The organism is Lapillicoccus sp. (assembly GCF_025353065.1).
In the GTDB taxonomy this organism is placed as follows: domain Bacteria; phylum Actinomycetota; class Actinomycetes; order Actinomycetales; family Dermatophilaceae; genus Lapillicoccus.
Genome location: NZ_JANXRJ010000202.1, coordinates 1 through 43,866, shown reverse-complemented (window position 1 = coordinate 43,866; position 43,866 = coordinate 1). Strand labels below are relative to the sequence as shown.

Genomic DNA, 43,866 nt, shown 5'->3' with positions numbered 1-43,866 from the left:
CCCAGCCAACGAACCCGGCGCACCCGGCATACCGCCGTCCGGGCCGCGGCCACCCGACGCAGACGCGTCGTGACCGGCGCCTGCTTCCTCGGGTGGGTTCGTGTCCATGCACCAACCCTAGGACCGACCACCGACAGCCCTCCGCGACCAGCGCGAGTCCACGAAGTACCGGATCCCGTTGTCCACATGGGGTATTCGCCACATCAGGTTGTCCACAGCCGGACGAGTAGGGGTTGACAAACGACACATGTCGAGTGTTCGCCGTCGCGATCGGAGTAGCGCGTACAGCTGACGTCATGACGCTGCAAGGAGGGGAGCTGAAGGGCGAGGTCGGCGTCCACGAACGGCACGACCAGCTCAGCCGCTACCTCCGGACGCTGCTCCCGGAGGGAGGTCGTGGTCACGATGCGTGGGCGCCCGGTGGCGCGGCTGTCGATGGTCGAAGACAGCGACCCCCTGTCGGACTGCGGGCCCGCGGCCTGGTTCGGGATCCACCACGCTCCCGTCGCAGGGCGCGTGGCCGCCATATAACGACGGCTCCGTCTCCGAGCTGGTCTCGGTCTCCGACCTCGTCAGTGAGCATCGGCGCTCAACGTCTACCTGCACACCTCAGCGCTGATCAAGCTCGTCTTCGACGAACCAGGATCCGAACTCGCCGCAGCCCAGATGGAGGCGATCGGTCTCGATCCGGGCCCATGCACTCTGCGGGAGAGCTGGCCGAAGCCCACCGCCGACAGCACGTCGATATTCCTCCCGTCGGTGGTGCCGGCTCCGATGCGAGCACGACCCGTGCTGGCTCCCTCGGCAACGTGCACCGTGACGACCGCCCCCCGTTCACGCGCCGTCTCGGTTACGCATCCGTAACCCGGTGCAGGCACACTCGTCACATGTCGATCAAGGTGGCCCTCGAACACCGCACGACGTACCACTTCGCCCAGCCGGTGCACGTCGGACCGCACGTGGTCCGGCTGCGCCCCGCCCCGCACAGCCGCACCCCGATCGAGGCCTACTCCCTCGACGTCACGCCGGCCGGCCACTTCCTCAACTGGCAGCAGGACCCCTTCGGCAACTGGCTCGCGCGCCTCGTCTTCCCCGAGCGGGTGAGCGAGCTCGACATCACCGTCGGCCTCGTCGCCGACCTGATGGTCATCAACCCCCTCGACTTCTTCATCGAGGAGTATGCCGAGCGGTTCCCCTTCACCTACGAGCCGTCGCTCGCCGCCGACCTCGCCCCCTACCTGCGCCCCGTCGTTGAAGACCCCGCCCCCCAGGACAGCGACGCCGAGCGTCTGGGTCAGGTCGGGCCGGTCGTCGCGGCGTGGAAGGCCGCCCTGCCCGAGCTGCCCGCGGGCGGGGTCCCGACGGTCACCTTCCTTGCCGACCTCAACCGCGCCGTCCACGGCGACGTCGCCTACTCCGTGCGCATGGAGGCCGGCGTGCAGAGCCCTGACGAGACGCTCACCACGGCGATCGGGTCCTGTCGCGACAGCGCGTGGCTGCTCGTCTCGCTGCTGCGGCAGTACGGTCTCGCGGCCCGTTTCGTCTCCGGCTACCTCGTCCAGCTGACCTCCGACATCAAGAGCCTCGACGGCCCGAGCGGTCCGACGGCGGACTTCACGGACCTCCACGCCTGGACCAGGTCTTCGTCCCCGGGGCCGGTTGGATCGGCCTCGATCCGACGTCCGCGCTCTTCGCCGGCGAGGGCCACATCCCCCTCTCGGCCACTCCGCACCCCTCCTCGGCCGCTCCGATCCAGGGTGCCACCGACCCCGTCGAGGTCACCCTCTCCTTCCACAACACCGTGCGCCGGATCCACGAGGACCCGCGCGTCACCAAGCCCTACACCGACGAGGCGTGGGCGCGCATCGACGCCCTCGGCGAGGAGGTCGACCGCCGGCTCGAGGCCCGGGACGTGCGGCTCACGATGGGCGGCGAGCCCACCTTCGTCTCGCTCGACGACATGGTCTCCGAGCAGTGGAACACCGACGCCGACGGCGCGGAGAAGCGCGCCCTCGCCGACGAGCTCGCCCAGCGCCTGCGCCCCCTGTATGCCGCGGGCGGAGTCGTGCACCGCGGTCAGGGCAAGTGGTACCCCGGTGAGCCCCTGCCGCGCTGGCAGGTCGACCTGCAGTGGCGCACCGACGGAGTACCGCTGTGGCACAACGATGCTCTGCTTGCCGACCCGTGGATCGAGAAGGACGCCGACCCCGAGGCCGGGAAGCACGCCGAGGCCCTCGCGGCCGAGATCGGCCGACAGCTGGGGCTGCCCACCGAAGCCGTGCTCCCGGCATACGAGGACCGGTTCGAGACCCTGGCGACCCACATCCGGCTCCCCGCCGGCCCACAGCCCGACGGCGTCGACCCCGAGCTGGCGCTCGTCGCGGAGCTCGACCGCGAGGAGACCCAGCCCACCGGCTGGGTGCTCCCGCTGACGACCTCGACCGAGGAGGACGACGCCTGGACCTCGCCGGCCTGGCGGTTCCGTCGCGGCCGGCTCGTGCTGTCACCCGGCAGCTCACCCCTCGGGCTGCGGCTGCCCCTCGACGCGATCTCGTGGGTGGACCCCGACCACCCCGGCGAGCCGTCCTACCTCGTCGCCGGGCCGCCCCTCGACCCGGGCCACCCGACGGTGACCGTCGTCGACCCGACGGACGCCCTGACCACCGCCCTGGCCATCGAGGCCCGCGACGGGTTCGTCCACGCGTTCCTGCCGCCGACGCTGCGGCTCGAGGACTACGCCACCCTGCTGACCGTCATCGAGCGGGCGGCGAGCGCGACCGGCCACCCCGTCGTCCTCGAGGGCTACGGACCGCCGCCGGACTCCCGGCTCACCCGGCTCTCCGTCACGCCCGACCCCGGCGTCATCGAGGTCAACATCCAGCCGACGACGAGCTGGGCCCAGCAGCGCGAGCTGACGACGACCCTCTACGCCGAGGCCCGGCAGGTGCGGCTGACGACGGAGAAGTTCGACCTCGACGGGCTCCACACCGGCACCGGCGGCGGCAACCACATCACCCTCGGCGGGCGCCAGCCGATCGACTCCCCCCTGCTCCGCCGGCCCGACCTGCTCGTCAGCCTGCTGACCTACTGGCAGCGGCACCCGTCCCTCAGCTATCTCTTCTCCGGACGGTTCATCGGGCCAACGAGCCAGGCGCCCCGCTTCGACGAGGGACGACCCGAGGCGCTCTACGAGATGGAGATCGCGTTCGCCGAGATCACCCGTCTCACAACGGAGTCCGCGGCCCTCGAGGGTGAGCCACGGCCGTGGCTCGTCGACCGGGCACTGCGCCACCTGCTGACCGACCTCACCGGCAACACGCACCGCGCGGAGTTCTGCATCGACAAGATGTACAGCCCCGACTCCTCGCGCGGACGGCTCGGCCTGCTGGAGCTGCGAGGCTTCGAGATGCCGCCGCACCCCCAGATGGCGCTGCTCCAGGCGCTGCTCGTGCGCAGCCTCGTCGCGATGTTCTGGGAGAAGCCGCTGACCGCGCCGCTGGTGCGTTGGGGCACCGCGCTGCACGAGGACTTCCTCCTGCCGCAGGGCGCGACCCGCGACATCGCGGCGGTCGTCGCCGACCTGCGTGCCCACGGCCTCCCCTTCGAGGCGTCGTGGCTCGACCCTTTCACCGAGTTCCGCTTCCCCCGCATCGGCATGACCCGCGTCGGCGACATCGAGCTCGAGCTCCGGTCGGCGATCGAGCCGTGGCACGTGCTCGGCGAGGAGGCGACCGCCGGTGGGACCGCGCGATACGTCGACTCGTCCGTGGAGAAGCTCCAGGTCCTCGTGTCGGGAGTCGTCCCGGGGCAGCACCTCGTGACGTGTCAGGGTGTCCCCGTGCCCCTCACGCCCACCGGCGCCGCCGGCGAGTACTACGCCGGCGTCCGCTACCGCGCCTGGCAGCCGTGGTCGGCGCTGCACCCCTCGATCGAGGTCCACTCACCGCTGCACTTCGACGTCGTCGACGTGCCGTCGGAGACCTCCCTGGGCGGCGCGACCTATCACGTCGTGCACCCGGGCGGCCGCTCCTACGAACGCCCCCCGATCAACGCCAACGAGGCCGAGGCCCGCCGGTCGAGCCGCTTCGAGGCCCGCGGACACACCGCCGGCGCCATCGACGTCGCCGCCCTGCGCGAGGCCGCGCGAGCGGTCGCCAGCGACGAGTACCCCCACACCCTCGACCTACGGCGTGCGGTGCCGCGGTCCCCCGTCCCGCCTGCGGAGACCGCGCACCCGGGAGCACAGTGACCGCAGGCCTCTCGCTGCCCTCGCTGCCGGCACTGCCCTCCCTCCCCGCCCTGCAGCAGTATGCCGCCGGGCTGACCCAGCCGATGCTGTCCGGCGGGCCCGCGGCATACGACGAGGTGATGCTGCCCGACGGCTCCTTGCGCCCGGCGTGGAAGGGGCTCGCGCAGGTGGCCGTCACCCTCACGGACACCGACCTGCGCCGGGTCGACCGGGAGATCCGGCGGTTCCTCGAGAACGACGGCGTCAGCTACGCCCGCCCGGGCGAGGACCAGGGTCCGTGGCGGCTCGACGCGATCCCCTTCGTCGTCGACGCGGCCGAGTGGGCCCCGCTCGAGGTCGGTCTCGCCCAGCGGGCGGAACTGCTCAACGCCATCCTCGTCGACCTCTACGGCGCGCAACGACTGCTCTCCGAGAGGGTGCTCCCGCCGGGAGTCGTTTACTCCCACCCCGGATTCCTGCGGGTCATGGCCCGACCCTCGGCCCATGACTCTCGACCCCTCGTGCTCGCGGCGACCGACCTCGGACGAGACGCGACGGGCGCGTGGCGGGTCCTCGCCGACCGCACCCAGGCCCCCTCCGGCATGGGCTACGCGATGGAGAACCGGCGGGTGATGTCGCGGGTGCTCCCCGAGCTCTACCGCGAGGCGTCGCTGCACCGGATGGGGCCGTTCTTCAGCGCGCTGCGCTCGGCCCTGATGCAGTGCGCCGACGACGAGGTCGCCGACCCCCGGGTCGTCGTCCTCAGCCCCGGCACGCACAGCGAGACGGCCTACGACCAGGCGTTCCTCGCGAGCAACCTCGGTTTCCCCCTCGTCCAGGGCAGCGACCTTGTCGTCCGTCGCGGCGCCGTGTGGCTGCGCAGCATGGGACAGCTCGAGCCCGTCCACGTCATCCTCCGTCGGGTCGATGCCTCCTGGAGCGATCCGCTCGAGCTGCGCAAGAACTCCCAGCTCGGCGTCGTGGGCCTGACCGAAGCGGTCCGACGAGGTTCCGTGCGCGTCGTCAACGGGCTCGGCTCCGGGGTGCTCGAGAACCCCGCGCTGCTGCCCTATCTCGAGGCCGCCTGCAGCCTGCTGCTGCGAGAACCGTTGCGGCTCAAGTCGGTTCCCACCTGGTGGTGCGGCGAGGAGGACGGGCTGACCCGGGTGCTCGACGGACTGGCGTCGGGCGAGGAGCTGACCATCCGGGAGGTCGACAGCTCCCGGTCGTTGACCGGGCAGCCGGTCGCCGAGCTGCGCCGTCGGATCATCGCCGAGCCCGCGCGCCACGTCGGCCAGCAGCGCCTGCCCCTGTCGCAGGCGCCCATCTACGACGGCGACCGGATCCGCCCGCAGTCGGTCACGCTGCGCACCTTCACCCTCCGCTACGGCTCGGCCTACCGCCCGCTCGTGGGCGGGCTCGCGTCGGCGGCCGGCGGCGGCACCGGCGGCAACCCGACGAAGGACGTCTGGGTGCTGAAGTCCGAGCCCACCGAGAGCGACCAGGGTCTGGGCGAGGTGATGCCGATCGCCGCCGGGCAGGTGCCGATCGCGATGGTGCCGCGCGTCCTCGAGCACATGTTCTGGATCGGTCGCTACTCCGAGCGCACCGAGACACTGCTGCGTCTCGTCCTCGCCACCCACACCCACGCGGAGGACTTCCGCGACCGGCCCCAGTCCGCGGGGAGCGGGAGCCTGGCGGTGCTCCTCGACGCGCACGCGCGGCTCGCCGGAGCTCCCTCGTCGTCGGAGGACCACGACGCCTACTTCCGCTCGATCCTGTTGCAACCCGGGCGTGCCGGCTCCGTGGCCCAGTCGCTGAACTCGATGCGCGAGGCCGCCGAGGGGGTGCGCGACCAGCTCTCGGGCGACATCTGGCGGTCGCTCAGCGCGATCGAGCGGGCCGCGGCCGACCTCGACGTCTCACCCCACAGCCACCAGGTGTCGGAGTGCGCGGGGCGGATGCTCGGCGGGGTGCTGGCGGTCTACGGCGTGACGGCCAACATGATGCGCGACCCGGGCTGGCACATGATCGAGGCCGGCCGCGCCCTCGAACGCGGCCTTCAGCTCGCGCTGCTGCTCCGGTCGGCGACGGTCCGGCACGGGATCGACGTCGACCGGCTCGTCCTCAATGCTCTCCTCACGACGTCGGAGAGCTGGGTCACGCACCGGCGCCGTTATCGCGGATACCTCCGCTCCGCAACGGTGCTCGAGCTCCTGCTCAAGGACGAGACCAACCCGCGCTCTCTCGCCTTCGCCCTCGGCGAGCTGCGGCGACACCTCGCGGCGATGCCCACGTCGACGGGGTCCACCCGTCCCGAACGACTGCTCGACGACGTCGTGGAGCACCTGCGCGACATCGACGTGACGACGCTCGTCGCGATCGGTGGCGCCAACCGGCCCAACCTCGAGCACTACCTCGACGGGCTCTACGAGCACCTCACGCGGATCGGCAGTGCGATCGACGAGTTCCACCTCGCCGGTGGTCCGCTGCCCCGTTCCTTCGGCGTGCTGCGGGGGTTGCCCCGGTGAGGTACCGCGTCTGGCACCGCACGACCTACTCCTACGACGGCGACGTCACCGACAGCTTCGGGGTCGCCTACCTCGTGCCGCGCGAGCTCCCGTGGCAGATCCGTTCCAGCAGTGAGCTCGTCGTCGAGCCCGAGCAGGCCGACCGGAGCCAGGACACCGACTACTACGGCAACCTCGCGACCTACTTCCAGGTGACGACCCGGCACCAGCGGCTGCAGGTGACCGGCACGAGCGAGGTCGAGGTGCACACCCCGGCATACGACCTCGAGGCGCTCGCCGTGCCGTGGGAGCAGGCGCGGCCCGCCGTGCGGCCGGAGCTTCCGGACGCCTGGCGAGCCAGCGACTTCGCCCTGCCGTCGCCACTGGTCGACCAGCCCGATCCGGTGAAGACGTATGCTGCACAGTCGTTCTCGCCGCGGCGACCGCTCAGTGAGGTGGTCACGGACCTCATGCACCGCATCCACGCCGACTTCGACTACGAGCCCGGCGCGACGACGGTGACGAGCACCATCGGCGAGGTGCTTGACAAGAAGGCGGGGGTCTGTCAGGACTTCGCGCACCTCGCGCTGGCCGGGCTGCGCGCGCACGGGCTCGCGGCCCGCTACGTCAGCGGCTACCTCTCGACCGCCCCGCCCCCGGGCCGGGAGCGGGTCGTCGGTGCCGACGCCAGCCACGCCTGGGTCGCCGTCTGGGTGCCGGGTCCGGCCGGTCGGAGGGAGCAGTGGCTGGCCATCGACCCGACCAACGACACGTGGGTCGACGACCGCTACGTGACCGTCGCCTGGGGTCGCGACTACGGCGACGTCCCCCCGCTCAAGGGCGTGATCTTCACCGAGTCGGAGAAGTCGACCCTCCTCGTCGAGGTCGACGTCGAGCCGCTGGGCTGAGCCCTCGGGGACACCGGCCCCGGACGACGGGTTTGGGAACCACCCAGATGTGGCACCGTATGCCGCGTGAAAGCCTTCAGGTGCCGTGTCTGTGCCAACCCCCTCTACTTCGAGAACTCCGTCTGCGTCTCCTGCGGGACGGCCCTCGGCTTCTCGCGCCTCGAGCGGGAGATCGTCCCCCTCGAGAAGGGGCAGTACGTCGACTCCGCCGGGCTGGTGTGGTGGGTCTGTCCCAACCTCACCCTGTCCGGGTGCACCTGGCTGACCCGGGTCCAGGGCGCGCAGTGCGAGAGCTGCGCCCTCACCCGCACCCGCCCCAACGACGCCGACCTCGAGGGGCTCGGCCTGTACGCCGACACCGAGCGCGCCAAGCGGCACCTCATCGTCGAGCTCGACGCCCGGGGCTTCTCCTTCGTCAGCCGCGAGAAGGACCCGGAGACGGGCCTCTGCTTCGACCTGCTCTCGAGCCGCGGCGAGGACGTGACCATCGGCCACGCCGACGGGGTCATCACCATCGACCTCGCCGAGAGCAACGACGTCTACCGGGAGAAGATGCGGATCAACCTCGGCGAGCCCTACCGCACCATGCTCGGACACCTGCGTCACGAGGTCGGGCACTACATGGAGGCCCTGCACGTGCAGGGCCCGTCCCTCGAGGCCGCCCGGAAGCTGTTCGGGGACGACACCAAGGACTACCAGGCGGAGATCGACCGGCACTACGAGAGCGGTCCGCCCGACGGGTGGGAGGCGGACTACATCAGCTCCTACGCGACGATGCACCCCTACGAGGACTTCGCCGAGACCTTCGCCCACTACCTCCACATCACCGACACGGTGGAGACCGCCTGGGTCCATCGGCTCCTCTACGCCGATACCGACCTCTCGGCGCCCTTCCGCCAGATCCTCACGTCAGTCTGGATCCCGCTGTCGATCGGGCTCAACCAGATCAACAAGTCGATGGGCAAGGACGACCTCTACCCCTTCGTCATCCCGGCGACCGTCATGGACAAGCTCGACTTCGTCGAGTCGGTGGCCCAGCCGGCCTGACCTCTCCGGCGTCAACCCGCCCACCCCGGGCGGAACTCCTCCGGGCGGACAGGCGGACGACTGCACAGGCTGACCCCTGAGACTGGCCCGGTGACGACCCTGAGTGTGACCACCGACTGGGCCGAGGAGCTGAGGTCGCGGGTCGTGCCGTTGGTCGGTGACGCCGCCCTCACCGCGCCGCGGGTGACCGTCGCCGTGGCCATCGCGCTGCTCGCCGTGGCCGTCGGACCGGTCTGGGGGATGGTGCGGCTCGCGGTGACGCTGGTCCACGAACTGGGCCACGCCTTCGTGGGGATCGCGGTGGGGCGCACGTTCACCGGGTTCGTGCTGCGCGGCGACATGTCGGGGCACGCGGTGACGAAGGGCCGGGCTCGCGGGATCGGCCGCGTCGTCACGACGTGGGCCGGCTACCCCGCGCCGGCCGTCGTCGGCGCGGTGCTCGTGTGGTGTGCTGGGCGCGGCTGGGCCGCAACGGCGCTCGCCATCATCCTGCTGCTGCTGGTCGTCTCGCTGATCCGGGTGCGGTCCGTCCTCACCCTCGTGGTGATGCTCGTCGTCCTCGCCGCCGGGGGAGCGCTCTGGTGGTGGCGCGACGACGCGCGGCAGGCGCAGGTCCTCCTCGGACTAGGGCTCGTGCTGCTCGTCGGCGCCTGGCGCCACCTCGGTGCGGTAGCCGGGGACCGGTCCGGCGGCAGCGACCCGGGGGTGCTCGCCCAGCTGACCCACGTGCCGCGCCTGCTCTGGAACGGGACCTTCGCCCTCGTCTGCGGCGCCGGGTCGTTCGTCGCCGCCGCCCAGGTCGTCGCACTGCTGCGCTGACCCTGCATGGGGAATCGCGGGCGACCACTCAAACGGGCACAACCGCGATGTCGGCCGTCCTCAGGGGCCGGTCACCGACACGTGCCCGTTTGAGTGGCGCGCCTCGTCGCTAGGCTGGGCGCGTGAGCGCTCCCTTCCCCGAGCCGACACGCCTCAGGGCATCACGGGCGGAGGTCTTCCTTGGCTACCTCGACTACTTCCGCTCCGTCGTGCTCGACAAGGTCGCGTGTCTGGGCGACGAGGACCTGCGGACGAGCCGGCTGCCGTCGGGGTGGGCGCCGCTCGAGCTCGTGAAGCACCTGACGTTCGTCGAGCGTCGTTGGCTGGTCTGGGGATTCGAGGGAGAGACCGACGCCGACCCGTGGGGTGACTCGGGTGGCTCGCCCGGCGGGCGGTGGACGATCGGGGCGCACGAGGCTGCGGCCGACCTCATTCGCTCGCTCGAGATACAGGGCGCCGTGACGCGTGACGTGGTGCGGCGCCATGACCTCGACGAGGTCGGGCAGCCGGGGCCGCGATGGGACGGAGCCGACCCCGCGACGCTGGAGCGGGTCCTCTTCCACCTCGTGCAGGAGTATGCCCGGCACGTCGGCCACCTCGACGTCGTCCGCGAGCTGGTGGACGGCACGGTCGGGGAGTAGCGCGAGCTCCTCCGGCCCCGCCCGCCCCCCGCGCACCGGCTCAGTCCGCGGAGGGCCACGCCCAGGGCGGCAGGACCGTCCAGGCCTCGATGCTCTGCGTCCAGGCCGGGGGGACGGCGCGTCTGCGGGCCGGCTTGACCAGGGTGGCGACGAGGTCGGCGCGGCCATACATCCCGAGGACGTAGAGGTGGCCGCGGGCGATGCTGTCCGGGTCGGCCACGGAGGCGGTCATGGCTCTGAGCGCCGAGTCCCGCACGTCGGTGGCAATGGTGTCGGCGCTGCTGGTGGCAGCCGCCGACGCGGGTCGGCAGTTGCCGACCGCGACGAGCGCCTGCAGCACCTGCACCGGGGAGCTGACCGGGTCGGCCGCGACCTCGAGGAGGGTCGGCAGATCGGCTGGAGGCAGCAGCCAGGAGAGGACGGACAGCGCCTCGTCGACGAGCTCCTCGTGACCGTTGCGGCGGGCCCACCGCAGGGTGGCGGCATACGTCGCCCCGATGGCTGGGCCCTGCGGGGTGAGCATGAGGACCGTCAGCGCCTTGCCGCGGGAGTCCTCCCCGGTCACGGACGTCGCCTCCGTGATCAGCTGCTTGAGCGTCGGCGCCAGCTGCGCGCGGGGTCCGAGCGTCATCGCCATGCGGGTCCGGATCTCGCGGGCCATGAGGGCGAGCTCGTCCTTGGCGAGCGCTCCGCCCTGGTCGACGATGCGGGCGATGCGCCGCCTGGACGAGGCCCGGAGACCGGCCGAGACGCGTTCGCGCTCGGGGGGGTCGATGGCGTGGACGAGGTTGGCCGCGGCGCGGTGGACGCGGGTCGAGACCGACGCGTCCTGCAGCAGGCCGACGGCGTGGACGCCCACGTCGACGCTCTGCTGCGAGCTCAGCCGGCCCTGGCGCATGAGGGTGAGGAGGGCCCAGAGGATCGTCCAGAGAGCCGATTCGTTGACAGGAGAGGGGAGGTGGCGCAGGAGGACGCCCAGACCGCGGTCGTCCGGGGTGTGGGACAGCAGCGCTGCCGCCTCGGAGTAGATGGCCGCGGTCGGGTTCGACAGGGTCTCGTCGACGAGGTCGACGACGGCGGCGCAGCCTCGCGGGTGACCGGCGATCCGGGCCGTCGCCTCGTCGCGCAGGATGAACTCGAGACCGGTCCGCAACCCGGCCTCGAGGGTGCACCGTCGCAGCAGCATGTCCCAGTCACGTTGTCGCAGCATCGCATCCGGGTCGGAGCCGAGGTTGGCTGTCAGCGTCGACCACTGCGCGCCCGTCAGTCGTTCGGGCGAGTCGGCCCGCTCGATGAGGCTCATGCTGTCGCTCCACCAGGGGTCGTTCCGAGGTGGCGGGAGCCACGGGCCGGCCAGGACGCGGTGTTCAGCGCGCGCGAGGGTGTCGATGGCGGCCAGGAGGTGGCCCTCCGGCAGCTCGAGGACGATCTCGTACTGACGCACCTGCTCGTAGGTCAGCTGCGTGACACCGGCCTCCCATCTGCCGATCTGGGAGCGGTGGACGGTCGGGGTGATGGCCTGCGCGAACGTCGCGGCCACGCGCAGGGCCGGGTCCCGGGCATGCTCGCGCGCGTTGCCGAGCACCCAGCCGATCGAGACGGTCAGGGCGCGTTCACCCACCGCTGATGGCCCGGGCATCCCGTCCCCTTTTCCCCTGTGCCTTCGATGTCCTCCTACCCCGGAGTCCCGCGACGAAAACTGTGGCCCGCCGAGGGGCGCAGCAGTCGGCTAGAAGATCGTGTAGCCGCCGTCCACGACGACCTCGTTGCCGGTATGGAAGGTCAGGGTCGGATCGACGAGGAAGGCTGCTACTGAGGCGAACTCGCTGGCTTGGCCCCACCGCCGGACCGGCGTCCGTGCCGTCGTCGCGCGCATGAAGCGTTCGTCGGCCTCCAGGCCTGCCGTCATCGGGGTCGAGGTCCAGCCGGGTACGAGGATGTTGACCCGCACGCGGTGCCGTGCGAGCTCGATCGCAAGCGTCCGGCCGAGACCGATGAGACCGGTCTTGCTCGTCGTGTATGCCGCCTGCGTCGCCCCGCCGTAGCGCGAGATCATGGACGACACGACGACCATGCTGCCCCCTTCACCGCGCTCGATGAAGTGCCGAGCGGCCTCGCGGGTGCAGAGGAACGTCCCGTCGAGATTGGTGCGCAGGACCCGGTGCCAGTCCTCGAGCGACGTGTCCGCGAAGGGAGCCGATCCGCCGATCCCGGCATTGGCGACCATGCTGTCGATCGACCCGTGCCGGGCCAGCGTCTCGCGCATGGCGGACGCCACGGCGGCCTCGTCGGAGGTGTCGCAGGCGACGGACGACGCGGTGACCCCGGCCGCCTCGAGCTCGGCCACGGCCTCGGCGTTGCGGCTCTCGGTGCGCGACCAGATCACGACCGCGGCGCCGGCCGCCCCCACGCCGTGGGCCATCGCGAGGCCGATGCCGCTGTTGCCGCCGGTGATGACGACGGTCCTGCCGGTGAGGTCGCTCATGGGTCGCATTGTGCGGCATACGGGATGGCGGCGGGCCTCACGGGTGCCACTCGACTCCGAGTCGCGTGGCGCCGCTGTCACCTCAGCGGATCCGGTAGCCGATCCTGTGGGCCGCCTCGTCGAGGGCGGGCCGCAGGGCGGCTGTCGTGAGCGGCCGCGAGAAGGCCGGTCGGTGGGAGAAGGTCGAAGCCGCCGCGGTCCGTGAACCTCCCGTCACAGGAAGTCGAGCGGGTTGAACTCGTCGATAGGGATGATCCGCAGCCGTGGCAGCTCGGTGCGGAAGGCCCGGACGTCGTACTCGAGGTCGAAGAACTGCAGACCCCGCTCGGCCAGCGCGGCATACTCCCGGCTGCGGAACTCGGTGAAGGACACGAGGCCGATCCGGCGCCCGTCGCACAGGTCGGCGATCTGCGGCACGAAGTCGCTGTCGTGGCTGAGGAGCAGGACGTCGTCCTCGCGGTCGCGCAGCGCCTCGAGGGTGCGCTGGATGGCGATGTCGACGACCTTCTCGTTCGGCGCGCCCGAGAGCGGGATCGGCCGGTAGGACATCGCCTGCAGCGCCTGGATGAAGCTCGCCGGCAGGTCGCCGTTGGCCGCGAGGAAGAACAGACCACGGACCGGTTGCGCCCACGTCGCCTCGGCGAAGGTCAGCAGCCTGTCCCAGCGCGGTCGCTCGTCGGGCTGCGGCCGGCGGGTGAGGATCGAGTTGCCCAGCGTCGCGTCGATGTTCTCGCCGTCGACGAGCACGTAGGTGGTGCGCTCGGTGGGACTCATGATCCGACTCTAAGCCCGTCACCCGCAGTTGGCTGAGGTCTCGTGCCCGCCGATGGGAGGCCGACGAGTCGGGAGTCCACCGATCGGTGTCCGGAGGGGGACTTGAACCCCCACGCCCTTGCGGGCACTGGCACCTGAAGCCAGCGCGTCTGCCATTCCGCCACCCGGACGAGTGCGGGCTCAAGTGTGCTGCATCCGTGGCCCGAACGCCAAACCACGACCCGGCCGGGCCGCGCGACTAGTGACGCCCGCCCGGCTGCCGTCGGTGCCACTGGCTGCCGGCCGGGTCCCACTCCCAGACCTGGCCGTCGTCGCCGGTCCAGGTCTGCACCGCCGCGCCCTGCGCCGTGACAGCCGGCCGCTCCCGCTGCACCCACTGGTAGCCGTCCCACACCCAGTACTCACCATTGGGGCCGACCCAGGTGTGCTCGGGCGGCGTCACCTCGGCCGGCTGCTGCGACCAGGTCGCGACCTGAGTGGGGCCGCCCGCCGAGGCTGCGGCAACGGGGCGGGCCCGCTGCACCCACTGGTAGCCATCCCAGACCCAGTACTCACCGTTGGGGCCGTCCCACGTGTGCTCGACCGCTGCCTGCGGCTGCGCCGAAACCTGCTCGGGCACCAGGGGACTCGCGCTCGCCGAGGCGGGCTGGAGGACCCACTGGTAGCCGTCCCAGACGTAGAGCTCACCCCGCTCGCCGCGCCAGGTGTATGCCGGGTCGACCCCTTGCGCAGCGGGAGTCGTGGCTGCGGCTGACAGGGGCTCGTAGGTGGTCTCGTAGGCGGTCTCGTAGGCGGTCTCGTGGGCGGGCTCGGGCTGGACCCAGCGTTGCTGACGGGGGTCCCAGACCTGGCCGGTGGGTTGCTGAGCCGCCGGCTCTGCTGCGGAATCCGGCGCGACAGCCGGCGACTCGGTGGGCTGCTGCTGCCAGGCCTGCTCCGCCGACTCCGGGTGCAGGCCCCCGTCGTGCGGCCACGGCTCCTGCCCCGGCCACTGGCCCGGGGTCGGCTGGGCCTGCTGCTCCCACTGCGGGCCACCCTGGGGGCCGTTCCAGCCCTCGGCCCGGTCAGGGCTGTTGGAGGAGCCGGGTTGCGGCACAACGGTTTCCGGGGTCGGCCCGGCGTCCGGCACCGGGTCAGGAACCGTCACCGGAGCACCTTCGGACAGCATCTCGCCGACCGGTTCCGGCTCGGCGACCGGTCCCGGCTCAAAGGCAAGGCCCGGCTCGGCGGGGGAGCCTGGGTCCGACCATGAACCGGCGCGTTCACCAGCGGCGTCCTCCGCCGCCCGGAGCGCCCGGGCGTGCTCCTCGGCGGCGTGATGACGGCCCTCGTAGCCGTCGTCGTTCTCATCCTGGGGCGCCAGCGCCGGGCCAGGGTCCTCGATGGCCACCGGTTCTTCGTGCCGGGGCTCCTCGGGCGGCGGCTCGAGCAGCGGCTCGAGCCGCTCGATCGGCAGGATCGGCCGCCGGACGGTCAGTCCTGCTGCCTCCCACTCCTGCTCGGCTCGCGCAACCTCGTCCGGGGTGCCGCCCGGAGGGAGGTCCTGCGCCGGTTCACCTGAAGCGGCCGCGACGGGAGGGGCCTCGACGGCAAGGGGGGCCTCATCGACGGGGACAGCCGGGGCCTCAAGAACGGGCACCTCGGTCTCCGGCGGCGGGGTCGGTCGGCAGACCGTCAGCCCCGCAGCGAACCACTCCTCCTCCGCGCGCAACGCCTCCGCTCGGGCCAGGTCGGCGTCGTCACCGGACCCAGGGGCTGACGGAGCTGGCTCAGCCGCAGCGACCGGCTCGGAGGCGACGGAGAAGGCCCTCGGGATGCTCCCCCCACGCGCGCTCGACGGAGCACCCCACGTCCACATGACGCCGTCGGCGCCCTGCACCTCGTCCATCGGGGTCTCCCTCTTGCTGCTGCCGTCACCGAGTCTTCCCTGCCACACCCAGCCCTGCCATACCTGCCCGCCCGCTACTGCCAGTTTTGCCACGATCGGGACACCTGCGACGTCCCGATGGTCCCCCGGCCCCACGGCATACACAACCTGCCGCCGTGACGACCACCTGACTGAGCCCCCTCAAGGCCGCCACCCAACCGCACCCCGGACGCCCCTCGCCGACCTGTGTGACCCCACGACACGCAAGCAGCCGCGACCATCGGGAGAAACCCCCAGCAACCGGGCGCAGCACCTCCATCCGCGCGCCCACGCCACCGCACGCGGCCTGCCCCCGGCGCGTCACAGGTGGGTGTCAGGTGGGCTCCCACGGCGGCTGTGCGCGGCAACGACACCGGCGTGACCGATACGATGCATCGACCGGCCAGCGGCAAGGAGGTATGACGTGGGACTGTTCGACAGGGTCGAGCGTGGCCTCGAACGAGCGGTCAACGGCGCCTTCGCCAAGGCCTTCAAGTCCGAGGTCCAGCCCGTCGAGCTCGCCTCGGCCATCCGTCGGGCGATGGACGACCGCGCCGCCGTGATGGGCCACGGGCGCACGATGGTGCCCAACCTCTACACGATCGAGCTCAGCCCCAGCGACTACGACCGGCTCTCGTCCTACGAGGACGCCCTCGGCGACGAGCTCGTCGCCGCGGCGCAGGAGCACGCCGACTCCCAGCGCTACCAGCCGAGCGGTCCCGTCCAGGTCTCGTTCAACGAGGGCCCCGACCTCGAGACCGGTGTCTTCCGGGTCCGCCCCGGCACCTCACGACGCGCCGGAGCCCGCCCCGGTCCCGCCGCCGGTCCTGGCGCCGGTCCAGCCGCCGCCGGTGCCCCAGCCCAGCCCGCCGCCCGCGAGACCCGGCAGCCCCACGAGCCGCAAGACCCGCCGGCCTCCTGGGCCGTCGAGGCCGCCCTCCCCGGGGCTCCCGCCGCTGCGCCGGCCGGGCCGCCCGCACCACCCGCCGCGCCGTCGCCCACGCAGCGGGCCGTCGCCCAGCCCGCGCCACCCGCCCGCAACCTGCACAACCCCGCGGGTCGGCCGTGGCTGACCATCGACGGCGAGCGCTACCCCCTGATCGGCGCGATCACCGTCATCGGCCGCGACGAGGTCGCCGACATCATCCTCGACGACCCCGGGATCTCCCGGCGGCACTGCGAGGTGCGGGTCAGCAACGACGGCCCCCACCTCATCACGTCGCTGCGCGACCTCGGGTCGACCAATGGCACCTACGTCAACGGCGAGCGGATCACCTCCCGCCGCCTCGACGACGGCGACCAGCTCACCGTCGGACGCACACAGGCGGTCTTCCGGCCCGGGAAACGGTGACGCCCTCGTGAGCGAACTGACCCTCACGCTGATCCGTCTGGGCCTGCTCTTGCTGCTGTGGGTCTTCGTCTTCAGCGTGACCACCGTGCTGCGCAGCGACCTCTACGGGACCCAGATCTCGCGCCGCGTGCTGTCCAAGCGCCAGCCCGAGCCCCGCCGCAGCCCGGGCCGTCAACCCGCCCAGCCGCCCGCGGCCAAGGACGCCGCCGAGGCCCCGCGCCCGGTCCGCCCGGGGCCCCGCCTCCCGACGGGCCTCGTCGTCACGGAGGGACAGCTCGCCGGCACCTCGCTCCCGCTCGGTCGCGGCGGCGTGCTGATCGGACGCTCCCCGGAGTGCACCCTCGTGCTCGACGACGAGTTCTCCTCGGGTCGGCACGCACGGATCTTCCCCGGTCCTGACGGCTGGCTCGTCGAGGACCTCGGCTCCCGCAACGGCACCTTCCTCGGCGGGCAGAAGCTCGTCGGCACCGCTCCCGTCGCCATCGGCAGCGTCCTGCGCATCGGCCGCACGACCCTGGAACTGCGCGGCTGACCCGTGCCCATCGCCCTGCGCTATGCCGCGCGCTCCGACCTCGGGCTCGGCCCGAAGTCACGCAACGAGGACTCCGGGTACGCCGGCCCGCACCTCCTCGTGCTCGCCGACGGCATGGGTGGGCACGCCGCGGGCGACGTCGCGAGCTCGATGATCGTCGGTGAGCTGGCTCCCCTCGACGGCGAGAGCATCGGCGCCGACACCGCGCTGCCAACCCTCGAGCGATCCATCCGCGAGGCCAACCGGCGCCTGAGCGCCGCGATGCGCGACGACCCCGCCCTCGCCGGCATGGGGTCGACCACGATTGCCATGCTCCGCACCGGCAACAAGCTCGCGATGGCCCACATCGGCGACTCCCGGGCCTACCTCCTGCGGGACGGCGTCTTCAGCCAGATCACCAAGGACCACTCCTTCGTCCAGCAGCTCGTGGACGAGCAGCGGATCACCCGGGCGGAGGCCGACGACCATCCGCAGCGCTCCCTCGTGACCCGGGTGATGACCGGCCAGGTCGAGGACGAGCCCGACCTGTCGATCCGCGAGCTCAAGCCCGGCGACCGCTACCTGCTCTGTTCCGACGGGCTCTCCGACTTCGTCCGCTCGGACGTCATTCAGGAGATCCTCACCGAGGCAGTCACGGCCGAGGCGGCCGCCGACCGGTGCATCGAGGTGGCCCTGCGCGCCAGCGCCCGCGACAACGTCACCGTTGTCATCGCCGACGTCGTCGACCTCAACACCTCCGAAGCACCCCCGACGGTGCCTCAGATCGTCGGCGCCGCCGCGGTGCGCGATCGGGAGGGCCGACGCACCCGCGGCCTGCCGATCAGCCCGGCCGAGAAGGCCGCTCAGCTCACCCGTGAGACCCGCGCCAAGTCGGCACCCGCTGAGGACGACGACGAGGAGGAGATCACGGCGATCGAGCTCGCCGAGGCCGACAGCCACGCCATGGCCCGGGGCCGCGCGGTCGTGGTCGCCGTGGTCGCGGTCGTCGTCCTCGCCGGAGCCGCGTATGCCGGGTGGAGCTGGTCGCAGCGCCAGCTCTTCCTCGGTCCGGCCGGCGGCTACGTCGCGACCTACCGCGGCGTGACGGAGGACATCGGACCGATCCGTCTCTCCCACGTCGAAGCGCGGTCCGACGTGGAGATCGCCGCGCTGCCGGTCCAGTACCAGGACCTCGTCAACGGGCGGATCGTCGTCGGTGACGCCGCCGAGGCCACGACCCGCATCGAGGCCCTGCGGATGCTGGCCATCAGCTGCCGTCTCCAGGCGGCGACCGGCGCGGCCTGCGGCAGCCTTCCGGCCGCGACCGCGTCACCCGCCGCCACGGGGACACCGACGACCACGGGCAGGACGGCGGGCACCGCGGCCCGGCCGGCGACGACGGCGCCGTCGATCCGCCTGACGACGGGCTCGACGCCATGACGACCACGGTCCGGACGGTGATCCCCAAGACGCGCCGCAACGTCGAGCTCGTGCTGCTCATCCTCGCGGTGGGCATCGTGCTCCTCGCCTGGGTGAGCGTCGACCTCGGGGTCCGCGAGACCGTGCCCGCCCAGCTCCTCACCGTCGGGGGTGGGCTGCTCGGGCTGACCGTCGCGTTCCACCTCGTGCTGCGCTGGAAGGCGTCCTACGCCGACCCGGTGATGCTCCCGATCGCGACTCTGCTCAACGGTTTCGGGCTGGTGATGATCCACCGCATCGACCTCTCCCAGGGGCATACCGGCCTCAACAGCGACGCCGCCCGCCAGCTGGTCTGGACCGCCCTCTCCGTCGTCGTCGCCGCCGTCGTGATCTTGGTCGTCAAGGACCACCGCATCCTGCGCCGCAAGACCTTCACCGCGATGGCGGCCGGTCTCGTCCTGCTGCTGCTGCCGCTGCTGCCGGTCATCGGCACCACGGTGCTCGGGTCGCGGATCTGGATCCGGCTCGGCCCGCTCTCCTTCCAGCCGGGCGAGATCGCCAAGCTCGCGCTCACGATCTTCTTCGCCGGATACCTCGTCCAGAGCCGCGACGTGCTGTCGCTGGCCGGCCGCAAGGTGCTCGGCTTCACCTTCCCGCGCGGCCGCGACCTCGGCCCGATCCTCATCGCCTGGCTGGTGAGCATCGCGGTCCTCGTCTTCGAGAAGGACCTCGGCTCCTCGCTGCTGTTCTTCGGCCTCTTCGTGGGGATGCTCTACGTCGCCACCGAGCGGGTGAGCTGGATCGCCATCGGGCTGGTGCTCTTCGCGGGCGGCAGCTATCTCGCCTACCGGCTCTTCGGCCACGTGCAGCAGCGGGTGCAGTTCTGGATCGACCCCTTCTCGGCGGAGTCGCTGCGTCAGTCCGACCAGCTGGCGAAGGGCCTGATGGGGATGGCGGCCGGCGGCCTGTTCGGGACCGGCCTGGGACAGGGGCGCCCGTGGCTCGTCGCCTTCGCCGACAGCGACTTCATCTTCCCCAGCCTCGGCGAGGAGCTCGGCCTCTTCGGGGTGTTCGCGCTGTTGGCCCTCTACGCCCTCTTCGTCGAGCGCGGCCTGCGGACCGCGCTGGGCGTCCGCGACGGCTTCGGCAAGCTCCTCGCCCTCGGCCTGTCCTTCTCGGTCGCGCTGCAGGTCTTCGTGGTCATCGGCGGGGTCACCCGGGTCATCCCGCTCACGGGTCTGACGACGCCGTTCATGTCGCTCGGCGGCTCCGCGCTCCTCGCCAACTGGACCCTGATGGCCCTGCTGCTCCGCATCTCGGACCAGGCCCGCCGACCGCTGCCCGAGGAGGACGACGCCCGCACCCCCGACCTTCCCGAGGCGATCGCCACCGACACCGAGGTGGTGGTCCTGCGATGAACACCCCTGTGCGCCGGATCTCCCGGCTGATCGCGCTGCTCTTCGCCTCGTTGCTCGTCTCGACGACGATCATCCAGTTCGTCCAGGCGCCGTCGCTCAACGCCCGGCCGGACAACCGCCGCACCCTACTGGACAACTACTCCCGGGACCGCGGCAGCATCATCGTCGGCGACACCCCGATCGCCCGGTCCGTGGCCACGGCCAACGACGAGATCAAGTACCTCCGCACCTATCCCCAGGCGCTGCTCTACTCCCACGTGACCGGCTACTTCTCCTACACCTACGGCGCCGGTGCGGCCTCGAGGGGTCCGACGACCCGCTGCTCTCCGGGTCCTCCGACACCCTCTTCTACCGCCGGATCACCGACCTGCTCACCGGCAAGCAGCAGACCGGCGCGAGCCTCAAGCTCACCATCAACGCCAAGGCCCAGGCCGCCGCCGACCAGGCCCTCGGCAACCAGCGCGGCGCGGTCGTGGCCCTCGACCCCAAGACCGGGGCGATCCTCGCGATGGTCTCCCACCCGCAGTACGACCCCAACACGCTGTCGGCCCACGACCAGACGAAGGTCGGTGCGGCGTGGACGTCACTGATCGCCGACACGACGGATCCCGCTGTCAACCGGGCGATCTCAGGCAACCTCTATCCGCCCGGGTCGGTCTTCAAGATCGTCACCGCGTCGGCGGCGCTCGAGGACAAGGTCGTCACCGAGCAGACCCAGATCCCGGCCCCGGCGGTGCTCGCCCTCCCGCAGACCAGCATCGGTCTGCCGAACTACGACCGGCAGCCGTGCGGCCCCAACGGCGCGACGACCCTCCAGCACGCCCTCGAGATCTCCTGCAACAGCGCGATGGGCTACCTCGGCCTCCAGCTCGGCGGCGACCGCCTGCGCGAGCAGGCCGCCAAGTTCGGCTTCGGCGAGACCCTGCGCATCCCCACCCGCGTCGAGCCGAGCACCATCCCCGCCGGCCTCAACGCGCCGCAGTCGGCGCAGTCGGCGATCGGCCAGTACGAGGTGCGGGTCACGCCGTTGCAGGTGGCGATGGTCTCGGCCGCGATCGCCAACCACGGCGTCGTGATGAAGCCCTACCTCGTCCAGAGCGTCCTCGGGGCCGACCTCAGCACCATCGACACCACCGCGCCGGAGCAGCTGTCGGTCGCGGTGTCCAACGACACCGCGTCGATCCTCACCCGGATGCTCGTCTCGGTCGTCGACAACGGCACCGGCAAGCCGGCCCGCATCAACGGTGTCCAGGTCGCGGGGAAGACGGGGACGGCACAACAGGGCAACGGCAAGCCGCCGCATGCCTGGTTCACCTCGTTCGCGCCCGCGAACGACCCCAAGGTCGCGGTCGCGGTCGTCGTCGAGGACGGCGGCAACGCCGGGAACGAAGCGGCGGGTGGGCTGCTCGGAGGCCCCATCGCCAAGGCAGTCATGGAAGCGGTGCTCAGTCAATGAACGAAGCGGTGCTCAGTCAATGAACCCAGTCGAAGGCCTGACCCTCGGGTCGCGCTACACCCTCACCGAGCGCATCGCGGTCGGGGGGATGGGTGAGGTCTGGAAAGCGCGCGACTCGGTCCTCGGTCGGGTCGTCGCCGTGAAGGTGATGCGCCCCCACGCCGCCGAGGAGCCCGCGTTCGCCGACCGCTTCCGGGACGAGGCGCGGCATACGGCCTCCCTCAGCCACCCCAACATCGCGACGGTCTACGACTACGGCGAGGACGACGGCGCCGCCTACCTCGTGATGGAGCTCGTCGACGGACAACCGTTGTCCGAGCTGATCGCTCGTGGTCCGTTCGCCCCCGACCGGGTGCGCTCGATCGTCGGCCAGGCGGCTCTCGCGCTCGCCGCCGCGCACGCGCAGGGCGTCGTCCACCGCGACGTCAAGCCGGCCAACATCCTCATCACCTCCGACGGCCGGGTCAAGCTCACCGACTTCGGCATCGCGAGCGCCGGTGAGAGCGCCAGCTACACCCGGACCGGCGAGGTGCTCGGCACCCCGCACTACCTCTCGCCCGAGCAGGCGGTCGGCCGGGCGGCGACCGGGTCCAGCGACCTCTACGCCCTCGGCATCGTCGCCCACGAGATGCTCACGGGCACCAAGCCCTTCGACGGCGGATCCGCCGTCGCGACGGCGCTCTCCCAGGTCAACGACCCGCCGCCGCCGCTGCCCGACACGGTGCCCGCCGACCTGCGCCGCCTCGTGATGAGCTGCCTCGACAAGGACCCGGCCCGGCGTCCGGAGTCGGCCGCGGCGCTCGCCGCCGCCCTCGGTATGCCGGTCAGCGGGCTCGCCGATGTCGACCCGGCGACCAGCGTGATCCACACCGGGCACACCGACCCGTCGGCGACCGCGATCATCGTGCCGGCCGCCATCCCCACGTCGGCGCCGCCCAGCGCCACCACCGTCCTGCCCTCCCGGCCCCCCGGCCCGCCGTCCCCCGATCTCTTCGCCGAGCCGGACCTCGGGCTGCGGGACGAGCCGATCACCCGGCGCAGCGACCTGCGCCAGGTCGAGGAGAAGAAGTCGAAGGCGGCCTGGTGGTGGGCGGTGCCCGTCGTCATCGCCCTCGCCGCCATCGGGTTCCTCGCCTACCAGTACGCCAAGAACTCCGGGACGGCCACGCCCACGCCAGGTCAGACCATCACGATCACCGGCCCTGCCGTCACCTCGACCCCGTCACCCTCGACACCCTCGACACCCTCGACGACGAGCACGAGCAGCACGTCGTCCACGACGTCCACGTCGTCCACGTCGGTGACGCCCCCGCCGACGGCGGCGGTCATCGACCCGAACACCTACATCGGCCGCAACTACGCCGACGTCTCCGCCGCGCTCAACAAGCTCGGCTTCTCAAACCTCAAGACGATCCCGTCCCAGAGCGACGTCACCCCCGGCAGCGTGCTGGCCGTCGACCCGAACGGCAACCAGCCCTACGGGACGCTGATCGTCATCACCTACGCCAAGCCCGCACCCTCGACCACCACCACTCCACCGACGCCCACCACGCCGGCGACGAGCGGGACTCCGACGACCGGCACCAGCGCGACGACGCCTGGCTGACGGGAGCGTCACCCACCCTGTCCCAAGATCCCCACCCTGCCAGCCACCACCCACCTCACCACCCACCTGACCACCCACCTGACCACCCACCGACCCACGAGCACGAGAGGAGAGAGCCGATGACCACGACTCCCCCCCTCCTCGGCGGGCGCTACGAGGTCGTCGGGCTCCTCGGCCACGGCGGCATGGCCGAGGTCTATCGCGGCGTCGACACGCGGCTCGGTCGTCCGGTCGCGATCAAGGTGCTGCGCGCCGACCTGGCGCGGGACAGCACCTTCCTCGGCCGCTTCCGTCGCGAGGCCCAGTCGGCTGCCGGGCTCAACCACCCGTCGATCGTCGCGATCTACGACTCCGGCGAGGACTCGACGACCGACCTGCGCGGCGGGGCGGTCCCCCTGCCCTACATCGTGATGGAGGTGGTCGAGGGGGAGACGTTGCGCGAGCGGCTCACCCGGGAGCAGACGGTCTCGCCGGACGAGGCGGCCCGGCTCACCGAGGGGGTCCTGTCGGCGCTGGACTACAGCCACCGGATGGGGATCGTCCACCGCGACATCAAGCCCGGCAACGTGATGGTGACGACCAAGGGCGAGGTCAAGGTCTGTGACTTCGGCATCGCCCGGGCGGTGTCCGACAGCTCCTCCACGATGACCCAGACCCAGGCCGTCATCGGGACGGCGCAGTACCTCTCCCCCGAGCAGGCGCAGGGCCAGCCGGTCGACGCCCGCTCCGACCTCTACTCCACCGGGTGCCTGCTCTTCGAGCTGCTCGCCGGTCGGGCGCCCTTCATCGGCGACTCGCCCGTCTCGGTGGCCTACCAGCACGTCGGTCAGCAGCCGCAGCCACCGTCGATCTTCGAGGAGGGCATCCCCGCCTCCTTCGACACGGTCACCCTCCACGCCCTGGTCAAGGACCGCGACCGCCGCTACCAGAGCGCGGTGCAGTTCCGCGCCGACGTCGCGGCCGCGCGCACCGGCCGGCCGCTCAGCGCCGAGGCCGCCGGCACGGCCGCTGCTGCCCTGGCGTCCGCGACGGGGGTGACGACGCTCTTCGGTGCCGCAGGTGCCGCAGGTGCCGCAGGTGGCGCAGGTGGCGCAGGTGGCGCAGGTGCCGCAGGTGCCGCCACGACCCTCGAGGGTGGCGCGGTGTCGGCCGGCGGGATGGGCGCCGGTGGGGTCGGGCCGGACGGCGAAGGTGGCGGGTTCGGCGCGGACGGCGGGGGCCCGGACGACCCGGACGACCCGGACGCACGACCCGACCCCGGCAGTGTGCCGGCCGGCGGGACGCCCGAGGGGACCGGCCGACGGCGGCGCGGGCCGGCATCCGCGCTGATCCTCCTGGCGGTCGTCGCCGCCCTCGTCCTCGTCGCCATCGCCGGCCGGGCGCTGTTCACTCAGGCCCAGGGGCCGACGGAGGTGGCGGTGCCCCGGGTCGTCGGCTCGATGGTCGACGCGGCCCGGGCGACCCTCGTGGGCCAGAAGTTCGTCGTCGACGTCACCAACGTCACCAACGACTCCGCGCCGGCGGGGCAGGTCGTGAAGCAGACACCGGACGGCGCCGCGACCGCGGCCCAGGGGTCCACCGTGTTCCTCGACGTCTCGAGCGGGCCGGGTCAGGTGACCGTGCCCGACGTCTCGGGGCTCAGCCAGGCCGCCGCGACGGCGGCCCTCGCCACCGACGGCATCACCGTCGACCTCGTCGACCTCGTCGACAACCCGGCCCAGCCCAAGGACAAGGTCATCAGCACCGACCCGGCATACGGGACGGTCATCCGCAAGAACACCCCGGTGACGCTGCGCATCTCCAGCGGCAAGCTGCCCGTGCCCGACGTGACGACGAAGAACTTCTCGGTCGCGCAGGCGACCCTGACCCAGAACGGCCTGACCAGCCAGATCGTCGCCGTCGACGACGCCACCGCCCTCGTCGGCACGGTGCTGAAGCAGGACCCGGCCTCCGGGACCATCGTCGCCTCGGGCACCAAGGTCACGCTGACGATCGCCCGCGCGCCGCTGCCCACCACCCAGACGACGACGGTCACGACGACCGTCACCGCTCCGCCCACGACACCGACGACGACACCGACGACCCCCACGGGGACGACCACGAGCGGGCGGACCAGGCCCGTCGGCTGACGGGGCTCGGCTCCGGGAGCAGCTTGACCTAGCCGGCGACGAGCCGGGCCACGGCTGCCGCGTCGTGCACCAGCGGGCTGAGGCCGACCGACCTCAGGACGGCGTCGGACAGACCGCAGGTGAGCAGCCAGTTGGCGAGGATCCGGTGGCCGCCCTGGGTGAGCACGCTCTCCGGGTGGAACTGGACCCCGTGCAGGGGCAGCTCGGTGTGGCGGACGGCCATGATGATGCCCGTATCGGTGTGTCCGGTCGTCACGAGCGTCTCGGGACGGGTGGCCGGGTCGATGGTGAGCGAGTGGTAACGCGTGGCGGGGAACGGCGTCGGCAGCCCGTGGAGCACCCCGGTGTCGTCGTGGTGGACGAGCGAGGTCTTGCCGTGGAGCAGCTCCGGTGCCCGCCCGACGGTCGCGCCCATGACGACGCCGAGCGCCTGGTGGCCGAGGCAGACCCCGAGCATCGGCTGGCGTCGCTCGGCGCACGCCTCGATCATCGCCATCGAGACGCCGGCCTCCTCGGGGGTGCCCGGGCCGGGGGAGATCAGGACCCCGTCGAAGTCGGCGCCGTCGGCCGGGGAGATCGCGTCGTTGCGCACGACCTCGCACTCGGCGCCGAGCTGCTGGAGGTAGCCGACGATGGTGAAGACGAAGCTGTCGTAGTTGTCGACGACGAGGATGCGGGTGGTCGTGGGATCCCTCATGGGGTGGCTCGGGTCGAGGGGGTGGCGTTCGGAGTGGTCGGGACCGCCGTCGTGGCCGGGCTCGACGACGGCTGGACGGTGACGTTCTCGAACGGCAGATAGGGCGTGACGAGTGGGAAGACCCAGACGAAGAGGACCGCGACGACGACGAGGAAGAGCACGAGCGCCTCGGCGCTCTTGGCCCAGCGGTTGCCGGGCAGCACCCGCCAGAGGGCGGCATACACGGGGTCAGGCCGCCTTCGAGGGGTCGGCGGTGACCGACGCGGGCAGGCCCTGGACGTGGGGGATCTTCTCGACGAAGGTCGAGAAGACGATGTAGCGGTGCGTCGAGCCGTAGCGCGGGTTGCACGAGGTGAGGGTGAAGTGGCGCTCGGTCGGCACGTCGCCGGGCTTCTCGGGCACCGGGGCGATGACGGCGATGTCGGTCGGCTCGACGATCTCGTGGCGATCGACCTTGTAGACGAAGTAGGCCTCGCGGGTCTCGATCACCATCAGGTCGCCGTCCTTAATGGCGTCGATGTCGATGAGCGGGTTGCCGTGCCCGGCGCGGTGACCGGCGATGGCGATGTTGCCGACCTCGCCGGGCAGGTTGGTGCCCTGGTAGTGCCCCAGACCGTTGGCGAGGACGTCGAGGCCGACACCCTCGTAGATCGGCTTGGACCAGTCGGCCCCGAGCCGCGGGATGCGCAGGATCCCCCACGCGTGGCCGTAGGCGAGGTCGGCGGTCGTGATCGGCGGCTGCCCCGTGTGCTGGGTCGCTGCCGCGCCGCCGCCGACGGACGGGTGGGCCGCACCGCCGCCGAAGTCCTTCTCGAGGGCGGAGACGGTGTTGGACTGCGCGTGGCCCTCGACGACCGCGACATAGCCCAACTGCCACACCACGAAGAGGATGAGCAGCACCCCCGCGGTGATGAACAGCTCGCCGACGACACCCATGGCCCCCCGGAGCGTCCTCACCGGCTCACCACCGCGGTCGCCTGGCTCACCGGGCCAGCGTATGCCGGGAAGCGGGCATCCCCGGCCACCCTCACGTCGTAGGTCAGACCGACGGCGTCGACCCACTCGCGATAGATCTTCACCTGCGGGTCGGCGTTGAGCGCGGCCCCCATGTCGCCGGTGGGACCGATGGCGGAGATGACGTAGGGCGGGGAGTAGACCCGGCCCTGGAGGATGAGGGTGTTGCCGACGCAGCGCACGGCGGAGGTCGCGATCACCCGCTGGTCCTGGATCATCATCGCCTCGGCGCCGCCGGCCCAGAGCGCGTTGACGACACCCTGGACGTCCTGCTGGTGCACGACGATGTCGTCGGGACCGTAAGGCTTGGGCAGCGAGTCGGCGCTGCGATGGGCGTCGTCGAGCGTGACCGTCACGGTGGGGCCGTGGACCGCGGCGGTGCCGACGGGCGCGGCGAGCGCCCCGGCCGCGTCGGTGAGCGCGCTGACCTCGGAGGAGCCCGGGGCGGCTGCGGCCGTCAGCCCGTCGACCTGCACCTGCAGCTGCCGCAGGTGCTCGACCTTGGTCTGCACCTGACGGTTCTCGGCGCGGATGAGACCCGGCAGGTCCTGGCCCGCCGAGCGCAGGTCGGTGCCGCGGGCGGTCTGGAAGCTGGTCGCGAAGAGCAGCCCGGCGACGACAGCGACGACGGGGACGACGAGCGACCAGGCGGTGGGGCGCTGAACGTAGAACGCCCGCCCGAGGCGGTGGCCCGCGCCGGAGGGGGGGTCCTCCGGGGCGGTGGCGGGCGGCATACGGGTCGGCTCTCGGTTCGGCTGGTGCTGGCGGTGGGACGATGTCAGGCGGTGGAACTACGCTAAGCCCAGTCGCCTGCCCTCGGTCTCCCGCAAACGGTCACAGATGGGTCCCGTGCGACGACAGACCCGACCATCGAGCGACACGTCAACGAGGAGCAGGTCCCGTGCCCGAGTCCAAAGGCCGATCGAAGCCGAAGTCGACCTTCGTCGCCCCCGTGAAGGCCAAGGAGGGGCCCAACCCCGAGTGGTGGGTGCCCGTCTTCGTCACCCTGCTGCTGCTGGGGCTGGCCTGGATCGTGACCTTCTACATCTCGCAGGGCGCCTGGCCGGTGGCGAAGTTCGGCTATTACAACCTCGTCGCGGGCTTCGCACTGCTGATCGGCGGCTTCGGGATGGCGATGCGCTGGCGCTGAGCCAGTTCTGCGCCGGCCTGCCCACGTTTGTCCACAGGTTTGTCCCCAGCCTGGGGATGAATGACAGCCGTGTAAGTCTGACCTTCTGGAGCGACTCGGATCAGCGAAGGTCGACCGGCACCCCGGCGTACTTCACGACCATCAGCCCGACCACGACCACGAGCACCCCGGCGAGGGCGGGCCAGACATAACGGCGCCGCTGCGGGGTGTTGAGCAGGGCGACGGCCCCGGCGCAGGCGACGCCGGTGAGGAAGCCGCCGAGGTGGGCCTGCCAGGCGATGCCGGGGATGACGAAGCCGAGCACGCCGTTGAGGACGATCGTGACGCCGATGCCCGCCGTGGACCGCCCGAGGTGTCGGTTGAGCACCAGGAGCGCCCCGAAGAGCCCGAAGACCGCGCCCGACGCGCCGACCACGCCCGTGAACCACGACTGGTAGGCGTCGACCTGGGCATTCGTGAGGAAGGCCGGCGGGGCGGCTGCGAGGAGGACGACCCCGGCCGAGCCGCCGATCGCGCTGATGAGGTAGAGCGCGACGAAGCGAGCGCGGCCGAGCAGCTGCTCGAGGTAGGGGCCGATCTGCCAGAGGCAGAGCATGTTGAACGCGATGTGCAGGAAGTTGCCGGGGCTGTGCAGGAAGGCCGCGGTGAGGACCCGCCACGGCTCGCTCCAGCCGACCACCGGCGCGAACTCGAGGTCGGTGGTGAGCGACGGCCGCACGAGCTGGCCGACGAAGACGACGACGCAGATGCCGATGAGCACCTTGGTCGCCACGCCCGGGTTGCTCGCCCGTCCACCGAAGGTCGTGACGGTCGAGCGGTCACCACGCGACTGCTCCTTGACGCAGTCGACGCACTGGATGCCGACCGCGGCCGGCCGCTGGCAGTCGGGGCAGGTGGGGCGGTTGCACCGCTGGCAGCGCACGTAGGACTCGCGGTCCGGGTGGCGCGGACAAGTGGGCACCTGCTGGGTCGTCGGGGGTTCGGTCATCGCAGGGTGAAGTCTCTCATCACGGGCAGTTCGCCAGTCGTTCGGTTCGTCCGATCAACGTCCGGCCTCGACCCGCGGTGCCCGAGGGCCACGTCAGCGGTATGTATGCCGTGTTCGGCACCACCGCTTGAGTGGTGCCGACACGGCATACGGGACGGAGCCGAAGTGAGAAGGAACCGCGGTCAGGCGTCGTCCTTGTGGATCGTCACGCGCTCGATGACCACGTCGTCGAGCGGGCGGTCGTCACGGTCGGTCGGGACCGCGGCGATCTTGTCGACGACCTCGCGGCTCGGGGCGTCGGCGACCTCGCCGAAGATCGTGTGCTTGCCCTGGAGGTAGGTGGGCGTGGAGACGGTGATGAAGAACTGGGACCCGTTGGTGCCCTTGCCGCCCTGCTTACCGGCGTTGGCCATAGCGAGGAGGTAGGGCTTGGTGAACGTCTTGTCGGGGTGAGGCTCGTCGTCGAACTTGAAGCCCGGGCCGCCCATTCCCTTGCCGAGGGGGTCGCCGCCCTGGACCATGAAGCCCTCGATGATCCGGTGGAAGACGAGGCCGTCGAAGAACGGCGTGGGGTTGGTGCGGCCGGCGTCGTCCTTGTAGTCCTTCTGACCCGTGGCGAGACCGACGAAGTTCTCGACCGTCTTGGGCGCCTCGTTGGGGAACAGGGTGACGGCGATGTCGCCGTGGTTCGTGTGCAGTGTGGCCTTCATGGTGACGATCCTGTCACGACGGCCTGTCACGACGCACGGCGGCCGTGGAAGCGGCCCCGGTGTGCATTCGGGTGCTGAAACGGTGCAGGATGGGTAGTTGAGACCGGAGTAGGTCGACGACTGAGGAGATGACCGTGTTCCGCACGAAGAACGAGCCAACCGCAGCAGACAGGCTGAGCGCCCTGCGCGACAAGGTGAGCCCGGCCGCCGACGCCGCCGTGGACGCCGCCAAGACCTATGGCCCGGCGGCGAAGGAGCGCGCTGAGCACGCGGCTTCTGCTGCGGCCGATGCGGCGCGCACCTACGGTCCGGAGGCCAAGAAGCGGGCGCAGGCGGCAGCGGACTGGGCCGGCCCCCGCGTCGAGACGGCGATCGACCGGGCGCAGCCCTACGTGGAGAGCGCCCGCGACAAGGCCCAGCCCTACGTGGAGCACGCCATCGACCTCGCGGCGCCCAAGGTCCAGGGCGCCGTCGACGGCATCGCCCCCCGGGTCGACGCGACCCGCGACCACATCGTCGACGACTGGCTGCCCAAGCTGTCGGCCGCCGTCTCGACGGTCGTCGCCGCCTCCCAGGCCGCCCGCGACCAGGCGAGCGACCTCGTCGACCACGCCAGCGACGTCAAGGACCAGGCCGCCGAGCTCGGTGGGCGGGCCCCCCAGGCCCTCTCGGTCCTCAAAGGCGACTCGGTGGCCAAGCGCAAGCGCCGCCCGGGCCGGGTGCTCCTCATCGTCGGGGTCATCGGCGCAATCGGTGCGGCCGTGGCCGTGCTGCTGAACCGCAAGCCCAAGGACGACCCGTGGGCGGCTCCGCTCTCGGAGGCCTCCTACACCGCGCCCTCGAGCGGCCGGGGATCGTCGTTCACCAAGCCCGCGGGTGACGCGGCGGACTCCGCCAAGGACAAGGCGTCCGGCCTTCTCGACAGCGTCAAGGACAAAGCCTCGGACGTGGTCGACGCGGCGAAGGATAAGGCCGACGACGCCAAGGACGCGGCGGGCGACGCGGTGGACGCGGCGAAGGACAAGGCCGACGACGCCAAGGACGCTGTCTCGGACGCCAAGGGCCCGGCCTCTGACGCCGTCGAGCACGCGAAGGACGCGGCCTCCGACGCCGTGGACGCCGCCAAGACGAAGGCCGACGACGCGACCAGCTGACGGTTTGATCCTGGCCAGGCGGCCTCGATGCTTCGGCGCCGGGGCCGCTTCCGTGTGAGGATGCGGCGATGAGCGAGACACGGACCAGACCCCTCAGCGGGGCGAAGATCGGGTCGTTGATCGGCTGCGTCGGGGGGTTGGCCTTCTACCTCGTCAACGCCGGGCCGCTGCCCGACGCCTGGCCGCTCCTGCTGCGGGTGCTCGGCGTCCTGCCCTTCGTCGGCGTCGTCGCCCTCGTGCTGCGCGCCCGGGTGATCGGGCGTGGCATTGCGCCCTCATGAAGCCAGCTCCGGGCATACGGCTGGACCGTCATCGCCGAGGTCGTCGCCATCGTCGTCGGGTCGCGCCTGCTGACGACGCTCGCCGGAAAGCCCGACCTGGGTCTGCCGTGGGTCGCGATCGTGCTCGGCATCCACTTCATCGTGTTCGCGCCGATCTTCAAGGAGCCGATCTTCGCGTGGTTCGGCGTGCCGATCGCCCTGTGCGGCGTGGTCGGCCTCGTCCTGGCACTGGCCGGCACCGGCCCGCCGACGATCGGTGTCGTCGCAGGGATCCTGCCGGGGACCATCATGTTCGGCGCGGTGGCCTGGAGCGCCTGGGTCGGCCGGCCCCGGATCGAATGAAGAACCACGGCGTGAGCTCCACCTGCGCCGCCAAACATACAGAGGGACCAGCGCTGAACCAGATTGCCCCGGTATGCCGCCCCTGACGGTTCCTTCTGTATGTCTGACTGACCGGCCCGGCGCCGGTCACGACCCCCACCCAACCGCAATGTCGTCCGATCGGGGCCCGGTTCAGGTGCTGCTGATGGCGGCGAGGACGTCCATCCGGGCGGCGCGGCGGGCCGGGACCACGGCAGCGAGGACCCCGACGAGGGCCGCGACGACGACGAACGTCAGGAGCTGCCCGACGGGGACCGACAGGACGGTGATGCCCTGGCCGGTCATCGCCCGTTGCAGGCTGATGCCGAAGACGAGTCCCAGGACGATACCGAGGACGGCACCCAGGACCGAGATGGCCACCGACTCCAGCCGGATCATTGACCGCAGCTGCCGCCGACTCATCCCGATCGCGCGGAGCAGTCCGACCTCACGGGTGCGCTCGATCACTGACAGCGCAAGGGTGTTGACGATCCCCAGCACGGCGATGAGCACGGCCAGGGCGAGCAGCGCGTAGACGATGGACAGGATCTGGTCGATCGGCGCCCGCTGCGCGGAGGCGTAGGCGGCCTGGTCCTGGAGGGTCACGGTGGGAAGTGGAGCGAGCACCGAGGAGATGCCGGCCGCGACCGCTGCCGCGTCTGCCCCGGGTGTCCGGGTGACGTAGAGGAGGGAGTCCACGGGCGCGATCCCGCCGGTCGCCAGGGTGGCGGGGGCGACGATGACGTCCGCGCCGAGGAACTCGGTGGGCTTCAGGATCCCGGTGATCCGCTGGGTCGTCGAACCGGCCGGGAGGGTGAGCATGATGGCGCTGCCGAGCCTCCATCGGTGGTCGCGGGCGGCGGTGCTGGTGACCAGGACCTCGCCGGGGCCGGTCGCCAGGGCGCCGGACTCCGTCGTGAGGCTGACGACCCTGCTCAGCTGCACGGGGTCGACACCCGCCACCGCCGTCTGCCGACCGTCGACCTTCGCCGCGGCATACTGCATCGGCACGACGTCCTCCACGCCGGGGACCGCCACGATCCTGGTGCCGACGGTGGCCGAGAACGGTGCTTGGGTGGCATTGGCGACGACGTAGTCCGCCTTCATGCCGGTGCTGAGCAGCGCGTCGATGCTGGCCTTTGCCGACTGACCGAGGATCGCCATGGTGGTGACGAGGGCGAGCCCGATCATCAGCGCCGACGCCGTCGCCGCGGTGCGGCGGGGGTTGCGCTTGGCGTTCTGGCGGGCGACGGTCCCGACGGCGCCGAACAGCCGGGGGTAGAGACCGGCGATCTCGGCAACGAGGGGCCGGGAGATGGTCGGGCTCAGGAGCATCACCCCGATGAGGACGGCCAACGTCCCGAGACCCAGGATGGTGAGGCCACCGCCGAGAGCAAGGGCCCAGAACATGAGGGCGGCACCCGCTGTCGTCAGAGCGGCACCGCCGAGCAGTCGACGGCGCAGCGACGACTCCGGGATGGCGACGTCGTCGCGCATGGCGGCGATGGGCGGCACACCGGCCGCGCGCCGGGCGGGGAGGTAGGCGGCGACGAGGGTGACCAGGACCCCGACGGTGTATGCCGCGACGGCGGTCCGCCCGTTGAACACGAGGCCGGCCTGGGTGAGGTCCAGCCCGAACAGGGCGAACAGCGACTTCAGCCCGACGGCGAGACCGAAGCCCAGCACCAGACCCACGGTGGATCCGACCAGACCGACGATCAGGGCCTCGAGCAGCACCGAGGTGGTGACCTGCGAGCGGGAGGCGCCCAGGGCTCGGAACAGGGCCAGCTCCCTGGTGCGCTGCGCGATGATCATCGAGAACGTGTTGAGGATGAGGAACGTCCCGACCAGCAGAGAGATGGCGGCGAAGACCAGCAGGAACGTCGTGACGAACGAGAGCGAGCTCTGGATCTGGTCCTGGTTCTCCTGGACGACCTGGCGGTCGTCGACGGCCTCCAGCCCGCCCGGCAGGGCGGCGGTGACCGCATCTCGCAGCTGGGCGTTGGGCAGCGATCCGTCGCCGGTGACGATGATCTGGCTGAACGCATTGGCACCACCCAGGTAACGCTGCTGCGCGGTGCGGGTGTCCGTCAGCACCAGCGTGGCTCCGACCGTGTTGCCGGTCGGGCCGAAGCGCACGGTGCCGACCATGATGCCGGTCACCGTCGGTTGCGAGCCGGAGGTGACCAGGTGGACCGTGTCGCCCAGGTGGTATCCGCCGGTGCTGGCCGTCTCCTGGTCCAGCATGAGCTCGCCTGGTCCGGCGGGGGCCCGGCCGGAGGTGATGGTGATGATCGGGGATCCGTCGGCCGCCGGGGCGGCGTCGTAGCTGTCACCGATGCCCGGGGCGCCGCCGGTGCTGACGACCTTCCCGTTCTTGCCCAGGACGAAGGTGCCCTGGTCGGTGACGGCTCCGTCCGCCCGCGCCACGCCCGGCAGGTGTGCCAGCAAGCCGACCACCGCTGCCGGTACGACGCGGGTGTCGGTGCTGGTGAAGCCTCCGGAAGCAGCTGCGCTGGTGTGGGCGGGTCGGACGGTGACATCCGGTGCGGTCTGGCGGAACAGCGCACTGAAGCTGTTGTTCAGGGTGTCGGTGAAGATGAACGTGCCCGAGACGAACGCGACGCCCAGGACGATCGCGAACGCGCTCATCATCAGCCGGAGCTTGTGTGCCCAGAGGCTCTTCAGAGCGGCGTGCCGCATCAGGCCACCCCCGCCGCAACGTCGGCCCTCGGGGTCTCGAGGCTCTTCATCCGGTCGTGCACCCTGTCGGCAGTGGGCGCAGTCTTCTCGTCGACGATGCGGCCGTCAGCGAGGAACAGCACCCGGTCGGCGTAGCCGGCGGCGACCGGGTCGTGGGTGACCATCACCACGGTCTGCCCGAACTCCCGGGTGGCCCGACGAAGGAAACCGAGGACCTCCGCCCCGGCCACCGAGTCCAGGTTGCCCGTCGGTTCGTCGGCGAAGATGATCTGCGGCCGGCTGGTCAACGCTCGAGCGCAGGCCACGCGTTGCTGCTGCCCGCCCGAGAGCTGGCTCGGGGTGTGGGTCAGGCGATCGGTCAGGCCCAGCGTGCCGATGATGGAGTCCAGCCACGCCCGATCGATGCTGTGGCCGGCGATGTCCATCGGCAGGGTGATGTTCTCCAACGCCGTCAACGTCGGCACCAGGTTGAAGGACTGGAAGATGAACCCGATGCGGTCCCGGCGGATCCGGGTCAGCTCCTTGTCCCTCAACGTGTTCAGCTCGGCCTTACCGATGAACACCTGCCCGGAGGTGGCGTCGTCCAGTGCGGCCAGGCAGTGCAGGAGCGTGGACTTGCCGGAGCCGGACGGTCCCATGATCGCGGTGAGCTGGCCCCGGCGGAACTCCACACTCACCCCGTCGAGGGCCACGAGCTGGGTGGCCCCGGATCCGTAGACCTTACGCAGCTCGACCGTGCGGGCGGCGATGCTCTCGGATGTGCCCAGAGAAAGTCGTGGAATGGAGGTGGCCGTCATCGTCGATCCTTGGTTCTCGTGGTGTCCCGCCTGCAATCAGGTGGTCCGTCTCTCAGTCTGGGTTTCCCCGGCTCGGTCCCACCAGAGTCGTTGGTCCCAGCGCTGTCGGTGCCGGGTGACAGGGTCTCCCCCACGACACGTCGAGCTCCCCTCCGTGGTCGCAGCATCAACCGGAGGAGCACACCATGAACACCCGCGACGCGTTCGACCTCACCCGCGCCCTGCTCGAGCGGCACCAACTCGCCCACTGGACGGTGGAGTGGGACTCCGCCAAGACCCGCGCCGGCGTGTGCCGCTTCCAGGAGCAGACCATCGGCCTCAGCGCCCCGCTCACCCGGCTGCACGGTGAGGCCGAGGTCCGCGACACCATCCTCCACGAGATCGCGCACGCCCTGGCCGGGCCGGAGGCCAAGCACGGCCCTCGGTGGCGGCAGATCGCCCGGTCGATCGGCTGCTCCGGCCGGCGCTGCACCTCGGACGACTCCGAGCGGATCGCCGGCGCCTGGCTCGGGGTCTGCCCGGCCGGGCACGGCGTCACCCGCCACCGCGCACCCACCCGCGTCACGTCCTGCACGCAGTGCTCGCCCCGCTTCGATCTCAAGCACCTGCTCGGGTGGTCCCTGCACGGCGACCCCGCCCGGATGCACGCCAACTACTCCGCCGAGCTCAAGGCCCTGCGCTCCGGCACCACCTCCGTGACGATGCTGCCCGTCGGCAGCCGGGTCCGGATCACCACCCCCGGCCGGTATGCCGGCCAGCTCGGCACCGTCGTCCGCCGCGGCCGGACCCGCTTCCACGTCCGCTGTGCCGACGTCACCATCGACCTCCCGTTCGCCGGCGTCGAGGGAGTCGGGGGTGAGGGAGTCGGGGGCGAGATGCTGCTCGGCTTCGATGACGAGTACGACGACGACGGCGTGAACGCCTTCAACGACTCCGAGGGGTTCGACGAGGATGCGTGCGCCAGGCTCAGCGCGCTGTATCCCCGCTCATCGCCTGAGAAATGACACCTCGGTCGGGGCTGATGGCGTTCTCCTCCTCAGAGGTGGCGAACGAACCCATCCCCACCATGAGCACGGCGACGGCGTCCTTGACGGCTACCGCGAGCGTGTCACCGTCCGTCAGCGGGCTCGCGGCCAGGCCGAACAGGGTGGCCAGGAGCACCATAGCCAGTTGTGCCGGGTCGAGGTCGGGGTTGACCCGGCCTCCCGCCTGCTCGGCCGACAGGTACTGCGCGAGGAGCAGGGGCGGACCGGTCGCGGCAGTGGCAAAAGCTGGCGCAGGCGCCGAGGCGCCCAGGGTCGGGTCGCTCATCAGGGCGAGCTCGAGCGGGATGACGTTGGCCCGCAGCTCCGCCAGTCGGACGAGGCACTCGGTGAGGGTGTCGGCGACCCGACCCGACCCGGCCCGGGCGGGGAGCCCGGTCATCCAGGCCAGCATCTCCTGGTGTCCGTCGAGGGCTGCGGCGAAGAAGAGCGAGCGTTTGTCGGGGAAGTGCCGATAGATGGTGGCTTCGGAGACGCCGGCTTCGTCGGCGATCGCTCGGGTGGTGGCCTGGTGGTAGCCGCGGGCGGCGACGACCGAGGCGGTGGCTCGGATCAGGGCCGCCTTGGTGCGTTCACCACGCACGGTCATGTCAGAGGGGCTCCCAGCCGTTGGCGATCAGTCGGTGATGTCACGGCGCACGACCACGATCGTGGCGGCCGCCAGAGTGAGGACAAGATACGTCACGCCGAGGCTGAGCGCGGCGCCGTAGGACACCGCTGCGGTCCCCCCGCTCGCGATGGCGGACATCGTGGTGCCGGGCAGCCAGTCGCGTGTCGAACTGGCAACCGAGGTGATGAGTGACTCGCCCAGCAGGACGTAGCCCACGCCGACCCCGATCGCCACGCCTGAGGAGCGGGTGAGGGTGGCGAGGGCCAGGCCGATCGTGCCCCAGATCAGCAGGGCGCCGAAGAGGTTGATCCAGGCCCCGAGCAGGAGGGGGATGAGGTCGTTCCCCCAGGCGGAGGGCGAGTAGCCGGCCGACTGTGCGGCCAACGGGGCCGCGACGAGGTTGGCGACGAGCGCGACGGTCGTTGCGGCGGCGGTGAAGACGCCCAGGGCAAGCCACTTGCCGAGGATCAGTCGCCAGCGAACGGGCTGCGCGGAGGCCAGCACCCGGATCAGTCCGGTGCTGTAGTCCGTGGAGGTGGCGATGGCCCAGAACGAGAGGGCCACCACTCCGAGGATCGAGGACGCCGAGCCCAGACCGGCGACGATTCCGTGCTCACTCAGCAGGCGGGCCTCGCTGGGAAAGCTCACGCCCGGACCGTTGGCGGGCGGCACGCTGCTGCTCTTGATGACCTGGAACATGACGACGTTGATGATCATGGCCAGCGCCGCCGTGAGTCCGAACCAGCCGATGATGACGCTGCGACGGCTCAGGCGACCGAGCTCGCTGCGGACGACGCCGATCATGAGCGGACCGCCGCCGCTGTCGCTGCGGCGCTCGCCGAAGCGGCCCGGGCACCGGCCAGCTCCCCGTCGTCGTTGCCGGTCATCTCCAGGAAGATCGACTCGAGGCTGTCCCTGCTGACGGTCAGCTCGGCCAGGGTGACGCCGGCAGCGAGGGAGTCGCGGTTGATCTGGGCCGCCTGCTCTCCCGGCGCGGCGATCGTGAGGGTGACGGTGGCCTCGGTGCCGGCATCGGGGGTCACCACCGACCACCCGGCGTCGGTCAGCGCCTGACGCAGGCGGCCGTGGTCCGAGTCGAACTCGGGCCTGACGTGGACGGGCGTCGGGGCCAGCGCCAGCAGGTCTGCCATCGGCCCGGCATACATGAGCATGAGCACACCGAACCGGATGATGACCAGGAACGTGCAGATGCTCTCGATCTCACTGAGCAGGTGCGACGACACCACGACGGTCCGGCCCGACCGGGCCAGCGACTGCAGCAGGTGGCGGATCTCGAGGATCCCCGCCGGGTCGAGGCCGTTGGTGGGCTCGTCGAGAAGGAGGAGCTCGGGGTCGGGAAGCAGGGCGGCCGCGATGCCGAGGCGCTGCTTCATGCCGAGGGAGAACCGTTTGACCGGCTCCCGGTCCCGGCCGGCGAGCCCGACGATGCTCACCACCTCGTCCACCCGCGAGGCGGGCAGACCTCGCAGGCGCGCGAGCGAGATCAGGTTGGCCCGGGCCGACAGGCTGGGGACGAAGGCCGGGCCCTCGACCAGGGCCCCGACCGACGCGGCATACGCCTGGGGTGTGGCGATCGACCGCCCGAGGATCTCGGCCTCTCCGGACGTGGGCTTGATCAGCCCCAGCAGCATCCGGATCAAGGTCGACTTCCCCGACCCGTTCGGACCCACCAGCCCCACCACGCCGCCGGTGGGCAGGTCGAGGGTGAGGTCGTCGACCGCTGTCAACGACCCGAAGCGTCGGGTCAGCCCGATTGTGGTTACCACCATGGGGCACCTCCAAATGTAAGTGAGTGATCACTTACATTAACCGAGCGACTCTCGCAACGGTAGCCCTCTCCGCGTTTGCGTCGGTGAGTCCGGGCGAACCCATCGCTCAGTCCCGGGTGTCGATGAGGGCGGCGAGGCCGTCGAGCAGGCGCTCGAGGCCGAAGAGGTAGGCGTGATCGGGGTCGTTGGCGCTTCCGTGCGCGGTCCCGGCATCGGTGCCGACCCTGGTGGCCAGCGGATATGCCTCCTGGTCCATGACGCGAGCGAGTAGGGGCGCGTTGGCAGCCCACCACTCCTGGTCGTCCATCGCGCTGTCCCGCTGCGTGGCGCGGGCGTCGCCGGCGGCCCGGGCACTGGCCTGGGCGAAGCTCAGCACCAGGGTCAGTGCGTCGTCCATCTCGATATCGGTCAGGCCCAGACCATCGAGCGCGCAGAGCTCGTGCTCGTACTTGGCCATCAGGCCGGGCCCGAGCGGCGGCCGCAGGGTGGAGACCGCGGCGGCCCAGGGGTGCGCCTGGTAGAGAGTGTGATTCTCCGCCGCCACCGCGCCGAGACGCTCGCGCCACGGTCGGCCGCTGGTGTCCGCCCGCGGGAGGCGACCGTATGCCGCGTCGAGCATCAGGTCGACGAGCTCCGCCTTGCCGGGGACGTAGGTGTAGAGCGTCATGGGTGCCACCCCGAGGTGCCCGGCGAGCCGGCGCATGGTCACTGAGTCCAAGCCTTCGCGGTCGGCCAGCTCGGTCGCGGAGGCGACCACGGCATCGAGGTCGAGGCCTCGGGCCGGGCCCCGAGACGGCGGGGCCGCCCCGTCGCGCCACAGCAGGGCCAGGGTCCGGGCCGGGTCACCGGCGCTGGTGCGTTCGGTGGGCACGGCAGCATCTTCCCCCATCCCGACTCACCTCGTACAGTGTACGTTATACGGCGTAAGGCCCACCACCCACCTCAGGAGCCAGATGAAAATCACCGCGTGTGCCGTGTCCCTCAACGTCGATGACGTCCCCGCCTCCGCGGCCTTCCTGCCCGACCACTTCGGCTTCCAGGAGCAGATGGCCGCCGACGGCTTCGCCTCCCTGGCCCGCGAGGACGCCGGCATGGACGTCATCTTCCTGCGTCGCGGACTGCCCACCCTGCCCGAGGACCAGCGCCACGACCACACCCAGGGCCTGATCCTGGCGCTGACCGTCGACAACCTCGACGAAGAACTGGCCCGGCTCGAGGCGGAGGGTGTCAATAGCCAAGCTCAGGTCCCCGCTGGTGGCCACGTGAAAGTCCCCACCCCTTGCGGTGTTAGTCAGGTGGTGGGGCGGCCTCCTGTCCGGGTTTTGGCGTCACGCATGCGGTAGGACTGGCCGGTGGTGACCACGGTGGTGGCGTGGTGCAGCAGCCGGTCGAGGAGGCTGACGGCGGTGGTGTGCTCGGGCAGGAACCGGCCCCAGTCCTCGAAGGACCAGTGGGAGGCGATGGCCAGGGATCGGCGTTCGTAGGCAGCGGCCACGAGGCGAAACAGCAGCTGGGTGCCGGTGTCGTCCAGCGGGGCGAACCCGACCTCATCGACGAGCAGGACGTCGTGCCGCAGCAGGGTCTCGATGGTCTTGCCGACGCTGTTGTCCGCGAGTCCGCGGTACAGGGTCTCGACGAGGTCGGCGGCGGCGGAGTACTTGACCTTGTATCCCGCGGTCACGGCGGCGTGGCCCAGGGCGATGAGGGTGTGCGACTTGCCCGTGCCGGCCGGCCCGATCAGGGCCAGGTTCTCGCGGGCGGGGATCCACTCGAGCGAGGTGAGGTACGCCCATGTAGGCGGCGGGATCGAGGATGCCGCGACGTCGAACTCCTCGACGGTCTTGAGCACGGGAAACGTCGCGGCCCTGAGCCGGGCAGCGGCGTTCGAGGCGTCGCGGGAGGCGACCTCGGCTTCGATCAGGGTCCGCAGGATCTCTTCGGGTGTCCAACGTTGGGTCTTCGCGGTCAGCAGCAGCTCGGGGGCGACCTGGCGGATCGTCGACAGCTTGAGCCGGCGCAGCCCAGCGACGAGGTCGGCGGGCAGCTCGGGCACGGCCTTGGCGGTCACGACGACACCTCCGCTCGGCCAGAATCCGTTGCTACCGTTGAGGTTTCAGGTAGGGACACGGGTGTGTACTCGCTCAGCGGACGACCTGGGGTCAGGGGGAGGTCGATGACGAGGGCGTTGCCGGCGTGCCGAGGTTGAGGCGTGCCGGCTCCGGCGGCGAGGATGGACCGGATGTCCGCGGCGCGCCACCGCCCGAACGCGGTGGCCCGCTCGAGCGCGGCAATGAACACGCTCTCGCCGTGGGCGGCGGCCATCGTGTTGAGCTCGGCCAGTTCGGGTCCGAGGCGGGTGTGTCCGGCGGCGGCGGCGCCGGTGATGAAGGCTTCCGCGGCCGGTCCGAGCGCGCAGAACTGTTTCTCCGCGGCCGTTTTCGGTCGGACCGACCGGCGGGGCGCCAGGCGTGGGCCGCCGTAGTGCGCGTCGAGGATCGAGGCCTCCCCGGGCGCGACGAGCGGGTGCTGCGCGTGGACTTCGCCCGTAGCGGGGTCGAGGATGCTCACGTGCGGGCCGTCGGCCACGACCGCGACGATGGCCCCGCGCAACACGCTCGGTACGGAGTACCGGGCGGAGCCGAGCCGGATCGTGGCCAGCTTGTCGACCTTGCGGGTCACCGGCGGCGGGCCGATACTCGGCCGCAGCGACGGCAACGGGCTCAGCAGCTCCCGCTCCCGGGTGAGCCGCTCGGCCGGGACAGCGCAGGTCTCACTGTGGACGGCTGCGTTGACCTGCGCACACCAGGCCGCGGCCTGCGCGTTCGCGGCCGGCAGGTCAGCCAGCACCATTGCGGTCACACGGGATTCGTCGATAGAGGCGTCCGCGTGCAGGGCGTGGTCGAGCATCAGCGGCCGCAGGAGGTCGTCCTTGCCGTACCCGACGAGGTTCTCGACCAGGCCCTTGGACTCGGGGTCGTGCGCCTCACAAAAATCGGGTCGGAACCGGTAGTGCGTGGCGAACCGCACGAGGTGCGGGGTCGGCACGACCCGGTTGGCGACGACCCCGCCCTTGAGGCAGCCCATCCGGTCGGTCAGGACCACCGCTGGCACCCCACCGAGGACCTCGAAGCACTCCGCGAGCAGCCGCAGCGTCGTCTCCTGCTTCTCGTCGGCCGCGAACCGCACGAACCGCACCCGCGACCACGCGAGCACCGCACAGAAGACGTGGACGCCGGCGATGACGCCCCAGTCGATGACCAGGTGCTCACCCGGAGCCCACACCGCCGGGCGTCGGGCGTGGCCGTTGACGCGCCGGTAGCGGCGTCTCTCCTGCGCGACGAGGCGCCGGAAGTTGCGGTCCGACCCGGCGTACCCCGCCGCCCGCGCCTTCGGCAGCAGCCGTTTCGGGCTGACCCGCCCCTTCCCGGCGCTGACCGCGTCCGCGACCAGGAGTCGGACGACTTCGTAGTTACTCGGGCGCGGCGCCCGGACCGGACGATGCTCACCGGCCGCCGTAGTAGCGGTCCGCTCGATCACGCGCTTGACGGTCTTGTGGGTGGTGCCGCAGATCTCCGCAGCGCCACGGTAGGAGCCCACCAACTGGTAGGCGGCAACAATGTCCATCTCTTCCCTCATGCTCTTCAATGGAGCTCTCCCTGGGCGGTGGCAGTGGCTGGCTAGACACCGCCACCGTCCACCGCTCAGGGGCTCACGCTCCGGATCGACACGACTCCTCGAGCAAGGGGTGGGGACTTCTACTTGGCCACCAGCGGGGACCTCACCTGGCCACCAATGGGGACTTTCTCATGGCCATGGACAGAGGGCGTACCCATCACGATGCCCCTGACGGAAGAGGAGTGGGGAGAGCGTGCCTTTCAGGTCCGCGACCCCAACGGCATCATCATCCAACTCGTCGAACGGAACGCGCCCGCCGCGTAGCGCACGTCCCCAAGCCAGGGGTGACACCTGCGAGCGACGATAGTTCGACGCGTTGGGGTGTCGAGTGTAGAACTCGAACAGGACCACCGTCGGCCCGTCCAGAGAGAACCCAAGGCGCGCCCCCGTTGCTCATCACGTTCTGCCACCTGGTCATGAACCTTGCCGTTGTGGGTCACCGTTGCCAGATCGCCTTCGAGCTGGTGGTTCTTGAGCAGACGTACCTTGGTGGACCTGTTTGTGGAGCCAAGGGGACTCGAACCCCTGAACCCCTGCTTGCAAAGTCTGGGGATGGCCAGCGGTCAGGCTCGCGTAAGCGCAGGTGAGAGCGGTATGGGGTGCTCGACGACGGTGATCGCGTACCCCACTGCCGTACTTTCTGGGGTACGCCGTCGGGGTCCCAGCCACAGATCTCCCCGAACAGAGACACGGGTTGGACCAGCCATACGCTCACCTGGACGCAAAGCGGCGGGATTAGGCCAAGCCGAACCGGGCGCCCTCAGTTTTGAGCATGTCGAACAGGGACGTCCAAGGCACTCCGACAGCGTTGCAGGCATCCGGGATCTTGATGCGTTTCTCGGATTGGGGCGCCGGCTTCTCCCGGGTGACGACCGTGTAGCCCAGCGACCGCGCCTGGCTCACCAAAAAGTAGTCGCCGGTGGCGAGGAAGGTGTCGGCGGCTCCTTGCCTATACGGGGCGCTCACCGCCCACTCAGCCACTCGCTGCAGCGAAGGGGCGTCTGATGCTTGGGGCTGCAGCTTGAAGGAGTTCGGCTGAGCATCCATCCACTCCGAGAGTTCGTCACCGCCGGCCAGGATCTCGTCTACGACCTGCGCCACCGTGAAGACCCGCCCGTCGACGTGGGCTTGAGCGAGCCAGTCCCAGAACCCCGGTACCAAGTCGAAGCCATAGTGGTGGTTCTTGGCATCGATGAGCACGTCGGAGTCGATCAGGTACATCAAGCGACGCCGAGACCCCGGCCGAGCTCTTCGAAAGCAGCGTGCTTGCGAGACCCGAGCAACCGGTAGGCATCACGGTGAGAGGTTCGACCCTCGAGCGTGTCGGCAATGAGTGCCCGGGCGAACCGCTTGGAGACCCGAACGGGCGTGGTGGTGTAGAAGCTTCCTCCGCTCGCACTACCGCGTTCGGCCGCCAAGGCGGCAATCCGCTCCGCCTCAGCGCGGTAGAGCGTCCAGAACTCTGCACCAGGCAAGAGCAGGCCAACGTCGCCGATCCGGCGCAGGACCACCAGCGTGCTGACTCGGTAGAACTTGGCCAGCCGCTCGAGCTCAGCCGTCAGGTCCTCGGCTGGTTGGTACGCCTGGCGTAGCGACACCTCGGGTACGAGCAGTTCAGCGGCAACGCCGTTACACCACCGCTCAGTCGCATCCGACGTCGTCAGGTCTTGCAGCGCAGCGTTGGAA

39 protein-coding genes, 1 tRNA gene and 1 pseudogene are annotated in these 43,866 nt (G+C 71.0%); 20 read left to right on the top strand and 21 right to left on the bottom strand.

Annotation, left to right across the window (positions count from 1 at the left end; genetic code table 11):
- Positions 1-296 precede the first annotated feature (296 nt).
- From Q0R63_RS24630 to Q0R63_RS15670, 7 genes and pseudogenes are all read left to right on the top strand, one after another.
- Positions 297-1,580: pseudogene (locus tag Q0R63_RS24630) on the top strand (transglutaminase family protein); the annotation flags it as partial.
- Entirely contained in the window at positions 1,493-4,249 is a 2,757-nt protein-coding gene (locus Q0R63_RS15695; protein WP_295699206.1) for a transglutaminase family protein, read from the top strand. The pseudogene Q0R63_RS24630 and the gene Q0R63_RS15695, both read left to right, overlap by 88 nt.
- On the top strand, positions 4,246-6,759 hold the full coding sequence (locus tag Q0R63_RS15690; RefSeq protein WP_295699203.1) for a circularly permuted type 2 ATP-grasp protein: 2,514 nt from the start codon (positions 4,246-4,248) through the stop codon (positions 6,757-6,759). Before Q0R63_RS15695 ends, Q0R63_RS15690 begins: the two co-directional genes overlap by 4 nt.
- Complete coding sequence (locus Q0R63_RS15685; RefSeq protein WP_295699202.1) at positions 6,756-7,646, top strand: transglutaminase family protein; 891 nt, start codon at positions 6,756-6,758, stop codon at positions 7,644-7,646. Before Q0R63_RS15690 ends, Q0R63_RS15685 begins: the two co-directional genes overlap by 4 nt.
- A gap of 66 nt (positions 7,647-7,712) precedes the next feature.
- The gene (locus Q0R63_RS15680) at positions 7,713-8,693 is read left to right on the top strand and encodes a putative zinc-binding metallopeptidase (protein WP_295699199.1); all 981 of its coding nucleotides are present in this window, start codon (positions 7,713-7,715) and stop codon (positions 8,691-8,693) included.
- Positions 8,694-8,783: 90 nt separating this feature from the next.
- Positions 8,784-9,512 carry a M50 family metallopeptidase gene (locus Q0R63_RS15675; protein ID WP_295699197.1) on the top strand — a complete coding sequence of 243 codons (729 nt, stop codon included), beginning with the start codon at positions 8,784-8,786 and terminating at the stop codon, positions 9,510-9,512.
- Between the two features lie 122 nt (positions 9,513-9,634).
- Complete coding sequence (locus tag Q0R63_RS15670; protein ID WP_295699195.1) at positions 9,635-10,153, top strand: DinB family protein; 519 nt, start codon at positions 9,635-9,637, stop codon at positions 10,151-10,153.
- A gap of 40 nt (positions 10,154-10,193) precedes the next feature.
- On the opposite strand, the gene Q0R63_RS15665 is transcribed toward Q0R63_RS15670, so the two are convergent.
- The 5 genes from Q0R63_RS15665 to Q0R63_RS15645 form a co-directional block, all read right to left on the bottom strand.
- Positions 10,194-11,792: a hypothetical protein gene (locus Q0R63_RS15665; protein ID WP_295699193.1), complete on the bottom strand. Its 1,599-nt coding sequence runs from the start codon at positions 11,790-11,792 to the stop codon at positions 10,194-10,196.
- A 90-nt stretch (positions 11,793-11,882) separates the two neighbouring features.
- Entirely contained in the window at positions 11,883-12,638 is a 756-nt protein-coding gene (locus Q0R63_RS15660) for an SDR family NAD(P)-dependent oxidoreductase (protein WP_295699190.1), read from the bottom strand.
- A 213-nt stretch (positions 12,639-12,851) separates the two neighbouring features.
- Positions 12,852-13,412: an NYN domain-containing protein gene (locus tag Q0R63_RS15655; protein WP_295699188.1), complete on the bottom strand. Its 561-nt coding sequence runs from the start codon at positions 13,410-13,412 to the stop codon at positions 12,852-12,854.
- A gap of 87 nt (positions 13,413-13,499) precedes the next feature.
- Positions 13,500-13,582 (bottom strand) — tRNA-Leu (locus Q0R63_RS15650).
- A gap of 68 nt (positions 13,583-13,650) precedes the next feature.
- Complete coding sequence (locus tag Q0R63_RS15645) at positions 13,651-15,300, bottom strand: hypothetical protein (protein WP_295699187.1); 1,650 nt, start codon at positions 15,298-15,300, stop codon at positions 13,651-13,653.
- A gap of 442 nt (positions 15,301-15,742) precedes the next feature.
- On the opposite strand from Q0R63_RS15645, the gene Q0R63_RS15640 reads away from it, so the two are divergent.
- The 7 genes from Q0R63_RS15640 to Q0R63_RS15610 all read left to right on the top strand — a co-directional run bounded on the left by Q0R63_RS15640 (position 15,743) and on the right by Q0R63_RS15610 (position 25,208).
- Entirely contained in the window at positions 15,743-16,669 is a 927-nt protein-coding gene (locus Q0R63_RS15640) for a DUF3662 and FHA domain-containing protein (protein WP_295699185.1), read from the top strand.
- 7 nt (positions 16,670-16,676) lie between these two features.
- Entirely contained in the window at positions 16,677-17,201 is a 525-nt protein-coding gene (locus Q0R63_RS15635; protein WP_295699183.1) for an FHA domain-containing protein, read from the top strand.
- A 3-nt stretch (positions 17,202-17,204) separates the two neighbouring features.
- Entirely contained in the window at positions 17,205-18,620 is a 1,416-nt protein-coding gene (locus Q0R63_RS15630) for a protein phosphatase 2C domain-containing protein (protein WP_295699181.1), read from the top strand.
- The gene (locus Q0R63_RS15625; RefSeq protein WP_295699180.1) at positions 18,617-20,017 is read left to right on the top strand and encodes an FtsW/RodA/SpoVE family cell cycle protein; all 1,401 of its coding nucleotides are present in this window, start codon (positions 18,617-18,619) and stop codon (positions 20,015-20,017) included. Before Q0R63_RS15630 ends, Q0R63_RS15625 begins: the two co-directional genes overlap by 4 nt.
- A 472-nt stretch (positions 20,018-20,489) precedes the next feature.
- Positions 20,490-21,473: a penicillin-binding transpeptidase domain-containing protein gene (locus Q0R63_RS15620; RefSeq protein WP_366521148.1), complete on the top strand. Its 984-nt coding sequence runs from the start codon at positions 20,490-20,492 to the stop codon at positions 21,471-21,473.
- A 19-nt stretch (positions 21,474-21,492) separates the two neighbouring features.
- Positions 21,493-23,079: a serine/threonine-protein kinase gene (locus Q0R63_RS15615; protein WP_295699179.1), complete on the top strand. Its 1,587-nt coding sequence runs from the start codon at positions 21,493-21,495 to the stop codon at positions 23,077-23,079.
- Positions 23,080-23,198: 119 nt separating this feature from the next.
- Complete coding sequence (locus Q0R63_RS15610) at positions 23,199-25,208, top strand: PASTA domain-containing protein (protein ID WP_295699178.1); 2,010 nt, start codon at positions 23,199-23,201, stop codon at positions 25,206-25,208.
- Positions 25,209-25,236: 28 nt separating this feature from the next.
- Here the strand turns inward: Q0R63_RS15610 and Q0R63_RS15605 are convergent, their stop codons facing one another.
- From Q0R63_RS15605 to Q0R63_RS15590, 4 genes are read right to left on the bottom strand one after another with little or no spacing between them, the layout of a single operon-like run.
- Entirely contained in the window at positions 25,237-25,905 is a 669-nt protein-coding gene (locus tag Q0R63_RS15605; protein ID WP_295699177.1) for an aminodeoxychorismate/anthranilate synthase component II, read from the bottom strand.
- Entirely contained in the window at positions 25,902-26,129 is a 228-nt protein-coding gene (locus Q0R63_RS15600) for a hypothetical protein (RefSeq protein WP_295699175.1), read from the bottom strand. Before Q0R63_RS15600 ends, Q0R63_RS15605 begins: the two co-directional genes overlap by 4 nt.
- 4 nt (positions 26,130-26,133) lie before the next feature.
- Positions 26,134-26,862 (bottom strand): class E sortase, encoded by a 729-nt coding sequence (locus tag Q0R63_RS15595; RefSeq protein WP_295699172.1) that lies wholly within the window; start codon positions 26,860-26,862, stop codon positions 26,134-26,136.
- Entirely contained in the window at positions 26,859-27,653 is a 795-nt protein-coding gene (locus Q0R63_RS15590) for a DUF881 domain-containing protein (protein ID WP_295699170.1), read from the bottom strand. Before Q0R63_RS15590 ends, Q0R63_RS15595 begins: the two co-directional genes overlap by 4 nt.
- A gap of 167 nt (positions 27,654-27,820) precedes the next feature.
- Here Q0R63_RS15590 and Q0R63_RS15585 point away from each other — a divergent pair, with 167 nt between their 5' ends.
- Positions 27,821-28,069, top strand: a complete 249-nt coding sequence (locus Q0R63_RS15585) for a cell division protein CrgA (protein WP_295699168.1) — start codon at positions 27,821-27,823, stop codon at positions 28,067-28,069.
- A 100-nt stretch (positions 28,070-28,169) separates the two neighbouring features.
- On the opposite strand, the gene Q0R63_RS15580 is transcribed toward Q0R63_RS15585, so the two are convergent.
- Together Q0R63_RS15580 and Q0R63_RS15575 are read right to left on the bottom strand one after the other, a co-directional pair.
- Positions 28,170-29,057 (bottom strand): rhomboid family intramembrane serine protease, encoded by an 888-nt coding sequence (locus tag Q0R63_RS15580; RefSeq protein ID WP_295699166.1) that lies wholly within the window; start codon positions 29,055-29,057, stop codon positions 28,170-28,172.
- Positions 29,058-29,239: 182 nt separating this feature from the next.
- The gene (locus tag Q0R63_RS15575) at positions 29,240-29,767 is read right to left on the bottom strand and encodes a peptidylprolyl isomerase (RefSeq protein WP_295699164.1); all 528 of its coding nucleotides are present in this window, start codon (positions 29,765-29,767) and stop codon (positions 29,240-29,242) included.
- A 134-nt stretch (positions 29,768-29,901) separates the two neighbouring features.
- Here Q0R63_RS15575 and Q0R63_RS15570 point away from each other — a divergent pair, with 134 nt between their 5' ends.
- The 3 genes from Q0R63_RS15570 to Q0R63_RS15560 all read left to right on the top strand — a co-directional run bounded on the left by Q0R63_RS15570 (position 29,902) and on the right by Q0R63_RS15560 (position 31,544).
- On the top strand, positions 29,902-30,921 hold the full coding sequence (locus tag Q0R63_RS15570) for a hypothetical protein (RefSeq protein WP_295699163.1): 1,020 nt from the start codon (positions 29,902-29,904) through the stop codon (positions 30,919-30,921).
- 68 nt (positions 30,922-30,989) lie between these two features.
- Complete coding sequence (locus Q0R63_RS15565) at positions 30,990-31,202, top strand: hypothetical protein (protein ID WP_295699160.1); 213 nt, start codon at positions 30,990-30,992, stop codon at positions 31,200-31,202.
- Positions 31,203-31,322: 120 nt separating this feature from the next.
- Positions 31,323-31,544 (top strand): hypothetical protein, encoded by a 222-nt coding sequence (locus Q0R63_RS15560; RefSeq protein ID WP_295699157.1) that lies wholly within the window; start codon positions 31,323-31,325, stop codon positions 31,542-31,544.
- A 171-nt stretch (positions 31,545-31,715) separates the two neighbouring features.
- On the opposite strand, the gene Q0R63_RS15555 is transcribed toward Q0R63_RS15560, so the two are convergent.
- Positions 31,716-34,265, bottom strand: a complete 2,550-nt coding sequence (locus Q0R63_RS15555) for an ABC transporter permease (RefSeq protein ID WP_295699155.1) — start codon at positions 34,263-34,265, stop codon at positions 31,716-31,718.
- Positions 34,265-35,062 carry an ABC transporter ATP-binding protein gene (locus Q0R63_RS15550; RefSeq protein ID WP_295699152.1) on the bottom strand — a complete coding sequence of 266 codons (798 nt, stop codon included), beginning with the start codon at positions 35,060-35,062 and terminating at the stop codon, positions 34,265-34,267. Before Q0R63_RS15550 ends, Q0R63_RS15555 begins: the two co-directional genes overlap by 1 nt.
- A 185-nt stretch (positions 35,063-35,247) precedes the next feature.
- Here Q0R63_RS15550 and Q0R63_RS15545 point away from each other — a divergent pair, with 185 nt between their 5' ends.
- Positions 35,248-36,066, top strand: coding sequence for a SprT family zinc-dependent metalloprotease (locus tag Q0R63_RS15545; protein WP_295699151.1), 819 nt, complete (start codon positions 35,248-35,250; stop codon positions 36,064-36,066).
- Here Q0R63_RS15545 and Q0R63_RS15540 read toward each other — a convergent pair.
- The 4 genes from Q0R63_RS15540 to Q0R63_RS15525 form a co-directional block, all read right to left on the bottom strand.
- Positions 36,029-36,694, bottom strand: a complete 666-nt coding sequence (locus Q0R63_RS15540; RefSeq protein WP_295699149.1) for a TetR/AcrR family transcriptional regulator — start codon at positions 36,692-36,694, stop codon at positions 36,029-36,031. The genes Q0R63_RS15545 and Q0R63_RS15540 overlap by 38 nt on opposite strands.
- A 27-nt stretch (positions 36,695-36,721) precedes the next feature.
- Positions 36,722-37,519 carry a hypothetical protein gene (locus Q0R63_RS15535; protein WP_295699147.1) on the bottom strand — a complete coding sequence of 266 codons (798 nt, stop codon included), beginning with the start codon at positions 37,517-37,519 and terminating at the stop codon, positions 36,722-36,724.
- Positions 37,516-38,505, bottom strand: a complete 990-nt coding sequence (locus Q0R63_RS15530; RefSeq protein WP_295699144.1) for an ATP-binding cassette domain-containing protein — start codon at positions 38,503-38,505, stop codon at positions 37,516-37,518. The genes Q0R63_RS15535 and Q0R63_RS15530 overlap by 4 nt, the downstream gene beginning before the upstream one ends.
- Before the next feature lie 106 nt (positions 38,506-38,611).
- Complete coding sequence (locus tag Q0R63_RS15525) at positions 38,612-39,376, bottom strand: TetR/AcrR family transcriptional regulator (protein ID WP_295699142.1); 765 nt, start codon at positions 39,374-39,376, stop codon at positions 38,612-38,614.
- 82 nt (positions 39,377-39,458) lie between these two features.
- Between Q0R63_RS15525 and Q0R63_RS15520 the strand changes: the two genes are divergently transcribed.
- Positions 39,459-39,848: a VOC family protein gene (locus Q0R63_RS15520; protein ID WP_295699140.1), complete on the top strand. Its 390-nt coding sequence runs from the start codon at positions 39,459-39,461 to the stop codon at positions 39,846-39,848.
- Here Q0R63_RS15520 and istB read toward each other — a convergent pair.
- The 4 genes from istB to Q0R63_RS15500 all read right to left on the bottom strand — a co-directional run.
- A complete protein-coding gene (gene istB, locus Q0R63_RS15515; RefSeq protein ID WP_295699138.1) occupies positions 39,797-40,573 on the bottom strand; it encodes an IS21-like element helper ATPase IstB in 777 nt (258 codons plus the stop codon). The genes Q0R63_RS15520 and istB overlap by 52 nt on opposite strands.
- On the bottom strand, positions 40,570-42,150 hold the full coding sequence (gene istA, locus Q0R63_RS15510; RefSeq protein ID WP_295699136.1) for an IS21 family transposase: 1,581 nt from the start codon (positions 42,148-42,150) through the stop codon (positions 40,570-40,572). The genes istB and istA overlap by 4 nt, the downstream gene beginning before the upstream one ends.
- A 765-nt stretch (positions 42,151-42,915) precedes the next feature.
- The gene (locus Q0R63_RS15505; RefSeq protein WP_295699134.1) at positions 42,916-43,401 is read right to left on the bottom strand and encodes a DUF4411 family protein; all 486 of its coding nucleotides are present in this window, start codon (positions 43,399-43,401) and stop codon (positions 42,916-42,918) included.
- The coding region (locus Q0R63_RS15500; RefSeq protein WP_295699132.1) for an ImmA/IrrE family metallo-endopeptidase at positions 43,401-43,866 on the bottom strand (466 nt) is incomplete at its 5' end. The genes Q0R63_RS15505 and Q0R63_RS15500, both read right to left, overlap by 1 nt.

Bases quoted from the DNA above. Each gene is read 5' to 3' on its own strand.
- Q0R63_RS15665 (WP_295699193.1), bottom strand. From the start codon at position 11,792: ATGCCCGGGCCATCAGCGGTGGGTGAACGCGCCCTGACCGTCTCGATC.
- Q0R63_RS15660 (WP_295699190.1), bottom strand. From the start codon at position 12,638: ATGAGCGACCTCACCGGCAGGACCGTCGTCATCACCGGCGGCAACAGC.
- Q0R63_RS15655 (WP_295699188.1), bottom strand. From the start codon at position 13,412: ATGAGTCCCACCGAGCGCACCACCTACGTGCTCGTCGACGGCGAGAAC.
- Q0R63_RS15645 (WP_295699187.1), bottom strand. From the start codon at position 15,300: ATGGACGAGGTGCAGGGCGCCGACGGCGTCATGTGGACGTGGGGTGCT.
- Q0R63_RS15625 (WP_295699180.1), top strand. From the start codon at position 18,617: ATGACGACCACGGTCCGGACGGTGATCCCCAAGACGCGCCGCAACGTC.
- Q0R63_RS15615 (WP_295699179.1), top strand. From the start codon at position 21,493: ATGAACCCAGTCGAAGGCCTGACCCTCGGGTCGCGCTACACCCTCACC.
- Q0R63_RS15610 (WP_295699178.1), top strand. From the start codon at position 23,199: ATGACCACGACTCCCCCCCTCCTCGGCGGGCGCTACGAGGTCGTCGGG.
- Q0R63_RS15605 (WP_295699177.1), bottom strand. From the start codon at position 25,905: ATGAGGGATCCCACGACCACCCGCATCCTCGTCGTCGACAACTACGAC.
- Q0R63_RS15590 (WP_295699170.1), bottom strand. From the start codon at position 27,653: ATGCCGCCCGCCACCGCCCCGGAGGACCCCCCCTCCGGCGCGGGCCAC.
- Q0R63_RS15580 (WP_295699166.1), bottom strand. From the start codon at position 29,057: ATGACCGAACCCCCGACGACCCAGCAGGTGCCCACTTGTCCGCGCCAC.
- Q0R63_RS15575 (WP_295699164.1), bottom strand. From the start codon at position 29,767: ATGAAGGCCACACTGCACACGAACCACGGCGACATCGCCGTCACCCTG.
- Q0R63_RS15565 (WP_295699160.1), top strand. From the start codon at position 30,990: ATGAGCGAGACACGGACCAGACCCCTCAGCGGGGCGAAGATCGGGTCG.
- Q0R63_RS15555 (WP_295699155.1), bottom strand. From the start codon at position 34,265: ATGCGGCACGCCGCTCTGAAGAGCCTCTGGGCACACAAGCTCCGGCTG.
- Q0R63_RS15550 (WP_295699152.1), bottom strand. From the start codon at position 35,062: ATGACGGCCACCTCCATTCCACGACTTTCTCTGGGCACATCCGAGAGC.
- Q0R63_RS15545 (WP_295699151.1), top strand. From the start codon at position 35,248: ATGAACACCCGCGACGCGTTCGACCTCACCCGCGCCCTGCTCGAGCGG.
- Q0R63_RS15540 (WP_295699149.1), bottom strand. From the start codon at position 36,694: ATGACCGTGCGTGGTGAACGCACCAAGGCGGCCCTGATCCGAGCCACC.
- Q0R63_RS15535 (WP_295699147.1), bottom strand. From the start codon at position 37,519: ATGATCGGCGTCGTCCGCAGCGAGCTCGGTCGCCTGAGCCGTCGCAGC.
- Q0R63_RS15530 (WP_295699144.1), bottom strand. From the start codon at position 38,505: ATGGTGGTAACCACAATCGGGCTGACCCGACGCTTCGGGTCGTTGACA.
- Q0R63_RS15520 (WP_295699140.1), top strand. From the start codon at position 39,459: ATGAAAATCACCGCGTGTGCCGTGTCCCTCAACGTCGATGACGTCCCC.
- Q0R63_RS15505 (WP_295699134.1), bottom strand. From the start codon at position 43,401: ATGTACCTGATCGACTCCGACGTGCTCATCGATGCCAAGAACCACCAC.